50 protein-coding genes and 4 tRNA genes (1 of these 54 cut by a window edge) are annotated in these 50,774 nt (G+C 73.2%); 26 read left to right on the forward strand and 28 right to left on the reverse strand.

Annotation, left to right across the window (positions count from 1 at the left end; translation table 11 throughout):
• Positions 1 to 832: the 5' portion of an amidase gene (locus C8E97_RS33300; protein WP_121010336.1), read on the reverse strand. Its footprint begins 569 nt before the window's first position; 832 of the gene's 1,401 nt are visible here — the first part of the coding sequence; the start codon lies at positions 830 to 832; its stop codon lies beyond the left edge, outside the window.
• 45 nt (positions 833 to 877) lie between these two features.
• Here C8E97_RS33300 and C8E97_RS33305 point away from each other — a divergent pair, with 45 nt between their 5' ends.
• The gene (locus tag C8E97_RS33305) at positions 878 to 1,402 is read left to right on the forward strand and encodes a TetR/AcrR family transcriptional regulator (RefSeq protein ID WP_121010339.1); all 525 of its coding nucleotides are present in this window, start codon (positions 878 to 880) and stop codon (positions 1,400 to 1,402) included.
• 153 nt (positions 1,403 to 1,555) lie between these two features.
• On the opposite strand, the gene C8E97_RS33310 is transcribed toward C8E97_RS33305, so the two are convergent.
• A complete protein-coding gene (locus C8E97_RS33310; protein WP_121010342.1) occupies positions 1,556 to 2,104 on the reverse strand; it encodes a YbaK/EbsC family protein in 549 nt (182 codons plus the stop codon).
• A gap of 71 nt (positions 2,105 to 2,175) precedes the next feature.
• Between C8E97_RS33310 and C8E97_RS33315 the strand changes: the two genes are divergently transcribed.
• A complete protein-coding gene (locus C8E97_RS33315; protein ID WP_121010345.1) occupies positions 2,176 to 2,940 on the forward strand; it encodes a MerR family transcriptional regulator in 765 nt (254 codons plus the stop codon).
• A gap of 188 nt (positions 2,941 to 3,128) precedes the next feature.
• Here C8E97_RS33315 and C8E97_RS33320 read toward each other — a convergent pair whose 3' ends face one another.
• The 5 genes from C8E97_RS33320 to C8E97_RS33340 form a co-directional block, all read right to left on the reverse strand.
• The gene (locus C8E97_RS33320; protein ID WP_121010348.1) at positions 3,129 to 3,680 is read right to left on the reverse strand and encodes a type 1 glutamine amidotransferase domain-containing protein; all 552 of its coding nucleotides are present in this window, start codon (positions 3,678 to 3,680) and stop codon (positions 3,129 to 3,131) included.
• Between the two features lie 9 nt (positions 3,681 to 3,689).
• The gene (locus C8E97_RS33325; protein WP_246019309.1) at positions 3,690 to 4,352 is read right to left on the reverse strand and encodes an alpha/beta fold hydrolase; all 663 of its coding nucleotides are present in this window, start codon (positions 4,350 to 4,352) and stop codon (positions 3,690 to 3,692) included.
• Positions 4,346 to 4,639, reverse strand: coding sequence for a DUF2516 family protein (locus C8E97_RS33330; RefSeq protein ID WP_281275498.1), 294 nt, complete (start codon positions 4,637 to 4,639; stop codon positions 4,346 to 4,348). The genes C8E97_RS33325 and C8E97_RS33330 overlap by 7 nt, the downstream gene beginning before the upstream one ends.
• 107 nt (positions 4,640 to 4,746) lie before the next feature.
• On the reverse strand, positions 4,747 to 5,565 hold the full coding sequence (locus tag C8E97_RS33335; RefSeq protein WP_246019310.1) for a hypothetical protein: 819 nt from the start codon (positions 5,563 to 5,565) through the stop codon (positions 4,747 to 4,749).
• A gap of 5 nt (positions 5,566 to 5,570) precedes the next feature.
• Positions 5,571 to 5,954 carry a helix-turn-helix domain-containing protein gene (locus C8E97_RS33340; protein ID WP_170212066.1) on the reverse strand — a complete coding sequence of 128 codons (384 nt, stop codon included), beginning with the start codon at positions 5,952 to 5,954 and terminating at the stop codon, positions 5,571 to 5,573.
• A 119-nt stretch (positions 5,955 to 6,073) separates the two neighbouring features.
• Here C8E97_RS33340 and C8E97_RS33345 point away from each other — a divergent pair, with 119 nt between their 5' ends.
• Complete coding sequence (locus C8E97_RS33345; RefSeq protein WP_246019311.1) at positions 6,074 to 7,195, forward strand: methyltransferase domain-containing protein; 1,122 nt, start codon at positions 6,074 to 6,076, stop codon at positions 7,193 to 7,195.
• 439 nt (positions 7,196 to 7,634) lie between these two features.
• Here C8E97_RS33345 and C8E97_RS33350 read toward each other — a convergent pair whose 3' ends face one another.
• Entirely contained in the window at positions 7,635 to 8,000 is a 366-nt protein-coding gene (locus tag C8E97_RS33350; RefSeq protein ID WP_121010351.1) for a TFIIB-type zinc ribbon-containing protein, read from the reverse strand.
• 55 nt (positions 8,001 to 8,055) lie between these two features.
• Here C8E97_RS33350 and C8E97_RS33355 point away from each other — a divergent pair, with 55 nt between their 5' ends.
• Entirely contained in the window at positions 8,056 to 9,981 is a 1,926-nt protein-coding gene (locus tag C8E97_RS33355; protein WP_246019312.1) for an NACHT domain-containing protein, read from the forward strand.
• On the opposite strand, the gene C8E97_RS33360 is transcribed toward C8E97_RS33355, so the two are convergent.
• Positions 9,970 to 11,142 carry a pyridoxal phosphate-dependent aminotransferase gene (locus C8E97_RS33360; protein WP_121010357.1) on the reverse strand — a complete coding sequence of 391 codons (1,173 nt, stop codon included), beginning with the start codon at positions 11,140 to 11,142 and terminating at the stop codon, positions 9,970 to 9,972. The two genes, C8E97_RS33355 and C8E97_RS33360, sit on opposite strands and share 12 nt — an antisense overlap.
• An 80-nt stretch (positions 11,143 to 11,222) precedes the next feature.
• On the opposite strand from C8E97_RS33360, the gene C8E97_RS33365 reads away from it, so the two are divergent.
• Positions 11,223 to 12,428 carry a DUF445 domain-containing protein gene (locus C8E97_RS33365; protein ID WP_121012902.1) on the forward strand — a complete coding sequence of 402 codons (1,206 nt, stop codon included), beginning with the start codon at positions 11,223 to 11,225 and terminating at the stop codon, positions 12,426 to 12,428.
• Positions 12,429 to 12,458: 30 nt separating this feature from the next.
• Here the strand turns inward: C8E97_RS33365 and C8E97_RS33370 are convergent, their stop codons facing one another.
• Positions 12,459 to 12,995 (reverse strand): CGNR zinc finger domain-containing protein, encoded by a 537-nt coding sequence (locus C8E97_RS33370; RefSeq protein WP_246019313.1) that lies wholly within the window; start codon positions 12,993 to 12,995, stop codon positions 12,459 to 12,461.
• A gap of 141 nt (positions 12,996 to 13,136) precedes the next feature.
• On the opposite strand from C8E97_RS33370, the gene C8E97_RS33375 reads away from it, so the two are divergent.
• The 7 genes from C8E97_RS33375 to C8E97_RS33405 all read left to right on the forward strand — a co-directional run bounded on the left by C8E97_RS33375 (position 13,137) and on the right by C8E97_RS33405 (position 23,437).
• On the forward strand, positions 13,137 to 13,670 hold the full coding sequence (locus tag C8E97_RS33375) for a PadR family transcriptional regulator (protein WP_121012906.1): 534 nt from the start codon (positions 13,137 to 13,139) through the stop codon (positions 13,668 to 13,670).
• Positions 13,667 to 14,344: an ABC transporter ATP-binding protein gene (locus C8E97_RS33380; RefSeq protein WP_121010360.1), complete on the forward strand. Its 678-nt coding sequence runs from the start codon at positions 13,667 to 13,669 to the stop codon at positions 14,342 to 14,344. Before C8E97_RS33375 ends, C8E97_RS33380 begins: the two co-directional genes overlap by 4 nt.
• A 361-nt stretch (positions 14,345 to 14,705) precedes the next feature.
• Complete coding sequence (locus C8E97_RS33385) at positions 14,706 to 17,012, forward strand: FtsX-like permease family protein (RefSeq protein WP_121010363.1); 2,307 nt, start codon at positions 14,706 to 14,708, stop codon at positions 17,010 to 17,012.
• Positions 17,013 to 17,760: 748 nt separating this feature from the next.
• Positions 17,761 to 19,965: an FtsX-like permease family protein gene (locus C8E97_RS33390; RefSeq protein ID WP_121010366.1), complete on the forward strand. Its 2,205-nt coding sequence runs from the start codon at positions 17,761 to 17,763 to the stop codon at positions 19,963 to 19,965.
• Between the two features lie 114 nt (positions 19,966 to 20,079).
• Complete coding sequence (locus C8E97_RS33395) at positions 20,080 to 20,625, forward strand: RNA polymerase sigma factor (protein ID WP_121010369.1); 546 nt, start codon at positions 20,080 to 20,082, stop codon at positions 20,623 to 20,625.
• Entirely contained in the window at positions 20,622 to 21,044 is a 423-nt protein-coding gene (locus C8E97_RS33400) for a hypothetical protein (RefSeq protein ID WP_121010372.1), read from the forward strand. The genes C8E97_RS33395 and C8E97_RS33400 overlap by 4 nt, the downstream gene beginning before the upstream one ends.
• The gene (locus C8E97_RS33405; RefSeq protein ID WP_121010375.1) at positions 21,041 to 23,437 is read left to right on the forward strand and encodes a CHAT domain-containing protein; all 2,397 of its coding nucleotides are present in this window, start codon (positions 21,041 to 21,043) and stop codon (positions 23,435 to 23,437) included. The genes C8E97_RS33400 and C8E97_RS33405 overlap by 4 nt, the downstream gene beginning before the upstream one ends.
• Before the next feature lie 84 nt (positions 23,438 to 23,521).
• Here C8E97_RS33405 and C8E97_RS33410 read toward each other — a convergent pair whose 3' ends face one another.
• The gene (locus tag C8E97_RS33410; RefSeq protein WP_170212067.1) at positions 23,522 to 24,613 is read right to left on the reverse strand and encodes a S8 family peptidase; all 1,092 of its coding nucleotides are present in this window, start codon (positions 24,611 to 24,613) and stop codon (positions 23,522 to 23,524) included.
• Between the two features lie 225 nt (positions 24,614 to 24,838).
• On the opposite strand from C8E97_RS33410, the gene C8E97_RS33420 reads away from it, so the two are divergent.
• Positions 24,839 to 26,089: a hypothetical protein gene (locus tag C8E97_RS33420; protein WP_147455301.1), complete on the forward strand. Its 1,251-nt coding sequence runs from the start codon at positions 24,839 to 24,841 to the stop codon at positions 26,087 to 26,089.
• Positions 26,090 to 27,231: 1,142 nt separating this feature from the next.
• Here C8E97_RS33420 and yczR read toward each other — a convergent pair.
• Positions 27,232 to 28,698 carry a MocR-like transcription factor YczR gene (gene yczR, locus C8E97_RS33425; RefSeq protein WP_121010387.1) on the reverse strand — a complete coding sequence of 489 codons (1,467 nt, stop codon included), beginning with the start codon at positions 28,696 to 28,698 and terminating at the stop codon, positions 27,232 to 27,234.
• Between the two features lie 62 nt (positions 28,699 to 28,760).
• On the opposite strand from yczR, the gene yczE reads away from it, so the two are divergent.
• Positions 28,761 to 29,387, forward strand: a complete 627-nt coding sequence (gene yczE / locus C8E97_RS33430) for a membrane protein YczE (RefSeq protein ID WP_425470648.1) — start codon at positions 28,761 to 28,763, stop codon at positions 29,385 to 29,387.
• Here the strand turns inward: yczE and C8E97_RS33435 are convergent.
• Together C8E97_RS33435 and C8E97_RS33440 are read right to left on the reverse strand one after the other, a co-directional pair.
• Complete coding sequence (locus tag C8E97_RS33435; RefSeq protein WP_211347181.1) at positions 29,359 to 29,886, reverse strand: Clp protease N-terminal domain-containing protein; 528 nt, start codon at positions 29,884 to 29,886, stop codon at positions 29,359 to 29,361. The genes yczE and C8E97_RS33435 overlap by 29 nt on opposite strands.
• Complete coding sequence (locus tag C8E97_RS33440; protein WP_121010393.1) at positions 29,883 to 30,095, reverse strand: helix-turn-helix domain-containing protein; 213 nt, start codon at positions 30,093 to 30,095, stop codon at positions 29,883 to 29,885. The genes C8E97_RS33435 and C8E97_RS33440 overlap by 4 nt, the downstream gene beginning before the upstream one ends.
• 63 nt (positions 30,096 to 30,158) lie before the next feature.
• Here C8E97_RS33440 and C8E97_RS33445 point away from each other — a divergent pair, with 63 nt between their 5' ends.
• Complete coding sequence (locus C8E97_RS33445) at positions 30,159 to 30,965, forward strand: hypothetical protein (protein WP_121010396.1); 807 nt, start codon at positions 30,159 to 30,161, stop codon at positions 30,963 to 30,965.
• Between the two features lie 48 nt (positions 30,966 to 31,013).
• On the opposite strand, the gene C8E97_RS33450 is transcribed toward C8E97_RS33445, so the two are convergent.
• The 4 genes from C8E97_RS33450 to C8E97_RS33465 all read right to left on the reverse strand — a co-directional run bounded on the left by C8E97_RS33450 (position 31,014) and on the right by C8E97_RS33465 (position 31,747).
• A tRNA-Phe gene (locus tag C8E97_RS33450) sits at positions 31,014 to 31,090 on the reverse strand.
• Positions 31,091 to 31,125: 35 nt separating this feature from the next.
• Positions 31,126 to 31,199: transfer RNA gene (locus C8E97_RS33455), tRNA-Asp, on the reverse strand.
• A 13-nt stretch (positions 31,200 to 31,212) separates the two neighbouring features.
• Positions 31,213 to 31,285 (reverse strand) — tRNA-Glu (locus C8E97_RS33460).
• 219 nt (positions 31,286 to 31,504) lie between these two features.
• Positions 31,505 to 31,747, reverse strand: a complete 243-nt coding sequence (locus C8E97_RS33465; protein WP_121010399.1) for a hypothetical protein — start codon at positions 31,745 to 31,747, stop codon at positions 31,505 to 31,507.
• 165 nt (positions 31,748 to 31,912) lie between these two features.
• On the opposite strand from C8E97_RS33465, the gene C8E97_RS33470 reads away from it, so the two are divergent.
• The 4 genes from C8E97_RS33470 (at position 31,913) to C8E97_RS33485 (ending at position 35,286) form a co-directional block, all read left to right on the forward strand.
• The gene (locus tag C8E97_RS33470) at positions 31,913 to 32,335 is read left to right on the forward strand and encodes a hypothetical protein (RefSeq protein ID WP_121010402.1); all 423 of its coding nucleotides are present in this window, start codon (positions 31,913 to 31,915) and stop codon (positions 32,333 to 32,335) included.
• Positions 32,336 to 32,373: 38 nt separating this feature from the next.
• The gene (locus C8E97_RS33475) at positions 32,374 to 32,583 is read left to right on the forward strand and encodes a heavy-metal-associated domain-containing protein (protein WP_121012910.1); all 210 of its coding nucleotides are present in this window, start codon (positions 32,374 to 32,376) and stop codon (positions 32,581 to 32,583) included.
• Positions 32,583 to 34,778, forward strand: a complete 2,196-nt coding sequence (locus C8E97_RS33480; RefSeq protein WP_121010405.1) for a heavy metal translocating P-type ATPase — start codon at positions 32,583 to 32,585, stop codon at positions 34,776 to 34,778. The genes C8E97_RS33475 and C8E97_RS33480 overlap by 1 nt, the downstream gene beginning before the upstream one ends.
• A 199-nt stretch (positions 34,779 to 34,977) precedes the next feature.
• On the forward strand, positions 34,978 to 35,286 hold the full coding sequence (locus C8E97_RS33485; RefSeq protein WP_121010408.1) for a hypothetical protein: 309 nt from the start codon (positions 34,978 to 34,980) through the stop codon (positions 35,284 to 35,286).
• A 282-nt stretch (positions 35,287 to 35,568) separates the two neighbouring features.
• On the opposite strand, the gene C8E97_RS33490 is transcribed toward C8E97_RS33485, so the two are convergent.
• The 3 genes from C8E97_RS33490 to C8E97_RS33500 all read right to left on the reverse strand — a co-directional run bounded on the left by C8E97_RS33490 (position 35,569) and on the right by C8E97_RS33500 (position 37,826).
• Positions 35,569 to 35,772 (reverse strand): cold-shock protein, encoded by a 204-nt coding sequence (locus tag C8E97_RS33490; RefSeq protein ID WP_015105489.1) that lies wholly within the window; start codon positions 35,770 to 35,772, stop codon positions 35,569 to 35,571.
• A 204-nt stretch (positions 35,773 to 35,976) separates the two neighbouring features.
• Positions 35,977 to 36,804 (reverse strand): glutamate ABC transporter substrate-binding protein, encoded by an 828-nt coding sequence (locus tag C8E97_RS33495; RefSeq protein ID WP_121010411.1) that lies wholly within the window; start codon positions 36,802 to 36,804, stop codon positions 35,977 to 35,979.
• Positions 36,805 to 36,986: 182 nt separating this feature from the next.
• Complete coding sequence (locus C8E97_RS33500) at positions 36,987 to 37,826, reverse strand: oxygenase MpaB family protein (RefSeq protein WP_121010414.1); 840 nt, start codon at positions 37,824 to 37,826, stop codon at positions 36,987 to 36,989.
• Positions 37,827 to 37,878: 52 nt separating this feature from the next.
• On the opposite strand from C8E97_RS33500, the gene C8E97_RS33505 reads away from it, so the two are divergent.
• Positions 37,879 to 38,289: a PPOX class F420-dependent oxidoreductase gene (locus C8E97_RS33505; protein ID WP_121010418.1), complete on the forward strand. Its 411-nt coding sequence runs from the start codon at positions 37,879 to 37,881 to the stop codon at positions 38,287 to 38,289.
• Positions 38,290 to 38,414: 125 nt separating this feature from the next.
• Positions 38,415 to 39,080 (forward strand): hypothetical protein, encoded by a 666-nt coding sequence (locus C8E97_RS33510; RefSeq protein WP_147455302.1) that lies wholly within the window; start codon positions 38,415 to 38,417, stop codon positions 39,078 to 39,080.
• A 288-nt stretch (positions 39,081 to 39,368) separates the two neighbouring features.
• On the opposite strand, the gene C8E97_RS33515 is transcribed toward C8E97_RS33510, so the two are convergent.
• Entirely contained in the window at positions 39,369 to 39,923 is a 555-nt protein-coding gene (locus tag C8E97_RS33515) for a TetR/AcrR family transcriptional regulator (RefSeq protein WP_121012912.1), read from the reverse strand.
• Positions 39,924 to 39,979: 56 nt separating this feature from the next.
• On the opposite strand from C8E97_RS33515, the gene C8E97_RS33520 reads away from it, so the two are divergent.
• Complete coding sequence (locus tag C8E97_RS33520; protein WP_121010424.1) at positions 39,980 to 40,996, forward strand: FAD-dependent monooxygenase; 1,017 nt, start codon at positions 39,980 to 39,982, stop codon at positions 40,994 to 40,996.
• A 5-nt stretch (positions 40,997 to 41,001) separates the two neighbouring features.
• Here the strand turns inward: C8E97_RS33520 and C8E97_RS33525 are convergent, their stop codons facing one another.
• From C8E97_RS33525 to C8E97_RS33545, 5 genes are all read right to left on the reverse strand, one after another.
• Positions 41,002 to 41,841 carry an exodeoxyribonuclease III gene (locus C8E97_RS33525; protein ID WP_211347182.1) on the reverse strand — a complete coding sequence of 280 codons (840 nt, stop codon included), beginning with the start codon at positions 41,839 to 41,841 and terminating at the stop codon, positions 41,002 to 41,004.
• A 686-nt stretch (positions 41,842 to 42,527) separates the two neighbouring features.
• Positions 42,528 to 42,869, reverse strand: a complete 342-nt coding sequence (locus C8E97_RS33530) for a hypothetical protein (protein WP_147455303.1) — start codon at positions 42,867 to 42,869, stop codon at positions 42,528 to 42,530.
• Positions 42,870 to 44,454: 1,585 nt separating this feature from the next.
• Positions 44,455 to 44,682: a transcriptional regulator gene (locus C8E97_RS33535; RefSeq protein WP_121010431.1), complete on the reverse strand. Its 228-nt coding sequence runs from the start codon at positions 44,680 to 44,682 to the stop codon at positions 44,455 to 44,457.
• Positions 44,683 to 44,740: 58 nt separating this feature from the next.
• Positions 44,741 to 45,010 carry a hypothetical protein gene (locus C8E97_RS33540; RefSeq protein WP_147455304.1) on the reverse strand — a complete coding sequence of 90 codons (270 nt, stop codon included), beginning with the start codon at positions 45,008 to 45,010 and terminating at the stop codon, positions 44,741 to 44,743.
• A gap of 212 nt (positions 45,011 to 45,222) precedes the next feature.
• Positions 45,223 to 46,674: a helix-turn-helix domain-containing protein gene (locus C8E97_RS33545; RefSeq protein WP_342776283.1), complete on the reverse strand. Its 1,452-nt coding sequence runs from the start codon at positions 46,672 to 46,674 to the stop codon at positions 45,223 to 45,225.
• On the opposite strand from C8E97_RS33545, the gene C8E97_RS33555 reads away from it, so the two are divergent.
• Positions 46,659 to 46,985, forward strand: coding sequence for a tyrosine-type recombinase/integrase (locus C8E97_RS33555; protein ID WP_281275499.1), 327 nt, complete (start codon positions 46,659 to 46,661; stop codon positions 46,983 to 46,985). The genes C8E97_RS33545 and C8E97_RS33555 overlap by 16 nt on opposite strands.
• 40 nt (positions 46,986 to 47,025) lie before the next feature.
• Here the strand turns inward: C8E97_RS33555 and C8E97_RS33560 are convergent.
• A tRNA-Lys gene (locus C8E97_RS33560) sits at positions 47,026 to 47,101 on the reverse strand.
• A gap of 194 nt (positions 47,102 to 47,295) precedes the next feature.
• Between C8E97_RS33560 and dusB the strand changes: the two genes are divergently transcribed.
• The 3 genes from dusB (at position 47,296) to C8E97_RS33575 (ending at position 49,922) form a co-directional block, all read left to right on the forward strand.
• Positions 47,296 to 48,444 carry a tRNA dihydrouridine synthase DusB gene (gene dusB, locus C8E97_RS33565; RefSeq protein ID WP_121010444.1) on the forward strand — a complete coding sequence of 383 codons (1,149 nt, stop codon included), beginning with the start codon at positions 47,296 to 47,298 and terminating at the stop codon, positions 48,442 to 48,444.
• Positions 48,437 to 48,895 carry a hypothetical protein gene (locus tag C8E97_RS33570; RefSeq protein WP_246019314.1) on the forward strand — a complete coding sequence of 153 codons (459 nt, stop codon included), beginning with the start codon at positions 48,437 to 48,439 and terminating at the stop codon, positions 48,893 to 48,895. Before dusB ends, C8E97_RS33570 begins: the two co-directional genes overlap by 8 nt.
• A gap of 175 nt (positions 48,896 to 49,070) precedes the next feature.
• Positions 49,071 to 49,922 (forward strand): GGDEF domain-containing protein, encoded by an 852-nt coding sequence (locus C8E97_RS33575; RefSeq protein ID WP_121012918.1) that lies wholly within the window; start codon positions 49,071 to 49,073, stop codon positions 49,920 to 49,922.
• The last annotated feature ends 852 nt before the right edge of the window (positions 49,923 to 50,774 follow it).

The following is a 50,774-nucleotide window of genomic DNA, read 5'->3' on the forward strand; positions in this document are numbered from 1 at the left end:
CCGCCCGCACGGTCGGGTGCACGCCGCTCCCGCCGGGGTCGGCGACGACGGCGACGCGGCGCGGAACCGGTTCGCCGCGCGGCGGCACGGGCACGGCGCGGGGGTCGCGCGGTGACGCGCCGGCCAGCGCCTCGAACGCCGGCCACAGGTCGCCGACGGTCCGCGCGAGCGGCCCGTCCACCACGAACAGCTGCGCGCCCAGCGGCGGTTCGTCCTCGGGGCGCAGCCGGTGGTCGGCGGCGAACCGGCCGTAGGTCGGCTTGAGCCCGGCGAGGCCGCAGAACGACGCCGGGATGCGCACCGAACCGCCGGAGTCGTTGCCCAGGCCCAGCGCCGCCATGCCGGTGGCGACCGCGACCGCGTCGCCGCCGCTCGTGCCGCCCGGCGTGACGCGCGCGTCCCACGGGTTCACCGTGTCGCCGAACAGCTCACTGCGGGTGTGCATCCCCGCCAACGTCAGCGTCGGCATGTTGCCGTGCCCGATCGGGATCGCGCCCGCCGCGCGCAGCGCGGCCACCGGTGGCGCGTCCTCGACCGCCGTGAAGTCCTTCAGCCGCACCGCGCCGTGGGTGGTCGGCACGCCGCGGATCGCGATGCTCTCCTTGACGGTGAAGGGCACGCCGGCCAGCGGACCGACGTCCTCACCGGCGGCGCGCCTGCGGTCCAGCGCCCGCGCCTCGTCCAGCGCCTGGTCGGCCGGCAGTTGCGTGACCGCGTTGTAGCGCGGGTTCACCTCGGCGATCCGCGCCAGGTGCGCCCGCACCAGCTCGACGGCCGACACCTCGCCCGACCGCACCGCCGCCGCCTGTTCGACGGCCGTTCGCTCCCACATCGCGCACCCCCGGTTCGATACAAATGTATCGGATAGTATCCGGTCGTGCCGAAGCCGGTCGACCAGGACAGCAGGCGCAGGCGGATCGCGGATGCCGTCTGCCTGCTCGCCGACGAGCGCGGGCTGGAGGGCGTGAACCTGCGGGACGTCGCGGCGCGCGCGGCCGTCTCCCTCGGCGCGGTGCAGCGGTGCTTCCGCACCAAGGAGGAGATGCTGAAGTTCGCGCTGGGGGAGGTCGGCAGGCGCGTCCTGGCGCGCGTCGGCGACACCCCGGCCGACGCCGTGCTGGCCGTCGCGCTGCCGGAGCGGGCGGAGGCGAAGGTGTGGCTGGCGTTCCTCGCGCAGGCCGCGGTGAGCCCGACCCTCGCGCCGGTGCTGCGCGCCAACTACGCCGACCTGCACGCGATGTTCGTGCGCCTGCTCGGCGACCCCGTGCGGGCACGGGCGGTGCTGGCGCTGGCCGACGGCCTGACCGCGCACGTGCTCATCGGGCACCTCACGCCCGAGCAGGCGCGCGAGGTGCTGGCGGCGCAGCTGGCGGGGCACCCGTCGACCGCCCCGGCCGGCTGATCACCGACCCGGCGGTCCCCGGCCCGCTGACCGCTCGGCCCGGTGATCCCCAGGCCCGGTGATCCCCAGGCCCGGTGCGCCCGACCCGGTGGTCCCCCACCCCGTGCGCTCGGCCGGCGGCCGCTCGGCCCGGTGCGCTCGGCCCGGTGATCCCTAGCGGGCCAACCCCTCGACCACCTCGGCGCCGGGCAGCTTCGCCAGCACCGCGCCGGGCACCAGGAGCTTGCTGCCCCGGACGCCGCTGCCGATCACCAGTTCCGGCGCGGCGGCCACCTCGGGCGACAGCAGCACCGGCCAGTCGGCGGGCAGCCCGACCGGCGTGATGCCGCCGTACGCCATGCCCGTCAGCGCCACGGCGTCGTCCATCGGCGCGAACGAGGCGCGCCGCGCGTCCAGCCGCCGCCGGACCACGCCGTTCACGTCGGCACGGGTCGTGGCGAGCACGACGCACGCGGCGTACCGCACGGTGTCGCCGCGCTTGCCCGCGACGATCACGCAGTTCGCGGACGCGTCGAGCGGCGAGCCGTAGTGCGCGCAGAACTCGGCCGTGTCGGCCAGCTCGGGGTCGATCGCGCCGACCGCCACCCGACTCGCGTCCGCCGTCGACCGCAGCGCGGCGGCCACCGGCTCCGCCACCAGGTCCAACCGGTCGAGGACGGGCACGGGGACGAGGGTTCCTGCGATGGTCCACACGCCGACCATCCTGCCGGCTCGCGCTTGACGTTGACGCAACGTCAACACCTACCGTGGTGGCCACGGGGAGGTGACGGGTCATGGCCTGGTCGATCGCGCAGGTCGCGCGCATGTCGAAGGTGACTTCGCGGACGTTGCGGCACTACGACGCGATCGGGCTGCTGGAGCCGGCGTGGGTCGGGGGCAACGGCCACCGGTACTACGAGCGCGAGCAGTTGCTGCGGCTCCAGCAGATCCTCCTGCTGCGCGACCTCGGCCTCGGGTTGGACACCGTGGCGGAGGTGCTCGACGGCAGGCACCGCGCGGTCGACGTGCTGCGCAACCACCGGCGGTGGCTGCGGGCCGAGCAGGAGCGGCTGGCCAGGCTGGCCGACACCGTCACCAGGACGATCCGGGAGATGGAGGGGGGTGAGCACAACATGAAGATGGAAGAGCTGTTCGACGGGTTCGACGCCGACCAGCAGGCCCGCTACGAGGCGGAACTGGTGGAGCGGCTGGGCGAGGGCGTCCAGGAGCACATCGACGAGGGCAAGCGCCGGATGCGGGGCTGGACGCGCGCGGACGCCGACACGTTCATGGCGGAGTGGCACGCCGTCGCCGAGGCGTACGGCGCGTTGTTCGACGCGGGCGTGGCGCCCGACGCGCCGGAGGCGCAGGAGGTGACCGACCGGCACTACCGGTGGATCTGCCTCGGCTGGACGCCGAACCGGGAGTCCTACACCGGGCTGGGCCGGCTGTACGTCGACGCGCCGGACTTCAAGGTCCAGTTCGACGCCCGGGCCGAGGGCTTGGCGGAGTGGGTGCGCGACGCGATCGCCGCCTACGCCGAGGCCCGCCTGAGCTGACCCGCGCGGGTCAGCGGGCGGACACGGCTTCGACGGCTGATCACGGGCTGCGGGGAGGTGCACATCCCCGCAGGTCGGGACGCCGGGGCCGGTCCGCGGTCCACGCCCGCCGAGCCGGGGACTTCACCCGGTGCGGGCTTGCCGGCCGGGTTCCCCGGCTCCGGGCGGCGGCTCGGCGCGGCGGGCGGCTACTCGGCGAGCCCGAACGCCTTCAGCGCCTCGCGGTTGAACGCGGGCAGGTCGTCGGGCTTCCGGCTGGTGACCAGCGTCCACCCGTTCATGTCGCAGACCTGGACCTCAAGGTCGTCCCACTGCGCGCCGGCGTTGCGGATGTCGGTGGCCAGGCTCGGGAACGAGGTGAGCATCTTGCCGCGCACCACGTTCGCCTCGACCAGCAGCCAAGGCCCGTGGCAGATGGAGGCGACCGGCTTGCCCGCGCCGACGTGCGCCTGCACGAACGCGACCGCGTCGCGGTCCATCCGCAGGAAGTCGGCGTTCGCGACGCCGCCGGGGATGACCACGCCGTCGTAGTCCGCCGGGTCGGCCTGCGCGAACGGCACGTCGACCTCGAAGGTGTCCGCCGGGGTGAGGTGGTTGAACCCCCGCACCTCGCCGAGCTGCGGCGCGAGCAGCCGCGGCACCGCGCCCGCCTTCTCCACGTGCTGCCAGGGGTCGGTCAGCTCGACCTGCTCGATCCCCTCCGTGTCGACCAGGAATGCGATCTTCTTCGGTTCGGCCATGCCTGTCGGCTACCCGCGCAGGAAATCGCCCAACCACCCGCGGACCTCACTCCGCCGGGTCAACCAGGACGGCACCAGCTCCAACCGCGAGTTCGGCAGCGCGGCGGCGGTCTCCTTGGCGACGTGCTCGGGGTGCAGCGGGTCCTCGGTCGCGCCGACCACGAGCACCGGGACCGTGACGGCCCCGAGCACGGACCGGTCGGGTACCGGGGTCCGGCCGGGCAGCTCGGCGAGCGCGCCGTCGAGCCGGCGGAACGCGGCCCGCCGTTCCGCGAGGTACTCCGGCGGGCCGCCGATGACGGTGATCGCGTACTCGCGGGCGAGCAGGGCGCGCGGCTCGTCCAGCACGGCGGGCAGCAGCAGCGCGACGCGGTCGAACGCGTCCGGCTCGTCGGCCAGCAGGGACAGCAGCGCGCCGGAGGTCAGGGAGACGCCGACGGCGCGCGTCGCGCCCACTTCGCGGGCGACCGCGCGCAGGTCGGCGGCGATGCGCCGGTAGTCCCAGTACCCGGCGGGCGCGTCCGGGGCGTCGCCGTGCGACGGCAGGGTGACCACGACCCTCGTGCCGGGCAGGCCGGACGCGGGCAGGCGCGCTTCACCGGGTGTCGCGCCCAGGCCGTGGCCGATCAGGGTCACCGGCGTGCCGGAGCCGTAGCTCCGGTACCTCACCACCGCGGGCCGCGCTGGACCTCGATCAGGCGTGGCCGCACGTCGACCAGGTACACCATCACGGCGACCAGGCCGGCCAGCCAGAACATCGCGCCGGGGCCGGACAGGCTGAACAGCAGCAGCGCGAACGTGCCGCCGCCGGTGATGCCCAACCAGGCGGGCTTGGTGAGCCGCTCCGCCGCGGTGTAGGCGTCCGCCCGCTGCGACAGGGCGTGCACGAAGGCGAAGACACCCGCGATCAGCCCGGCGTAGTACGCCAGGAACATGACCCACACGTCGAGGTAGAGCAGGTCCGGTTGCGGAAGCTGGAAGAACACACACCCAGACTACGTGCGGATCACGCCCCGGGGATAGCCGGAACGGGGCGCCCCGGCCGGGACACCCCGTAGCGGTTCGCTCACTTGGCGGTGTCACCCGGCTTGTCGGCCGGCTTCTTCGCGGCGGTGTCGCCCGCCTTCTTGGCGGTGTCCTGCTTCGCGGCGGTGTCCTGCTTCGCGGCGGAGTCCTGCTTCGCAGTGGTGCCGTGCTTGCCACTGGTGTGGTCCTTCGCGGCGGTGTCGTCCGCGCCCTGGTCGGCAGCCGCCTTCCCGGCCTTCTCGTCGTCGGCGCGCGAGGCGGCGGGCTTGCGGGCCGCCGCGGTGCGGTTGGCTGCCTTGCGCGTGGTGCCGCGCACCTCGTGCGCCACGTCGTCACCGGCATCCGAGACGACGTCGGCGAGCTTGTCACTCGCCTCGTCGACTTCCCTGGCGAGCTGCTCGCCCGCCGAGCGGGTGCGGCGGCTGACCTTGCCGAGCACGTCGTCGGCGAGTTCGCGGGCGTCGTGCGCGGCGGCCTCGGTGCGCTTCTGCGCGGTCTCGACGACGTCCTCGACCTGGGCCAGGGCCTTCTGGACCTGCGGCTGCGACTTGAGCTTGTCCAGCGCCTCCTGGCCGTGCTCGGCCAGGAACTGGTACAGGTTCAGCGCGGACTGCGTGTACGCGTCGACGACCTTGCGCAGCTCGGCCGGGTCGAACTTCTCGCGGAGGTCCTTCAGGTCGGCCGACTCGGCGGCGGACTTCGCGGCCTCGGCGCGCTCCTTGGCCTTGTTCAGCGCGTCGACCACGGCCTTCGCGGCCAGGTCGCCCGCGCCCAGGGCGGCCAGCAGCGGCGTGCGCGCGGCGGCGGCGACCTGCTCGCCCGCCTTGCGCAGCTCCTCGGTGGTGGGCAGGTTCGGCATGGAGATCACTCCTCGGGCTTGGGTTGGTTGGCGGCGTTCTCCCGCCGGAACGACTCGTAGACGTCGAGCAGCACCTGCTTCTGCCGCTCGGTCAGGTCCGGGGCGGTGGTGATGGCGTCGGCCAGCGCGCCGCCCGCGCGCTGTTCGAGGATCCCGGCCTCGACGTACAGCGCCTCCGCCGAGATCCGCAGCCCCTTGGCGATCTGCTGCAGGATCTCCGCGCTGGGTTTGCGCAGGCCCCGTTCGATCTGGCTGAGGTAGGGGTTGGACACCCCGGCGAGCTTGGCCAGCTGGCGCAGGGAGATCTTCGCGGTGTTGCGCTGCTGGCGGATGTACTCGCCGATGTCGCGGCCGAGGTCGGCGACCGCCTTGTCGATCGACTTGTCCACGTGCCGCGGCACCTCCCCGGTCCAGGTCCGCTTCCGACCGTACGCGCGGGTGCTAACTCCTGCAAGCGCTCTGCTAGCGACCGGGGCCGTGGGCTCGCCCACAGCGCTACGGTGGACGCGTGGACCCCGCCGCCGCGCTGCGCGCCCAGCTGGTCGACTCGATGCGCGCCGCCGGCGTGCTCGCCGACCCGCGCTGGGTGGCGGCGTTTCGCGAGGTGCCCAGGCACGTCTTCCTGCCGTGGTTCTTCGCCCAGGACCCGGACGGCCGGTGGGCGCCGGTCACCGCGGACCACCCGGACCACCTCGCCGCGGTGTACCGGAACGAGGTGCGCGTCACCCAGCTGGACGGCTCCGACGAGGCGTGGGAGCAAGCACTCGCGTCGGGTCCCGTGCACGGGGTGCCCACGAGTTCGTCGAGCATGCCGTCGATCATGGCGATCATGCTGGAGGCGCTCGACGTCGCGCCCGGGCAGACGGTGCTGGAGGTCGGCACCGGGACCGGGTACAACGCGGCCCTGCTCAGCCACGTGCTCGGCTCGTCGGCGGTGACCTCGGTCGACGTCGACGCCGCGGTGCTGGGGCGCGCGGAGGGACGATTGCGCGCGGCCGGCTACGCCCCGGTGTGCGTGGTGGGCGACGGCGAGCAGGGCTACGCGCCGCGTGCGCCGTACGCACGCCTGCTCGGGACGTGCGCGGTGTCGCGGATACCCGCGGCGTGGCTCCGGCAGGTCGCGCCGGGCGGGCTGATCGTCACCACGCTGAACCGGGTGATCGGCGCGGGCCTGGTCCGGCTGGTCGTGCGGGACGGCGTCGGGGTCGGCCGGGTGCTGGCCGAGGACGGCCGCTTCATGCCCCTGCGCGCGCACCGGCAGACGTGGGCGGAGGAGGCCCTGGTCGCGTCCTTGGACGCGCGGGCGGACACGTCCCGGCCCACCCTCCTGCCCGCTCGGGCCGTGGTGCACGCGACGTCGGGGTTCGAGTTCTTCGCCGGCCTGGAGCTGGCAGGGGTGGCGGTCGGCCTCGACCCGGCCAGGTTGGTCCACCCGGACGGGTCCTGGGTCCGGCACCGGGGCGCGGTGGTGGACCAGGGCGGGCCGCGCGAGCTGTGGACGCTGGCGGAGGAGGCGCACCGGCGGTGGCGGGCGTTGGGCCGGCCAGGGCGCCGGCACTTCACGTTCACCGCTTCGGAGGAATCGCAGTACTTCGCGTTGGACGGCAGCTCGTTGACCTGGCCGTTGTGAGGGGCTCGTCGTTGTGAAGGGCGGGCCGTTGTGAAGGCGGCCGCTGATGAGGGCCGCTGATGAGGGCCGCTGTGAAGGGTGACGGCCGGGTGGAGGTGCTGCGCCCGTCAAATGTCGTACCCCCGCGGTTGGGTGTGTGTCGGGGGCGTTCTGTTCGGGGGGACACCCGCGTCAGCCTGCTCGCGTTGTGGCTCCGGTCGGCGCTGCACGGGGTCGACGCTCTCCGAGCCGGCGCTGCTCGCGAGGTGGGCGGCGCGGGGTGCGGGTCGAAGATCACAAGCTTGAAGAGCGTCCTCGCCGGACCGGCCGGCCGCCGAGGATGAGGCAAAGCTCCTTCGAAGCTTTGCGTCGCGTGTCATCCCCGTATGGCCTGGTCAAAGGCCACCACGGGCAGGCCATACGGGATGACACGCTCGGGTGAAGTGTGCGCGTGGCGCGCTCAGTCGAAGAGTTCTTCCAGGAAGCTGCGGCGGCGGCGGTGGCCGTAGTGCGGTTGGTCGTAGTAGCCGCCCGGGTAGCCCGGCGGGGGCGGGGTCACGCCGGGAGGCGCCATGCCGGGAGGCGGGGTTCCGGGCGGTGGCTGGTAGGGCGGGGGCGCGCCGGCTCCGGGTTGCGGTGCGCCCGGGTAGGGCGGGGGCGCTGCGGCGTAGTGCTCGCGTTCGGCTGCGACGATCTGTTCCAGTTCGCCGCCGTCCAGGAACACGCCCTTGCAGTTGTCGCACTGGTCGATGTGGACGGCTCCGCGCGTGATCGTGCGCATGAGGTCCTGGCACTTGGGGCAGATCACGTACCCGAGAGTACGCACGACACAAGGGTGACCGTGTCACCACTTGGCGTGACGGGTGGGACATTATGCGTTCGTGTCCCGATATCGTCAGCGCGCCGTGCTCGTGGGGTGTGTCCTGGCCGCCCTCCTCGCGGCGGCCGGGTTGTTCGTCACCGACTACGGGATCGAGCCCGATCTCTGGCTGTCCGGGCTCGCGCTCGGGTTCCTCGCGTTCCTCGCCGCGTTCGACCCCTGGCTGCACCGCCGCCGCGCCGCGGGCCTCGCCACGGACGACAACCTCGACGCCGCCACGCGGGCGCTCGCCGTCGCCCTGCACACCCAGTGGACGGAGGAGTGCCGGGCGCGCGGCCTCGGCGAGGACGTCCTCGACCTGCACTGGAGTTCGCTCAACGGTCGTCCGGGGCACAGCGACGCCGTGGTGGGCGCGTTCCGCAGGCAGCACCGCATGGTGTTCCTGGGCGAGGCGGGCGCGGGGAAGAGCACGATCGCCATGCTGCTCACCATCGGCCTGCTGGACCACCACGAGGGCGGCCCGGTGCCGTTCCCGCTGTCGCTGTCCACCTGGGACCCCGAGGCCGAGGACGTCCGCACCTGGATGACCCGCCGGCTGTACGAAGAGCACCCGGCGTTGCGCAACACCGAGTTGTACGGCAGCTACGCCGGTGACCTGCTGGTCGAGCAGCGCCGCGTGTTCCCCGTGCTGGACGGGCTGGACCGGATTCCGGCGGGCAAGCGCGCCGAAGCCCTCGCGCGGATCAACCGGGCCTTCCCGGCGGCCACCCCGCTGGTCGTCACGAGCCGGGGCGACGAGTTCGACGAGGCGGGCGTCCCGGTCGCGGGCGCCGACGTGGTGCGGTTGCACCCGTTGGACCACGAGGAGATCGCCGGTTACCTGCGGTCGCACTCCGACCCCGTCACGGCCGCCCGGTGGGAGCCGATCTTCCTCCACCTGCGGGCCGAGCCGGACGGGCGGCTCGCGGACGCCCTGTCGACGCCGCTCGCCGTGTGGCTCGCCGGTGTCGTCTACGCCGACGGCGAGCCCAGCGAGCTGCTGGACCGGAGCCGGTTCCCGGACCGCCGGGCGATCGAGGACCACCTGGTCGACGCGATGGTCGCCGGGGCGTTCGGCGACCGCGGTGTGGCGCACCAGGCGCGGGCCAGCCAGGTGTGGCCCCGGGACAAGGCCGTCCGGTGGCTGACGTTCCTCGCCGAGGAGATGCGGGCGCGCGGGATCACCGACCTCGCCTGGTGGGAGCTGCGGCGCTCGGTCGGTCGGCGGTGGCTGGCCCTGCTGGGCGCGGTCGTGCTGGGCTCCATCGGCGGGTTCGGGGTCGGGTGGCTGATGGCCTACGCGGGCACGCCCCGCCTCGCGCCGGTGACGGGGCTGGTCGCCGGGCTCGCGGTGGCGGTGGCCGCGCTGAACGCCTCGCGCAGCCGCGAGCCCAAGCCCCAGCTGGGCGTCTGGCGGAGCCTCGTGGTGGTCAGCGGTGTGCTGGGCACGGCGGTCGGGCTGGTCTTCGGCGCGCTCTACGGGCTGTCCGCCGGGCTGGTGGTCGGGCTCGGGCTGGCGGTGGCCGTGGCGCTGCGGTTCGCCCTGGGCAGCAGCGCCGAGCTGACCCACCCGACCGGTCCGAAGTGGACGATGGCGCGGGACCGGATCGCGGTGTGGACCGGGTCGCTGGTGCTGGCCGTGGTGTTCGGCGCGGCGGCCGGGCTGGTGTTCGGGCCGAAGCAGTCCGGCATGGTGGGGCTGGGGCTGGCCTGCGGGTTGATGCTCGGGTTCACGCTGTCCGTGCTGCACCTGCGGTGGTGGTGGTTCACGGTCGCGCGGGTGTGGTTGGCGGTGCGCGGCAAGCTGCCGTGGGAGCTGATGGTGTTCCTCGACGACGCGCGCAGGCTCGGCGTGCTGCGGCAGGCGGGCGCCTGCTACCAGTTCCGGCACGCGCTCGTGCAGGAGCGGCTGGCCGGCGCGCGGACGCCGGTCCGGTCAGGCGCTTAGCCGGTGGAGCCGCGCGACCGCCTCGTCCAGCACCTCGTCCCGCTTGCAGAACGCGAACCGCACGAGGTGCCGCCAGCGGTCCGGGTGGTCGGTGAACACCTGGACCGGCACGCCCGCCACGCCGATCCGGCCGGGCAGCTCGCGGCACAGCTCGGCGCCGTCGGCGAAGCCGAGCGGGCGGACGTCGGCGGTGATGAAGTACGTGCCCTCGCTCGGCCGCACGGCGAACCCGGCCGCGGTGAGCCCCTCGGCCAGGCGTGACCGCTTGTCCTGCAACGACGCCCGCAGCTCGGCCACCCAGGGCAGCTCCTCGCGCAGCGCGTGCGCCACGGCAGGCTGGAACGGCGCGCCGCCCACGAAGGTCAGGAACTGCTTGGCCGCCCGCACCGCGTCGACGAGCGCGGCGGGCGCGCACACCCAGCCGATCTTCCAGCCGGTGCAGCTGAACGTCTTGCCCGCGCCCGAGATGGTGACCGTGCGCTCGGCCATGCCGGGCAGCGTCGCCAGCGGGACGTGCTCGCGGTCGTCGAACACCAGGTGCTCGTAGACCTCGTCGGTGATCGCGACCAGGTCGTGCTCCACGCACAGCCGCGCGACCTCGGCGAGCTCGGCGCGGTTGAACACCGTGCCGGTCGGGTTGTGCGGCGTGTTGAGCAGGACGGCCCTGGTCCTTGGCCCGATGGCCGCGCGCAGCGCCTCGGTGTCCAGCCCGAGCCTGCCCGTGCCGGGCTCCTCCACCAGGCCGACGGTGCGCCGGGTCGCGCCGGAGAGCGCCACGGACGCCGCGTACGAGTCGTAGTACGGCTCGACCAGCACGACCTCGTCACCGGGTTCGACCAGGGCGAGCAGGCTCGCCGCGATGGCCTCCGTCGCGCCGACCGTGACGAGGATCTCGGTGTCCGGGTCGTACGCGGTGCCGAACCGCGCCCGGTGCTCGGCGATCGCCTGCCGCAGCACCGGCATGCCGGGGCCGGGCGGGTACTGGTTGAGCCCCGCGTCGATGGACTCCTTGGCCACCGCGAGCATCCCGGCCGGTCCGTCGGTGTCCGGGAAGCCCTGGCCGAGGTTCACCGCCCCGGTGCGGTTCGCCAACGCGGTCATCTCCGCGAAGATCGTCGAGGTGAACGGTCGCATCCTGGTGACCAGCGCTGGTTCCCGCACGACTCAGAATCTTCACGGACAATGGGGTCGTGGAGCAACTGACGGCGGCCGACCAGGTCAAGCGCCGGGGCCTGCGGCGGATGAAGCTCGTCGCCACGGGCTTCTTCCTGGCCGCGACGGCGGTCTTCCTGGTCGCGCTGGTGTTCGAGGACGGCGGTCCGGCGTGGATCGGGTACGTGCGGGCGGCGGCCGAGGCGGGCATGGTGGGCGCGCTCGCCGACTGGTTCGCCGTGACGGCGCTGTTCCGCAGGCCGCTGGGGCTGCCCATCCCGCACACGGCGATCATCCCGACCCGCAAGGACACCTTCGGCGACGCGCTGGGGTCGTTCGTCGGGACGAACTTCCTGTCCGAGGACGTGGTGCGCGACAAGCTGCGGCGGGTCGGCGTCGCGCGGCGGATCGGCGCGTGGCTGGTCCAGCCGGAGCACGCCGAGCGGGTGACGGCCGAGCTGTCGAACGTGGTCAAGGGCGCCATCGCGGTGCTCCGGGACGACGACGTGCAGGCCATCGTGGAGCAGGCGGTGGTGCGGCGGCTGACCGACCGGCCGTGGGGTCCGCCGCTGGGCAGGCTGCTGGGCCAGGTGCTCAACGACGGCGCGCACCACAAGCTGGTCGACCTGATGTGCGACCGCGCCTACGACTGGGTGCGGGACAACCACGACCGGATCGTCGGCCTGGTGAGCGAGCGGTCGCCCGTGTGGTCGCCGAAGTTCATGGACTCCCTGCTGGGCGACAAGGTCTACACCGAGCTGCTGAACTTCGCGTGGGCCGTGAAGACCGACGAGGACCACCCGATGCGGAAGGCCCTCGACCAGTTCCTGATCTCGTTCTCCGCCGACCTCCAGCACGACCCGGCCACGATGCGGCGGGCCGAGGCGGTGAAGCAGCAGGTCGTGGACCACCCGGACGTGCAGCGGCTGATCGGGTCGGCGTGGGGCACCGCCAAGGGGATGCTGCTGGCCGCCGCCGAGGACCCGACCTCCGAGCTGCGCAAGCGCATCCGCGCGGGCCTGCTCTCGTTCGGTGAGCGGCTGGTGTCGGACGACTCGATGCGCGCCAAGGTCGACGGGTGGCTCGAAGGCGCCGCCGGGCACGTCGTGGGCAACTACCGCGACGAGATCACCACGCTGATCACCGACACCGTGGAGCGCTGGGACGCCGAGGAGACCTCGCGCAAGATCGAGTTGCAGGTCGGTCGCGACCTGCAGTTCATCCGGATCAACGGCACGGTGGTGGGCGCCCTGGCGGGCCTGGCGATCTACGCGATCGGCCAGTTGGTGATCTGAACCCGCCAGGTGCGCCCCGCCCGGCGCCCCTCAGGAGACGCTGAGCGCGCGCCGTTCCCGGAAGTTGCGCGCCTTCTCGCGGTTCCCGCACACCTGCATCGAGCACCACATGCGCGAGCGGTTCCGGGATCGGTCGAAGAACGCCCACAGGCAGCCGTCCGCCTGGCAGATCTTGAACCGCTCCCACGAACCGAGCACCGCCAGCCGGGCCGCCGCGCCCAGCACCGCGCCCAGGGCGTCGTCGCTGGACATGGTGGGCACGCCGTGGCTGAGGTCGACGCGGATCAGGCCCGCGGCCGGGGTCGGGTCGGGCCCGTCGTGCCGTTCACCCAGCGACGCCCGCAGCGCGGCGCGGACGGCACGTGCCCTCGCGAGGTCGCCGACATCGCCTAGGCCGCGTTCGGTGACCCACGCCCGCCAGGCGGCGGCGCTGTCCAGGACGTCCGTGCCGAGTTCGAGGTCTCGGGTGTTGAGGAAAGCGAGCAGCAGCTCCACATCGTGTTCCGCATCGCCGGCTCGACCCTGCGCGAGAGCCGCGTGGTCCCAGCCGGCCGCCAGACCAGTCACTCCTCCACTGTAGGCGTCAGCGCGTCCGGATGTGGCGAAGTAACCGTCGAACGGTTGTCAGTGGTTAGCGCCATTGCCCGTTCGGGTGACCGCCGATTGGGCTATGAACCGTGTGTATACCTCGTGTGTATAGTGGCCGGCATGTCGATCGGACACACCCTGCTCGGGCTGCTGGAAACCGGCCCTCGGCACGGATACGACCTGAAGCGGGCCTACGACGAGCGTTTCGGCCAGGACCGGCCGCTGCACTACGGGCAGGTCTACAACACGCTGTCCAGGCTGCTGCGCAACGGCCTCGTCGAGGAGGCGGGCGTCGAGTCCGGCGACGGCCCGGAGCGGAAGCGGTACGCCATCACGGACGCGGGCGTGACGGACGTGGAGGCGTGGCTGAGCACGCCGGAGAAGCCGGAGCCCTACCTCCAGAACACGCTGTACGCGAAGGTCGTGCTGGCCCTGATGTCCGGCCGCAGCGCCGACGAGGTGCTGGACGTGCAGCGGTCCGCGCACCTGCGCACCATGCGCCGGCTGACCCAGCGGAAGGCGGCCGGCGACCTGGCCGACCAGCTGATCTGCGACCACGCGCTGTTCCACCTGGAGGCGGACCTGCGCTGGCTGGAGCTGACGGCGGCCCGCCTCGGCCAGCTGTCCGCGCAGCTCACGGCGGTGTCCCGATGAGCGCCCTGCTGGAGGCCGTCGACCTGCGCAAGTCGTTCGGCCCGACACCCGCGCTGGACGGCGCGGGCCTGAGCGTGCGGGCGGGCGAGGTCGTGGCGGTCATGGGTCCGTCCGGCTCGGGCAAGTCGACCCTGCTGCACTGCATGGCGGGCATCCTCACGCCGGACTCGGGCGTGGTGCGGTACCGGGACGTCGAGCTGAGCGCCATGCCCGACGGCGAGCGCAGCGAGCTCCGCCGCACCGACTTCGGGTTCGTGTTCCAGTTCGGCCAGCTCGTGCCGGAGCTGAGCTGCCTGGAGAACGTGGCGCTGCCGCTGCGCCTGGGCGGCGTGAAGCGCCGGGAGGCCGAGTCGCGCGCCCGTGACTGGCTGGAGCGGCTGGAGGTGGCCGACATCGCCGCCAAGCGCCCCGGTGAGACGTCCGGCGGCCAGGGGCAGCGGGTGGCGGTCGCGCGCGCCCTGGTGACGGGCCCGCGCGTGGTGTTCGCCGACGAGCCGACCGGCGCGCTCGACTCCCTGAACGGCGAGCGCGTGATGCAGCTGCTCACCACCGCCGCCAAGGAGACCAACGCCGCCGTGGTGCTGGTCACGCACGAGGCGCGCGTGGCCGCGTACTCCGACCGCGAGGTCGTGGTGCGCGACGGCCGGTCACGGGAAGTGGAGCCGGTCCGATGAGGAGCCCCTCCGCCGCCGCGCCCGTCGGCACGGCTCCCGGTGCCGCTGGCGGCCGAGCCGGGGGCGCCCGGACCACCGGCGCCCGGACCGCGGGTGCCCCGACCGCGGACACCCTGATCCCCGACGCCCCGGCTGCCGGTGCCCTGGTCGCACACGCCCCGACTCCGGGAGCCCCGCTGCCGGGCGTGCGGGCCTGCGGTGTCCGGGCCCCGGCCGCGCGGGCCGTAGGTGCGCGGGTCGGCGATGTCCGCGCCGGCGATGTCCGAGCCGGCGATGTCCGAGCCGGCGGTGTCCGGGCCGCGAGTGCCCGCCCGCGCGGCGGCACGTCCGAGCGCCGGTCCCGCCCGCACGGGGTGGTCCGGTGAAGCGCACGCTGTCCGACCTCTTCCTGGGCGTCCGGCTCGCGCTCGGCGGCGGTCGCACGTCGTGGACCCGACTCGCGCTCACCGCCGCGGGCATCGGCCTCGGTGTCGCCGTGCTGCTCGCGGCGTCGTCGGTGCCGACCATGCTCACCGACCGGGAGGCGCGCACCGCCGCCGCCCAGCGCGTGCCGGCCGCCGCCGGGGCGACCGGTGACGTGCTGCACCTGCGCCAGTGGGCGACGGAGTTCCGGGGCCAGGTCATCAGCGGGTCGTACGTCCTGCCCAGCGGGCCGGGCGCGCCGGTGCCGCCGGGCGTGTCGAAGCTGCCCGGCGACGGCGAGATCGTCGTCTCGCCCGCGCTCGCCGACCTGATCGACTCACCGGGCGGTGAGCTGCTGCGCGAGCGCTTCCCGCAGCGGCGGACGGGCCTGATCGCCCAGGCGGGGCTCAACGCGCCGAGCGACCTGGTCTTCGTCGCCGGCGACGCGACGATCCCCCCGGACCCCAAGCGGGCGGTGGGTTCCTACGGCGGTGAGTCGCGCGACCGCAAGATCGACCCGGTGCTGTCCCTGCTGATCATCGTCGGCGTGGTCGCGCTGCTGTTCCCCGTGCTGGTGTTCGTGGGCATCACGACGCGGCTGGGCGGCTCCGAGCGCGACCGCAGGCTGGCCGCGCTGCGGCTGGTCGGCGCGGCCGCCCACCGGGTGCGCCTGATCGCGGCGGGTGAAGCGCTGCTCGGCGCGCTGGCCGGCCTGGCCGTCGGCGCGGTGCTCTTCCTGACCGGTCGGCAGTTCGTCGAGGGCGTCGAGCTGATGGGCATCAGCGTGTTCGTCAGCGACCTGACGCCGTCGCTGCCGCTGGCCGTGCTGATCGCCGTGCTGGTGCCGGTGATGGCGGTGGTGACGTCGCTGGTCGCCATGCGCCGCACGGTGATCGAGCCGCTGGGCGTGGTGCGCCGGTCCAAGCCGGTGCGCCGGGTGATGTGGTGGCGGACCGTGCCGATCTTCATCGGCACCGCGGCCCTGGTGTCCCAGGCGGGCGCGCTGGGCGGCACCGAGGCGAACGCGTCCGTGCCGGTCGTGGTCGGCGGCATCCTGATGTTGCTGCTGAGCATCCCGGTGTTGCTGCCCTGGCTGGTCGAGCGGGTGGTCGGCAGGCTGCACGGCGGCGCGCCGTCGTGGTTGCTGGCGATCCGCCGGCTCCAGTTGGAGAGCGGCACGGCGGCGCGCGTGGTCGGCGGTGTGGCGGTCGTGCTGGCGGGCGGCATCGCGCTCCAGTCGGTGCTGGCCAGCGCCGAGTCGAAGATCGTGGACCGACCGATCGACCAGGGCGACCGGAGCCTGCTCTCGGTGAGCCTGACCGAGACGACGCCCGAGCTGTCCGAGCAGGTCGTCGGGCTGCTCGACCGCACGTCGGGCGGCGACCGGGTGCACCCGGTGCGGTACCTCTCGTTCAAGATCGGCGAGGACTACCACTCGGCGACGGTGGCGAGCTGCGAGACGCTGCGCCTGCGGGCGGCCAACCTGCCGTCCTGCCACGACGGCGACTCGTTCTACATCATCAACGGCGCGACCTCCGACGCCTACGACGCGAAGGTCCAGCCCGGCAGACAGACCACGCTGCTCTACCGCAGCGGCGAGGACGAGCAGCTCGGACCGGAGTGGACGATCCCGGACTTCACCAGGGTCGACATCAGGGGCACGGCCGACTCGTACGCGCCGGGTGGCTTGCTGCTCACTCCGAGCGCGCTCCGGGGCGTGGACAGGCCGCTGGTCCCGACGCAGGTCCTGGTGCAGGTCGACCCGAACGATCCGGACGTCGTGGAGAACGCGCGCAACGCCGTCGCACCCCTGAGCTGGCACGCGACTTCGTACTACGAAGGCGCGGTCGATCAGACGGAGCGCATCAAGCAGTTCACCAGCATCCGCCGGGGTCTGCTGGCGGGTTCGCTGGTCACCCTGCTGCTGGCGGGCGCCAGCCTGCTGGTCATGGCGCTGGAGCAGGTCCGGGAGCGCAGGCGGCCGCTGGCGGTGCTGGCGGCGAGCGGTGTGCCGAGGGGAGCGCTGGGCCGGTCGCTGCTCTGGCAGCACGCCGTGCCGCTGCTGCTGGCCCTGGTGGTGGCTACGGCGATCGGTTCCGGTCTGGCGGTGTTGCTGCTGCGCATCATCGAACAGCCCATCGTCCTCGACTGGCCGGGGATCGCCGTGCTCAGCGGCGCGTCGGCGGCCCTGGTGGTGGCGGTGACGCTGTTGACCCTGCCGTCGCTGTGGAAGGCGACCGGAGCGCTGGGTCTGCGGTCGGAATGACCGCGACGGTCCGGTGCGCCGCCCGTCCCCCGTGCGGGGGCGGCGGCGCACCGCGCCCGTCGCCGGCCCACCACCCCACCGGCCCGCGCGACGGCACACCACGCGCACCCGCCGACCACCCCGGCCGGCCGGCCCGCCGGAACAGCGACGCGCCACACCGGCCACTCCACGACCACGCCGTCGAGCCCGACGGCACACCACGCCCGCCCTCCACCGACCGCCCCGATCGCAGGGTCGACAGCCCGCCGCCGCTCCCGGCACCCGCCGCACGACCCGTCACCGGTGCCGCCGAGTCCCCCGGCGGTGCCGCAAGGTCTGCCACCGTCACCGCCAGGCCGGCCAACAGCGCCGCCGGGCCAGCCGGCGGTGCCACCGGGACCACGCGCGCTGCCATCTGGTCCACCACCGGTGCGGCCTGGTCCACCACCGCTGCCGCCGGGTGCCGAGCCGGAGGCAGCGGGCGGTGCGAGCGCCGGGGTGCGCCGGCCCGCCGCCCGGACGGGCGGGTACGCCCCTCTCCTCGGCCCGGCGCACACCGCACTGCACGAAGGGCCCGTTCGGGCAACCGCAGCCGCGAAAACGTGATCATCGGCCCAATGGCGCCAGAAGCCCACGAAACTCCCGCCCGCGGCGTCTCTAGTGGTGTGGCTCCAGATCGCTTCTCGTCCCGCAGCGTCCCCCGCCTCGCCTCGTTCCGAGCGGCGCGGAGGGTGGCGACCGGTGTCCGCCCCGACCGGGGTGGGCTCCGGTGAAGTCGAGGTGGTTCGCCGACCTGGTCCTCGGGGTCCGGCTGGCCGTCGGGGGCGGCCGGACCTCGTGGGCCAGGTTGGCGCTGACCGCCGCCGGCGTCGGCCTGGGCGTGGTCGTGCTGCTGCTCGCCGCGTCCATCGGCCCGGCGCGGGAGGCCAAGTCCGAGCGCGTCCAGGCCGCCTCGCTCGTCCTCATCGAGGAGGCCGGGCCGCTCCGCGCCCGCGAGGTGGTCGTGTCGTGGCAGGGCCGCCGCATCGTCGGCGTCGAACTCGCCGCCACCGGGTCCGAGCGGCCGGCGCCGCCCGGCGCCGGCCGCCTGCCCGGTCCGGGCGAGGTCGTGGTGTCGCCCGAGTTGCTGCACCTCATCGAGACCGACGCCTCGGCGCGTGCCCGGTTCCCGGAACGCGTCATCGGCGTCATCGCCGACGCCGGGCTGCCCAGACCGAAGTCCCTGCTCTTCTACGCGGGCCTGTCGGACGTCCACGCCGAAGGCGCGCGACCGGCCTCCGGGTTCGGCGCCGACCGGCCGAGGTCGACGCTGCCGCCGGTCTACCGCCTGCTGATGGTGGCGGGCATCACCGCGCTGCTGGTGCCGCTCGGGATCTTCGTCCTGGTCGCCACCCGGCTCGGCGCGACCGGGCGGGACCGGCGGCTGGCCGCGATCCGGCTGGTCGGCGCGAGTCGCGCGCAGGTCCGGTGGATCGCCGGCGGCGAGACGCTGACCGGCGCGGTGCTCGGGCTGTTCGTCGGGGTCGCGCTGTTCTTCGCCGCGCGCCCGCTGGCGCGGTTCATCGAGGTGGAGGGTGTCGGGTTCTTCCCAACCGACCTGCTGCCCGACCCGCTGCTGGGCGTCCTGATCGCCGTCGGCGTGCCGGTCGTCGCGGTGGTGTCGGCGCTGGTCGCCCTGCGCGCGGTCGACGTCGGGCCGCTGGGGCTGGCGCGGGCCTTCGTCCCGCCGGTGCGGCGGACGTGGTGGCGGTTCGCGCTGATCGGCGCGGGCGTGGCGGTGCTCGTGGTGATCTCCGTGGTCGGCAGCTCGCGGGAGGTGGTGGTCGACGCTCCGCTGGCCCTCGCGCTCGGCGCGGGGATCGGGTTGGTGCTCGCCGGCACGGGCGCGGTGCTGCCCTGGCTGGTCGCGCGGGTCGCCGACCGGGTGCACCCGGAGCGGGTCGCGCCGATGCTCGCGGTGCGCGGGTTGCGGTCCGACTCGGGGATGCCGCGCGTGCTGTCCGGCGTGGTCGTGGTGCTGACCGGTTCGCTGGCGTTGCAGGTGCTGCTGGGCGTGGGCGCGCAGGTCGCCGCCGAGTCCGCGCTCAACGCCCGGTCCGAGCCGGACCGCTGGGTGCTGGAGGTGACGCCGCACACGCCCGTCCGGTCGCTGGAGGAGGCGATCGGGCTGGTCGGCGGCGTGCGCCGGGTCAGCGAGGTGCGCACGCACGCGGAACAGGGCGCGGTGCCGCTGGTCGTGGTGAGCACGGACTGCCCGGAGCTCGTGGCCCGCCTCGGCGTCGACGACTGCGTGCCCGGCGCCGCGTACCGGTCCGCCGACGGGCCCGGCGTGCCGCCGGCCGGCACGCAGGTCGCCATCGGCGGGCGTCCGTGGACCGTGCCGCGGCACCGCACCGTGCCGGGCCGGGAGTCGGGGCTGTTCGTCGCCGGCGGGATCGACCCGGTGCTCGACGCCATCCCGCCGTCCGAGCTGGTCGTGGTGGGCGCGCCCGACCAGGCGTTCGGCGACGGCCTGCTCGCCGCTGCCGGCCGCGTCGACCGGGGGGTGGTGCTGCGGTCGACGTTCCGGGCGGGTCAGGTGGAGCTGTTCACGTCCCTGCGCGGCGGCGTGATCGGCGGTTCCGCGCTGCTGGTCCTGCTGGCCGTGGTGGGCCTCGCGGCGGCGGCCGTCGACCAGGTGTGGGAACGCCGCCGCCACACCGCCGTGCTCGTCGCGAACGGCGTCCCGCGCGAGGTGCTCACGGCGGCGACGCTGTGGCAGTCGGCGATACCCGCGGCGCTCGGCATCGCCCTGGCCGTCCCGATCGGGCTCGGCACGGCGTGGCTGGTGGTCCCGGCGGAGCGGTTCCGCGTCGACTGGACCGAACTCGTCACCACCGTCGCCTCGGCCGCCGTGGTGGTGCTGGTCGTGTCGCTGTGCACGTTGCCGGCGCTGCGCCAGGCGATCCGCCCGGAGAGCCTCCGCACCGAGTGACGCCGACGAGGCGCCGGGAAGGCCCATAGACGCGCGGGCAGGCGGGGGCGTTCCCGGCGCCACACCTTCGGGCGGTGCCGGGAGCCGGACGGGCCGAGCACCCCTCACATCGGCATGCGAGACCAGGACAACGCAGAACTGCTGGCGAGGGCGCACCGCGGCGACCAGGGCGCGTGGCGGGAGATAGTGCGGCGGCACATCCGCCTGGTGTGGGCGGTGGCCCGGTCGCACCGGCTCGGTCCCGAGGACGCGGCCGACGTGAACCAGACGGTGTGGCTGATCCTCGCCCAGAACCTCACCCGGATCCGCCGACCGGACCGGCTGAGCGCGTGGCTCACCACGACGGCCCGGCGGGAGGCGCTGGCCGTGCTGCGGGTCCGCGGCCGGGAAGAGCCGATCGACCTGTGGGAACCGGCGACGGACGAGCCGACCCCCGAGGAGCACGTCCTGACCGGCGACACCCAGGCCCGCCTGTGGCGGGCGTACACGACCCTCACCGAGCGCTGCCGTCGCATCCTGCACCTGGTGGCGTTCGCGCCGGAACTGTCCTTCACCCAGATCGCGCAGACCGTGGGCATCCCGCCGAACAGCCTGGGCCCCACCCGCACCCGCTGCCTCGACGTGCTGCGCCGCCGCCTCGCCAGGGAGACCGTCGGATGAACCACCCGGACCTGCTCGACTCGCTCGCCGACCTGCTCGACCGCCTCGACCCGCCACCGCCCCACCTCGTGGCGCGGGCACAGGCGGCGCTGGCGGAACGTCGCGCGGCCCAGCTGTCCCGCCTGCTCACCGACTCCGCCCACACGACGCCCACCGGGATGCGCGGGACGGACCACGTCCGGACGCTGCGCTTCACCGACCTCGACCTCCACCTCGAACCGACGGCGACGGGCCTGCACGTCACCGGCCGCGCCCGCACCGGCACGCACGCCGTCGCCCACTGGCCTGGTGGGACGCGGACCGGCCACATCGACCCGGCGGGCTGGTTCCACCTGGAGGACGTGCCGCCGGGCCCGGTGCGGTTCGTGCTGCACCGGGACGGCCACCCCGACCTCGCGACCCGCTGGTTCGTCGCATGACCGCCCGCACCGCGCCGACCGGGAGCCCGAGCGCAACCTCGCACACCCCCGGCCCCACCTCGCACGGCACCACCGACCCGACCACGCCGCACGACACCGCCTGCCCGACCACGCCGCACAACACCGCCTGCCCGACCACGCCGCACGACACCGCCGGCCTCGCCGCACCGCACGACGCCCCCAATCGCACCGCCGCGCGCGACACCGCCGGCTCCACCGCGCCGCACGAGGTCCCGAGCCCGACCGCCGCGCCGCACGACACCCTGCGCCACAGCCGAGACCCCCACGAACGCAGCCTGGCGCTGGTCGAACTGGGCCGCCTCACCGAAGCCCGCCACCTCGCCGAACACGCCCTGGCCACCACCGACAGCCCGCGACCACACCTCACCCTGGCGTGGATAGCGCTCGACCGCGGCGACGCCGAGGAGTGCGCCCGGCACCTGAACGCGGCCACGTTCACCGGTCCGGACCGGGTCAGGGCCCAGTGCCTGCGCGGTCTCGCGCTGTGCCAGCAGGCCGACCCGAGGCTGGCGATCACCAGCCTGTCCAAGACCATCCGCGTTCTGCGCCGCCAGGGTGACCGGCGCTGGCTCGCCAACGCGCTGACCGGTCGGGGCATCGCCCGCGCCTACGCCCTGCGCCTCGCCGAGGCGGACGCCGACTTCACCGCGGCGCACGGCGTCCTCACCTCCCTCGGCGAGCCAGACCGGGCGGCGATGTGCCTGCACAACCGGGGTTTCGTCGCGATGCTCGCCGGTAACCTGCCGACGGCGCTGCGGCACTACGAGCACGCGGCACGCGCGGGCCTGCGCACCACGCGCCGGCCCGAGGCGTTGCTCGACCGGGCGGAGGCCCTGCTCAGCGCGGGTCTCATCCGCGAAGCCCGGAACGTCCTGAACCCGGCCGTGGACCTCCTGGACCGGTGCGACCGGGGTTCGCGATTGCCGGAAGCACTCCTCCTGGCGGCCCGCTGCGCGCTGCGGGACGACGACCCGACCGCCGCCCGCGCCCTGGCCGAACGAGCCGAAGCCCTCTTCCGGAGCCAGCACCGCGACCGCTGGGTGCCCGCCGCGCGGGCGGTGGCGCTGCGCGCGGGCGCACCGGGTTCGGCCACCGCCGTCGCCGCGGCCTGCGAGCGGCAGGGCCACCACGACGACGCGGCCGAACTGCGGCTGACCACCGAGCCCCACGCCATCCGCCGCGACCACGGCACCACGAGGTCGCGCGCCATCGGCTGGCTCGCCCGCGCCCGCCTGGCCCGCACGCGGCGCGCCGCGGCGGCCGCCTGTGCGGCGGGTCTGCGCCTGCACGACCCGGCCACGTGGCCCGGCGCCGAACTGGTCGACATCGCCCTCGGCCACGCACTGGCCGCCGGCGACGCGGGTGCCGCCCTGCGGTGGACCGAGCGCCGCCGCGCCGACCCGCCCGCACCGACCCGTGAGACCGCCGACGCGCTGGCGGAACTGCGCCTGGCCCGCGCCCGCGACGACCACCGCCGGGTTGTGGCGCTGGAACGGGAGGTCCGACGGCTGTCGCTGGCGGCGGGCACCGTCCGGCGCGCGGCGTTCCCGCTGTCGGACCTCGTGGACTCGTTGGGTGACAGGGCGTTGCTCAGCTTCACCGGTCACGGTGGGCGGTTGGCCGCCGTGTGCGTGACCGCGCGGGGCGCGCGGTTGCACGACCTCGGCGACGCGCGGGCGGCGGCACGGCGCACCATCAGGCTGGAGCTGTCGGACGACCCCGACGTGCTCGCCGCCGTGGACCGCGTGACCGCGCCGGCCGGCGACCGCCCGATCGTGGTCGTGCCGAGCGCCGAGCTCGACCGGGTGCCGTGGGCGGCGCTGCCGTCGTGCCGGGGGCGGGAGGTGTCCGTCGTGCCGTCGGCGAGCTGCTGGCTGGCGGCGGTCCGGAGGCCGCTGCGGGTGGACCGGCGGGTGTGGGTGGTCGGGCCCTCGCTGCGCTGCGCCGAGCGGGAGGTCCGCGCGCTGCGCCGGGCGCACGGCGGCGAGCGGGTGTCGACGGTCGGCGAGGCGCTGCACGCCCTGGAGCGGGCGGACGCGGTGCACTTCGCCGCGCACGGCGTGCGGCGGACCGACGTGCCGCTGTTCTCCCGCCTGGAACTCGCCGACGGACCGGTGCACGGCTACGACTTCGACCGCCTGACCCGCGCGCCGTCGGTGGTGGTGCTGTCGGCGTGCGACTCGGGGTTGGCGCCCGCGCTGCTGCGCCGAGGGGTGCGGGTGGTCGTCGCGAGCGTGCGGGCGGTGCCGGACGACCGGGTCGTCGGGCTGATGGTGGACCTGCACGCCGGCCTGGGCACCCCGGCACGCACCCTGGCCCGCGCCCAGCTGGACCACGGTGACCTCGGGTTCGTCTGCTTCGGCGCGGGATGAGCGAGCCGGCCCGGCACGGGGGTGAGCCGCGGGTTCGGCACGGGGTGAGCCGCCGGTCCGCCCACGTGGTGGACCGGCCACCCGTCACGTCGGCTGGAGGGCGGTGACCTGCCGGACGGCTTCCGCCGGCGGCACGCCGAGGTGCAGCAACCGCGCGATGTCGGCCGCGACGCGGGGCGCGGCGAAGGACGTGCCGCTCCACCGGGCGTAGCCGTATTCGCGCGTCTCGGTGCCCGGCACGGCGTCCGCCGAGGGCGCCAGTCGAACGAAACTGCTGGTCACATCCACGGCGGGCGCGATGGCGTCCACCCACGGCCCGTGGTTGGAGAACGGCGCGTCCGCACCCACCGCCACCACCGTGGGCAGGGCGGCCGGCCACACCGGACGCGTGGTCGCGCCGTTGCCCGCGGCGGCCACGACGGTCGCGCCCGACCGTTCGACCTCGTGCCGCAGCACGGGCGGGCACGTGTCGTCGGCCGTGTGGCAGCCCGCCGTCAGCACGATGACGTCGACCGTCCCGCGCACCGCCCGCAGGCCGGCCGCGACGGTCGCGTCGTCGGTCAGGCCCAGTGACGACAGCACCCGCCGGTGCCGCACCCGCACGCCCGGCGCGTGGGTCAGCAGCACGCCGGTCACGAACGTGCCGTGCCCCGCCTGCCGGTCCTGGCCCGGTCGCCCGTCGGCGTCCAGCACCTCGGGCGAGTGCTCCGACGCCGCGAACCACTCCCGGCCGGCGAACCACGGGTGCGGGTCGAGACCGGTGTCGAGCACGGCGGCCGTCACGTCCCACGTCTCCTCGGCGGGCGCGGGCGGCGGCGGTGCCGAGCGAGGCAGCGGCCGGGCCGTGCCGATCATGATCGGGCTGCCGACGTGGACGTGGTTGGGCGCGACGGCCAAGCCGCTGTCGGCGGCGATCCGCACCGGCTCCTCGCCGGGCCGCAGGCGGATACGGGCGAACACGAGGTCCGCCGCGTCCTCCACCCGGTCCACCCAGCGGCGCAGCCGGTCCACCGCCATCGGCACGCCGTCCGAACGGACCAGCAGCTCACCTGAACGGAGCAGGCACTCCTGCGGGCCACCGGGGTCGTGCACGGTGAGGTCGGGCTGTTCCGCCCGACAGCGCTCGGCGATTTCCGCCAGCGAGACGACGTCGACGAGATCCACATCGGACACCATGCCCGGTGTCCACACGGGACGCTTGTTGTGGTCACCCGATGCGATGAACACGACGGACGGTGTTCACGGACGGGCGCGACGCCCCGGACAGCCGCACGACACCGCCCTTCCGAGTGGGTTCCGCGCCAGAACGTTCGAAAATGCGGTGACCAGTGCTAGACATACAGCACGTCGACCTCGAACGGTCGGTCCCGTTCGCCCTGACCGGAACGGTGGTGATCCCCGGTGGCAGCCTCCGACGCGGTGCGCCGCAGCGGATCCCTGCTGCTCCGGGCGCTGGTCGTGGGTGGTTTGGCGACGGCCGCGTGGCTGTGTTGCGGCGCCTCGGCGTCCGCCGAGACCCAAGATCACCCGGACGTGGCGGCGATGCCGCTCGACACGGTGAACACCACTGTGGAGCCACCGCACACCGCGACCACCGCCCCACCGACCACCGCCCCGCCGACCACCGCGGCGGACCAGCCCGGCGACGAGCAGGCGACGAGCACACCGCCGCCGCCGTCCACGCCGGACCCCGGCTCACCGGGCTTGGACCCGTCCTCGGCACCGACGACGACGCCCACCCTCGTGCCGCCGCCGAACACCGAACCGCTGCCGAACACCGAACCACCGCCGGGCGACGAGCAACTGCCGAACGCGATCCCGACACCGGCGGCGGCCCTGTCGCAACTCCCGGTGCCGGCGGTGCTGCCCCCTGCCTCGGTCTTCTCCCTGACCCCGGCCCCGGCCTTGTCGCCGGCCCCCGCCCTGGCCCCGGCATCAGCCCTGACCCCGGCCGCGGTGCAGGCGCTGACGTCCGCGGTCCTGTCACCACCCACCGCGCCGAAGCCCACCGTCGCTCTCGGGTCCCCGCTCCCCCTGGCCTCGCCCGCGCACCTGGTGCCCGCCGGTGAAGTCGAGGTCGAGGCGGTGGCCGACCCGACGGCGCAGCAGTCCGGCTTCTACTACTCGGGCGGCTCGGAGAGCAGCGCGTACCGCCGGACGGGCGCGGTGTCGAACACCATGCCCGTCGAGCTGTACGAGGCGAAGGTCGCGGCCAAGGCCGCCGCGCTGCACGCCGACCGCGTCCCGCCACCGCCCGACCCGGCTCCCGCGCAGCCGCCGGCCAAGGCGCTGCCGAGCGCTGCCGGGTCGCCGGCGCCGCAGGACGACGCGGTGCCCGCCCCGGACCTGACGCCGGTCCCGGCAGGCGCGGAGGGGACCGCCGACACGACCGCCTCCCACGGCGACCTGGCCTGGCAGAAGCCCGAGCCCGCGACGCCCGCGCCGGCACCGAACCAACTGCCCGCGCCCACCGCGCCGACCACGGCGTCGTCGAGCGCGCAGGACAGCTCGAACGGCCACCGTGGTGGCGTGCTGATGTTCGTGACGAGCCAGGAACGGCTGGCGCCTCCGGCTGCGTGGTCAGCGGAACGGCGCGACGACCGGCGCTCCCCCGGCAGCATTCCAGGGCTGCCCAGCACGTCCCCGGACTGAGTCCGACGGCACCGGTCTGTCCAATACCGACCACGCCGCCCACCAGTCACCTTTGAGTGTCCTCATTTCACCCGCCCGTGGGTTCAGTCAGTCATTTCCACTTCCCGTCCTGCCGACCGCGCCCCGGCAGGAACGGGCATGATCCCGTCGCCGCACTGCCCCTGCGTCAACGGGATCACACGGGAACCTGCGGTCGGGGACGCCATTCCCTGGAGCGTCCCCGCCGCAGGTCCACGTAGGACCACCGTCGGGCTCCGGCTCAACGAGGGGCTGCGCCGGAGCCCGACGGTGACGACACCCCCCGATCCAGCGAACCCCCACCCGAGTGACCAACCCACCGCCGTTCGCTTAGTAGGGTGAACTCACAAGAAATCCCCCGCCGTCGGGCACTTTCGACTTACCGATTTCGTTGCCGGATTCAAGGAGGCAGCGGCACACGGCGAGCAACGCTCCACGCGGCACGACGAAGAACGTCGACACCGCGACGACCACAGCACGACGAAGACAGCGGCACGGCGAACACAGCGACACGGCCAACACCGCGACACGGCCACAACGGAGAACGCAGCGCCGCCCAACCCGACCAAGCCCCCAAGCCCCAGCCCGCGACAAGGCACAACCACGGTCGGCCAACGCGACGACCGGCCGGCAGGCACAGCCGCCAACAGCACCGGCAGGCGCGGCGCCGACGACGACGGCACACGTTCGCAGGCGGCCGCGTGCCCAGCGGACGTGGGCGCAGTCGCAGGCGTGGCCACCGACCCCGCCCCGCCCCGCCGCGCTTTCCCGCCTCCACGCTGACATCGGCATCGGCACGCTGACGTCGGCATCGGCCCTGCACTCGCCTCTGGCCCTGCACCTCGGCCCCGGCCCTGTCGGTGGTCGTGGCCTCAGGCTCGGTTGCGGCCTCGGGCGTGGCCTCGCCTCCGGCGTGGGCGTGGCCTCCGGGCGTGCGCGTGGGCGTGGCCTCGGCCTCGCGCGGGTGCGTGTGCGGGTGCGGGCTAGCGCGAGCGCGGGTGCGGGCTCGGGTGCGAGCTGGGTCGTGGGCCTGAGCGAGTGGACGGGGAGGGTGCACAGGGCTGAGTGCGGTCGGGCGTGCGGGACGCAGAGGGGGCGGGGGTGGCGAGGGGCGTTGGGGCTGGTCAGGCCACGGGCATGGTGGCGTCCGCCTCGCCGGGCACGTTCGCGCTCGTGCCCGTCACCGACGCCGCCACCAGCCCCAGCCGCCGGACCGCGTCGCGGAGCACGTCGGACGGCAGGACGTAGGGCAGGCGCAGCCAGCGCTCGAACCCGCCGTGCGCCCCGAACCGCGACCCCGGAGCGAGGCGGATGCCGTGGTTCTGCGCCACGACGGCCACGCGGGTGCTGATGGGCGCGTCCAGTTCGCACCACACGCTCAGCCCGCCCGCCGGCCGGCGGAACCGCCACTGCGGGCAGTGTTCGCGCAGGCCGGCGATCAGCACGTCGCGCTGCTCCGCCAGCAGGGTCCGCCGGGCCGCCAGCGCCTGGTCCGGCTCGGTCATCAGCTCGGCCAGCACCAGCTGCTCGAACACCGCCGAACCGAGGTCCAGCGCCGTCCGCGTCGAGATCAGGCGGTGGACCACCTCGGCCGACGCCCGTATCCACCCGATCCGCAACCCGCCCCAGTACGCCTTGCTCGCCGACCCCAGCGTCACCACCAGGTCCTCGGCGTACGACGCCATCGGCGGCGGACCGTCCAGCGGATCGCCGTCGAGGTCCAGCTCGACCACCGTCTCGTCGATCACCAGCGGCGTGCGGGCGCGGCGCGCGATGTCGGCCAGTTCCGCCCGCCCCTCCGCGTCCAGCCGGTGGCTGGTCGGGTTGTGGAAGTCCAGCACCAGGTACGCCATGCGCGGCGCGGCCTGGCGCAGGGCCGCCGCGATGCCCGGCAGGTCCCACCCGGTCGGCGTCATGGCCACCGGCACCGGGATGGCCGACACCGCCTTGATCGCGTCGAGCGCGTTGGGGTAGCTCGGCTGCTCGACCAGCACCCGGTCGCCCGGCCCGGTGAGCAGCCGCAGCGCCAGCGCCAGCGCGTGCTGCGCGCCGCTGGTGATGACGATCTGGTCCGGCGACGTCGGCAGCCCGCGCGCCTCGTACCGCTGCGCGATGCGCTTGCGCAGGTCGAACAGGCCGTGCTCGTAGTAACCGTGGTCGACCACGTGCTCGGGCAGCCGCAGCCGCACCCGGTCGAACGCCGCCAGCATGCCGGGTATCGCGGGCGGCGCGGCGCGGCCGAAGTCGACCATGCTGTGCCCGACCAGCGGGGTGTCGGGGACCATCCCGAGCGACCCCGTCGGCAGGCTGATCCACGACCCCGCGCCACGCCTGCTGGCCACCAGCCCCTCGGACCGCAACTGGTCGAGTGCCGCGGTGATCATGGTGCGGCTGACGGGCAGCGCCTCGGCCATCTCGCGCTCGGCGGGCAGGCGGGTCCCGGCGGGCAGCCGGCCGTCGAGGACGAGCATCCGGATCGCCGCCGCGAGGTCGGCGGAGCCCTGCCGCGCGCCGCGCCGCCGCCACTCGCCGAGCAGGCGGGCGAGTCGAGAGCCGGATATACGTCCACCTGGTGGGACGTCGTGGTTCATGTGGCCAATTATTCAACTTTGGCTCTGGAAAACAAAGCCAATCGCCGCTGAGGATGGCCACCATGCTCGCCGCACTCCACCAGGTCCCCGTCTCCGTCGCACCCGCCCGCCGCCTGACCCAACTGGTCGCGGGCCTCTGGCTCTACGGCGCGAGCATGGCGCTCCAGATCCGCGCGACGCTGGGCCTCGACCCGTGGGACGTGCTGCACGAGGGCCTGACCAAGCGCACCGGCCTGAGCTTCGGCGTCGTCACCATCCTCGTCGGCGCGCTCGTCCTGCTGTGCTGGGCGCCCCTGCGGCAGCGCCCCGGCGTCGGCACGGTCTGCAACGTCCTCCTGATCGGCGTCGCGGTCGACGTCACGCTCGCCGTCCTCCCCGCGCCGGCGGAACTGCTGCCGCGCACCCTGTTCCTGGTCGCGGGCATCGTCCTGAACGGACTGGCCGCCGCCGTCTACATCGGAGCGCGGCTCGGCCCCGGCCCGCGCGACGGCCTGACGACCGGGTTCTGCGCGCGGACCGGGGCCTCGCTGCGCCTGGTCCGGACCGCGGTGGAGCTGGCGGTGCTGGCCGTCGGCTGGTCGCTGGGCGGCACGATCGGCGTCGGCACCGTCCTGTACGCCCTGGCCATCGGCCCCCTGACGCAGGCGTTCCTGCCCCTGGTCACCTGGAGTTCGCGACCCGCCGCCTGACCTCGGTGTAGTGCACGCCGCGCGCCGCCAGCACCTCGGCCACGGACCCCCGCCCGGCCAGCAGCGCCAGGACCAGGTGCTCCCGCCTGAGCTTCCGGTGGCCGAGGTCGCGCGCCTCGACCAGGCCGCGGGTCAGCACCTTCTTCGCCGCCGGGTGGAACGGCGTCCCGAACAGCCTGCGCCGGAGCGTGGGCGGCCGGGTGGCCAGCGCACCCTCGCCCCACGAGCGCTCGACCGAGGCCACCACCTGGCCGACGTCGATGCCCAGCCCCTTCAGCGCCTCCTCGTCGGCCCGGCTGAGCCCGCCCTTGCGCCGGATCTCCCGGAAGTCGGCCTCCACCGCCGCTCGCGTCACCCCGAACTCCGCCAGGACCGGCGTGTCCAGCAGGGCCAGCATGAGGTGCTCGGGCGCGATCTCGCCGGCCGCCGCGCGCTCGGCTTCCGCGACGGCGGCGTGCACCGCTCGCCGCGCCTCCCTGGTGAACCTCTCGCCGATCACCGGACACCCCCGTGCTTCTTGTGGACGGCCTGCCTGGTGACACCCAGTTCGGCCGCGATCTCCTGCCAGGACCAGCCCCGGACGCGAGCGTTGCGGACCTGGACCGCTTCCAGCTGTTCGAGCAGCCTGCGCAGCGCGCCGACCGCCCTCAGCCCGACCTTGGGGTCCTGGTCGCCCGCCGCCGAGGCGAGTTGCGTTGCCTCCGTCATGACGTCAACTTTGGTTGACACGCGGCCACTTGTCAACCCAGGTTGACACTAAGCTCGGAGTCGATGCCCGAGACCACCGCGCCCGAGACCACCGCGCCGGAGATCACCACCGCCGAACGCGCCGGGGTCGGCCTGGACGGCGAGCCCCGCCCCACCGAGGACCGGGTCGTCGTCCTCCCGGACGCCGTGGTCCTGCTGGACGGCGCCACCTCGCCGACGCCGCGCGAACGGGACGGCGGCTGGCACTCGCGGGCCCTCGCGGACGAGTTCCGCGCGCTCGGCGGGCTGCGCGGCGACCTGGCCGACGAACTCGCGGGCGTCATCGGCCGGTTGGCGGACCGCCACGGCCTCGTCCCCGGCGACTCGCCGTCCAGCACGGTCGCGATCGTCCGCTGGACCGACGACGCGGTCGACGCCCTGGTGCTCGCGGACACCCCGGTGGTGGTGTTCGGCACGGCGGACGGCGCGGCCCCGGAGGTCGTGGCCGACGACCGCCTGCGCGACCTGCGCGGCCGGGTCGACCGGGTCACGGACTGGCGCAACCGCGACGGCGGCTTCTGGGTGGCCGAGGCGGACCCGGCCGCCGCCCACCGCGCGGTGCGCCGGTCGTGGCGGCGTGACGCGGTGCACACCGTCCTGATGGCGACCGACGGCGTCTCGTGCGGGGTGGACGACTACGGCCTGTTCGCGGATTGGTCGGCCGTGTTGGACGTCACATCGGCGAAAGGCCCGGAAGCGGTGCTGGACGAGATCCGGCGCGCCGAGGCGAACGACCCGGAACGGGTCCGGTGGCGGCGGTCGAAAGTGCACGACGACCAGGCGTTCGCCGTGCTGCGATTCGCGGCCGGCCGACTCCGGGGAAAGCCCTGAAAAGCGGAAACCCCACGCAATCGCATTGCGCGGGGGTTTCTGCTGGTCTGGTGGCCAGGGGCGGGGTCGAACCGCCGACCTACCGCTTTTCAGGCGGTCGCTCGTACCAACTGAGCTACCTGGCCAGGTAGCGGCTCGGCCGTGCAGCCGAACAGCCTTGCGACCCAGACGGGACTCGAACCCGCGACCTTCGCCGTGACAGGGCGACGCGCTAACCAACTGCGCCACTGGGCCTTGCTCTACTACGTGCCCCCAACGGGATTCGAACCCGCGCTACCGCCTTGAAAGGGCGGGGTCCTAGGCCGCTAGACGATGGGGACCGGTTCCTCCAGCAACCTCTTGGGCCACCTTCTTCTCCAGGCCCTCCACGCTGTCCGGTGGAAGCATCGTAAGCATAGGGCACGAGTGCCAACTACTCCAAAACGGGGGTGGCACAAGTTGTTGACCTGCGATTTCTCCACCGTTCGCGGCGACGGGAGCCACCCGGCGGCCGCCGGTCCGCACCCCGAGGGGGCGCGAACCGGCGGACCGCGCGCGTCCTACCGCTGGACGGGTGGCGCGCCCCCGTCCTCGCCCGGTGACAGACCGAGCATGTCGAGCAGCAGTCGGCAGTCCTCGGCGCTGGTCGCGCCACGGGCCACGGACAGCCGCGCGCGGTGGACCTGTTCGTCCGAGATCCGCGATGGTTCGCCGGTCCGCTGTGCGGGCACCCCACCGCCCGGCCTGGACATGATGTCGTCCTGGTTCCACAGGAACTGACGCACTTCTAGCGAGCCGCTCATGACGCCTCCCCGACTTGAGGTTGGCGCGAGGCTAAGCGAGCCCGTCGAACCGCCGCAGCCCCCCGCAGAGTGATTCCAAGGCAACGGAGCGTCACTTTCCGTGTCAGCGACCCGGTGTCAAGCAGGGCGTGATCTGCTTGTCGCGAACTACGAGAGGGTGGACCCATGACGAACCCGGACCCCCGGCCACAGCCCCTGGACGCCCCGGCGGAGCCCACCGAGCCCACGCCCCCGGCCGCCGACGCCACTCAGGCCGACCCCGCACGAACCGGTGCCGCACAGCCCGGAACCGCGCAACCCGAAGCCGCGGAGGGCGACACCGCACCCCCGGTGGACCCGGCCGCGACGCCCGACCAGGCCGATCCCGCCGGGACGTCGACCACCGGGCCGTCGACCGCGCCCACCGACCCCCAGCTGCTGTTCGGCGGCCTGTCCCTGGCCGCGATCGAGGCCGACATCGACGCCGTGATGAACGACAAGATGTCCGAGCTGGACGGGATGCTCGCGGGCTTGGAGGAGCTGGTCGTGCGCCTGGAGGGCGAGATCACGAACCTGGAGGGCCCGCAGGGGGATAGCCCTACCCCCTAGGGGTATCCTCGGACGGACAGCCGAGGAGAGAGGTGCTCATGTCCGTCACCACCACGTACACCGTCAGCGGCATGACCTGCGGCCACTGCGCCGGTTCCGTCACCGAGGAGCTGACCGCCGTGGACGGCGTCACCGGCGTCGACGTCAAGCTCGACAGCGGCGCCGTCACGGTCACCAGCACCCGCGAGCTGACCAGGGACGAGGTGCGCGCGGCGATCACCGAAGCCGGTTACGAGCTGGTCGGCTGATGACCACCACGGAGACCACCCACCGCGTCGAGCTGGCCATCTCCGGCATGACGTGCGCGTCGTGCGCGAACCGCATCGAGCGCAAGCTCAACAAGCTCGCCGGCGTCACGGCGTCGGTGAACTACGCGACCGAGAAGGCCAGCGTCGAGTTCCCGGCAGGCACGGCGGTGGCGGACCTGGTCTCCGCGGTGGAGGCCGCCGGCTACGCCGCGAGCCCGGAGCGCCCCGAGGAGGACCACGCGGGCGAGCTGGGTGAGCGGGTCGCGGTCGCGGCCTTCCTCGGCGCGCCGGTCGTGGTCCTCAGCATGGTCCCGGCCTGGCAGTTCCCCGGCTGGCAGTGGCCGGCGCTGGCCCTGGCGACGGCCGTGGTGTGGGTGTGCGGGTGGCCGTTCCACCGGGCCGCCGCCGTCAACGCCCGGCACGGCGCGAGCACGATGGACACCCTGGTGTCGATGGGCGTGGTCGTCGCCTACCTCTGGTCGCTCTACGCGTTGGTGTTCGGCGAGGCCGGGGCGCTGGGCATGCGGCACGAGTTCAGCTTCCTGCCGCGCCCCTCGACGACCGGTGACATCTACCTGGAGGTCGCGGTCGGCGTCACGGTGTTCCTGCTGCTCGGACGGTGGCTGGAGGCGCGGTCCAAGCGCCGGGCGGGCTCCGCGCTGCGCGCCCTGCTGGAGCTCGGCGCGAAGGACGTCGGCGTGCTGGCGGACGGCGTGGAGACCCGCGTCCCGATCGGGCAGCTGCGGGTGGGCCAGCACTTCGTGGTCCGACCGGGTGAACGGATCGCCACGGACGGCGTAGTGGTGTCCGGCGCGTCGGCCGTGGACCGCTCGATGGTGACCGGCGAGTCGGTGCCGGAGGAGGTCCGGGCGGGTGACGAGGTGGTCGGCGGCACGGTCAACGCCGGCGGCCGGCTCGTCGTCGCGGCGTCGCGGGTCGGCCGGGACACCCAGCTGGCCCACATGGCGCGGCTGGTCGAGCGCGCGCAGTCCGGCAAGGCCGAGGCCCAGCGGCTGGCCGACCGGGTCTCGGCGGTGTTCGTGCCCGTCGTGCTGGCCGTCGCGGTGCTCACCCTCGTCGGGTGGCTGCTCGCGGGGCGCCCGCTGGAGTTCGCCGTCACGGCGGCGGTCGCGGTGCTGGTGATCGCGTGCCCCTGCGCGCTGGGGCTGGCGACGCCCACGGCGCTGCTGGTCGGCACCGGCCGGGGCGCGCAGCTGGGCATCCTGGTGAAGGGCCCGGAGGTGCTGGAGTCGACGCGCCGGGTGGACACCGTGGTGCTGGACAAGACCGGCACGGTGACCACGGGCAGGCTGGACCTGGTCGACGTGATCCCGGCGGACGGCGTGACCCGCGCGGAGCTGCTGACCGTCGCGGGCGCGGTCGAGCAGGGCTCGGAGCACCCGGTCGCGGCGGCGGTCGTGCGCGGTGCGCGGGCCGAGGTGCCGGTGCTGCCGGAGGTCGCGGAGTTCGCCAACCGCGAGGGCCTGGGCGTCACGGCCGTGCTGGACGGCAGGCGGGTGACCGTCGGGCGGCTGAGCCTGGTGGACCTGCCGGACGCGCTGCTCGACCGGGCGGAGCGGGAGCAGCGGCGGGGCCGCACGGTGGTCGCGGTGGCCGCCGACGACCGGCCGCTCGGCCTGCTGTCGGTGACCGACGCCGTGAAGCCCACCAGTGCCCGCGCCGTCCGCGAGCTGCGGGCGCTGGGCCTGCGGCCGGTGCTGCTGACCGGTGACCACCGGGTGGTCGCGGAGGCGGTGGCCGCCGAGGTCGGCATCGACGAGGTGGTCGCCGGCGTGCTGCCCGCCGAGAAGGTCGAGGTGGTGCGCCGGCTCCAGGCGGAGGGCCGCGTGGTGGCGATGGTCGGCGACGGCGTCAACGACGCGCCCGCGCTCGCGACGGCCGACCTCGGGCTGGCCCTGGGCACCGGCACGGACGTGGCGATCGAGGCGGGCGACCTGACCCTCGTGCGCGGCGACCTGCGGGCGGCGGCGGACGCTATCCGGTTGTCCCGCCGGACGCTCCGCACCATCAAGGGAAATCTTTTCTGGGCGTTCGCCTACAACGTTGCGGGTTTGCCGCTCGCGGCGCTCGGACTGTTGAATCCCATGCTAGCGGGGGCCGCGATGGCGTTCTCCAGTGTCTTCGTCGTGACCAACAGCCTGCGGCTGCGCGGGTTCCGGCCATCGACAAGCTGAAGATTTGGGGCCAACCCACTCCCCAGAGCCCCGTGCGCGTGCAACAATCCGAATTGCTGACACACCCCCGGTCAGCGCCTGTGGAGATCCCCTCCGGCCCCCGCGTTCCTCCCCCTGGCGCGGGGGCCTCTCCATGCACACGGCTGTGACGCAAGCCACAGTTTGGGGTGTTCCGCAATGCAACCGTTATCGTTGCGCGGTGCCTCTTGGATCGCTAGGTCGCAACAAGTCCGGCCGCCACCGCCCGCCCGCCAAGGAGCAGGACGAAATCCTGCCCGACGAGGAGCTGTCCTCGTACCTGGCGGCGCTGGCGCCGGAGACGACGGACGCCGAGACGACCACCGGCAACAGCTTCGGCAACGCGCAGGTCTACCAGCTCCGCCTCCAGCTGATGGCGAACGAGCAGCTGAAGGAACTCGCCGCCGAGCGCCGGACGTCGCCGCAGGCGTTGGCCACGGAGTGGGTCATGCAGCGCCTGGAGTGGGAAGCCCGCCAGCGCGGCATGTAGCGCACCCGGCGAGCCGCCACCGGCCGGGCCGCGCCCCTCGCGGGTGCGGGCCCGCGCCCGGTCGCACCCTCCGCCGACCGCACGCCGGGGGCAGCCGGCGCACGGCCACGCCTTCGGGGCCGGACCACCGCGACTTCGGGACCGACCCGGCCGCGCCTCCGGCATCACGCGTGAGACCCATCCGACCGCGACCGACCGGACCGCGACCGATCGAGAACCCCGGAACGCGACAGGCCCCCGACCGGAACCCGGTCGGGGGCCTGCGCCGTCACGAAGGTGCGATCAGACCTTCCGCACGTTCTGGGCCTGCGGACCCTTGGTGCCCTGGCCGATCTCGAACTCGACCCGCTGGTTCTCCTCCAGGGTCCGGAAACCCTGGCCCTGGATCTCCGAGTAGTGGACGAAGACGTCCGGCCCGCCGTTCTCCTGGGCGATGAAGCCGAAGCCCTTCTCGGAGTTGAACCACTTGACAGTGCCCAGTGCCATGTACCTGCCTCCATCGCAGGAAAGCTTGGGGCTGCACCATGCAGCCCCGGCCGTCCCGGGGCGTTCCCCCCGCCGCCTCCAGCGAGGGGCGCACGCCCGCGTGTCGTTCCGCGAGCGTGAGACACGAACACAGAAACCACGGCCTGCGCAGGCGAGCGTATCGGTTGACCACGCCCAGCACTACCCGCTTCCCGGCTCGTGGCGCTACTTCTCGGTGACCTGCGGCGGGTCCGGCAGCTGCACGCCGGCCTGCCCGATGTTGCGCTCCAACGCCTTGCGCCACTCGCCGGTGTCGATCATCTTCTGGATCGCCGCGCTCACGTCCGCCCGGCCCCGGTCGTCGCCCTTCGCGAGGCCGACGCCGTACCGCTCGGTGGTGAAGGTGTCGCCGACCAGCTTGAGCAGCTCCGGGTTCTCCGCCACGTACCCGGCGAGGATCGCCTCGTCCGTCGTGACGGCGTCGACGTTGCCCGCCAGCAGGGCGGTCACGCAGTCCGAGTACTGGCCGTACTCCACCAGCCGCACGCCCTGCGCGAACTCGGCCTTCACCTTCTGCGCGGAGGTCGACCCGCTGACCGAGCAGAGCTTCTTGTCGTTCAACGCCTGCGGACCGGTGACGGCCTCCTCGGTGAAGCGGACCAGCAGGCCCTGGCCGGTCTGGAAGTACGGGCCCGCGAAGGCCACCCGCTCCTTGCGCTGGTCGGTGATCGAGTAGGTGGCGACGACGAAGTCCACCTCGCCGTCGGCGATCAACCGCTCGCGGTCGGCGGACCTGGCTTCCTTCCAGGTGATCCCGGACTCGGGCACGCCGAGCTGCTGCGCCACGTACTTGGCGACGTCCACGTCGAACCCGACGTACTTGCCGTCGATCCGGCGCTGCGCCATCCCCGGCTGGTCGAACCGGATGCCGACGGTCAGCGCGCCGTCGTCGGCCTTGCCCTTGAGCGTGTCGTCGGCCGCGCCACCGCATGCGGCGACGAGCGTGAGGGCTGCCACCACCGCGGTCGCGGGCAGCAGTCGTCGGAACAGCATGGCTGCGAACCTCTCGGTGCTCGGGTACCGCGGCGCGGATCGCGCGCCGGGCGGTTCCTCATGCTAGGCACCGGTTTCCGCCCCACCGGTGCGACGAACGTCTCATCAGATCAACACACTAGGCCATTCGGCCCAGGAATCGGTGTGACGTCGCGCATCCCGGTGCGTGTCTCGGGAAAGCCTTACGGCAGCAGTGAACGCCGTGGTGTCGCGCTGCTCCCGAGCCGCCGGATGGCACGCATCACGTGGCCTTCCGTCACGTTCCAGCGAATCCGCGTCGGCACCAGCCGGGCCGCCGCGCGCAACCCGCGCAGCAGCGCCGTGGCGGTCGACGCGGGGTACGGGCGGTGCCCGTGCAGAGCGATCGCCCACGGCGGCAGCAACGAGTACGCGAGGTGGCCGAGCAACGGCTCGTAGACGTCGAGCCCGAGCTTCAGCAGGCCGGTCACCGGCGGCCGGTGCAGGAACCGGTACACCACCTCGGAATCGTCGGTGCGGCGCAGCGCGGGGATCGTCGCGGCGAAGTACTCGGCCACTGCGGCGGCGCTGCCCGGCACCTCGTCCGCGTGCAGGCCGACGAGCGCCGCGGTGCGCCGCTGCTCGTCGTAGTAGCGGTCGACCTGGGCGTCGGTGAGCCGGTAGCCGGCGCGGCGCAGCACCGTGACGAACGCGTGCACCTCGGCGCAGTGCACCCACAGCAGCAGTTCCGGGTCGTCGACGCGGTACCGGCGGCCGGACCCGTCCTGCGCGCGCAGCGAGCGGTGCACCGAGCGCACCCTGGCCGCGGCGGCCCGCACCTCCTCGGTGGTGCCGTAGCTGACCGTGCCGACGAAGCTCGCGGTGCGCCGCAAGCGGCCCAACGGGTCCCGCCGGAAGGACGAGTTCTGCACGATCGCCGCGACCGCGAGCGGGTGCAGCGACTGGAGGTAGAGGCTCGTGATCCCCGCGACCCACATCGCCGGGTCGGCGTGCAACTGCCAGGTCACCGTGCCAGGGCCCAGGATGCCCACGTCGGACGACATGATCCGATGGTGCCACAGGCGTGATCACCGGCCGGGGGCCAAGATGTGGTCCATGGAACTCGACCGGGCCCGTGACTTCATCCGCCGCAACCCGCGTGCCGTGCTGGCGACGTACCGCCCCGACGGCTCACCGCAGATGTCCCCCGTGCTCGCGTCCGTCGACGACGCGGGTTTCGTGGTGGTCAGCACGCGTGAGACCGCCTACAAGGTGCGGCAGGTCCGCGCCGACCCGCGCGTGGCGCTGTGCTTCATGACGGAGGGGTTCTTCGGCGAGTGGATCCAGGTGGAGGGCACGGCGAGCGTCGTGCCGCTGCCCGCGGCGATGGAGCCGCTGGTCGACCTGTACCGGCGGATCTCCGGCGAGCACCCGGACTGGGACGACTACCGCGCGGCGATGGTCCGTGAACGGCGCGTCGTGCTGCGGGTGGACCTGCACCGCGCCGGCCCGGACCGCAGCGGCTGAGGCCGGCCCCCGGCGCGGCTCCCGCGCGGTGTGCGCGGGAGCCGGAAATCCGCGTGGCGTAACGCCTTTGACCGACTCGGCGATTCCACGTGACCACCGTGGTGTCGCGTCTGGAGCGGGTACCGATGAGCAGGATCAGCCGTACCGGCATCGCCGGGTCGGCGGGCGCGTTGGCGTGCGGCGCCCTGCTGTTCCTGGTGATCACGGCCTACGAGCCGCGTCCGGTGGACGTCCGGCGGGTCGACCTGAGCCCCGTGCAGCCGGGCGTGCTCAGCGCCACCCACACCACCGTGCTCAAGCCGGTGCAGTCCACCACGACCACGGTGGTGGCCGCGCCGCCGCCGCGCCTCGAAGTCCCGGTGGCCACCACGGCGGAACCGACCGCGACGACCACCACCACCGTCGAGACACCGCCCGCCACCACTACCGCACCGCCGTCCACACCGCCGTCGCGCCAGCGCCCCCACCGACCCCACCGCTGCGACAACGCCTACGTGACGGACGGCGTGTGCGTGCCGTGGCTGTTCCCGCCGGGCCTGTTCCCGCCGGGGCTGGGGCGCGCCTGTGAGTGGTTGCGGGACCAGGGTGTGACGCGCATCGAGGTCCGGGGCCACGACCGCCACCGGCTGGACCGGGACCGGGACGGCCTCGCCTGCGAGGTGCCCGACGACCAGCCGCGTCACCACCGGCCGACCAGGCAGCGGCCGAAGGCCGACCCGCGCACCGCGCCGCCGGCGACCGCCGACACCGCGCCGCCGACCGCGGGTCCGCGATCCCCTCGCCCTTCGTGACGGTGGTCGCCGTCGGCTCGACGGCGTCGCCCCGCGCGGCGTCCGGCGTCGACCGGGGGAACCGCGCGGGATCGGCCGTCGGTCCGCCGAACCCGGCAGCGCGCGCAGGTCGTCCTCTTCGGCCCGCACCTGGTCGCCCGGTCACGGCGCGCCCTCCGCGGCCGGGGGTTCCCGTGACGACCGTCCACAGTGGCCTCGGGCAACACGGTGGTCCGACCACTCGATCAGCCGACGGGCGCGGCGTTCCCGTCGCGCTGGGAGGAGGATGGCGGGCGTGCGGCTACGCCATCAGGCGGGGCGCAAGCCGAGCATCCCCCGCAGCACCGTCCGCACGGCGTCACCCGGCGCGAAGTCGGGTTGCGGGTTGGCCAACTGGTTCGTGAGCAGCCCGTCGACCACCGCCAGCAGCAGGCGGAAGTCGCGCGGCGGGTCGGTCGAGCCCAGCGCGCGCACCAGCGGCGCGGCCCACCCGGCGATGCGGCGGTGCGCGTCGGCGATCCGCCTGCCCAGGTCCGGCCGGACGGCCGCCTCCACGAACACCGCGTGCCGGGCCAGCGTGAGCACCCGCTCGCGGGCCAGCTCCTCCACCAGGCGACCGACGGCGGTGGCGAACCCGTCCGGCGTCGAGACGTCGTCGGCGAGCCGGCCCCACAGCTCGGTCTCCCGCTCCAGCAGCCGGTCGACCACGCCGGCGACCAGCGCGTCCCTGGTGCGGAAGTGGTTGGACGAGGAGCCCTCGGGGAGGCCGGCGGCGGCGTCGACGGCCCGGTGCGTCAGGCCGCGCGGCCCGGTCGTGCCGAGCACCCGGATCGCCGCGTCGAGCACCTGCTGCCGCCTGGTCACGACCCGGCACACTACACCCGTAGTAGTCGGTACTACATCTGTAGTACGGTCGCGGCATGAGAGCAGCGGTGATCGGCGGAGGGGTGGGCGGCCTGGCGGCGGCCATCGGCCTGCACCAGTCGGGGTGGGCCGTCACGGTCCACGAGCGCGCGGCGAGCCTGCCCGCGACCGGCACGGGGTTGGGCATCTGGCGCGACGCCATCGAGGCGCTGGACCGGCTCGGCCTGGGCGCGACCGCCCGGCAGGTCGGCCGCAGGCAGCCCGAGGGCGCGCTGCGCAGGCCGGACGGTTCGCGCATCGGGCCGTTGCGGGCGGACGTGCACCTGCTGACCAGGCCGGCGCTGCTGGCGCTGCTGGCCGAGGCCCTCCCCGAGGGCGCCATCCGGTTCGGTTCGACCGCGAGGTGGCAGGACTGCGACCACGACCTGGTCGTGGCGGCGGACGGCATCGACAGCGCCACCCGCCGGTCCCTGTTCGGCGTCGAGGTGCGTCGCTCGGGCTCGATCGGGTGGCGGGGGACCGCGGACGTCGAGGTGGCGGCCGGCGGCGAGACGTGGGGCCGGGGCGTGAAGTTCGGGCTGACCCCGCAGGCCGACGGCCGCACCAACTGGTACGCCCTGACCGGCCCCGACGCCGACGTGCACGAGGTGTTCCGCGACTGGCACGACCCCATCCCGCGGGTGCTGGCGGGGTCGGCGGAGGTCCTGCGCCACTCCCTGGACTACCTGCCGCCGCTGCCGACCTACCACCAGGGGCGGGTGGTGCTGCTGGGCGACGCCGCGCACGCGATGACGCCGGACCTGGGTCAGGGGGCCTGCCAGGCGATCATCGACGGCGTGTCGCTGGTCGAGTGCTTGAACACGCACGACCTCCCGGCCGGGCTGGTCGCCTACGACGCGCTCCGCCGGCGGAAGACCCAGCGCATGGTGAGGCAGTCGCTGGCGCTCAACCGCTTGGCGCGGGCGCGGCGCTTCACCGGCGTGCGGAACGCGGTGCTGAAGGCGGCGCTCGCCCTGCAACCGCGGCGGGAGTCGTGGAGCGCCGACCTGGAACCGGACGAGTCGGCCGGCTGACCCGGTCAGCCGCGGGGGAGCTTCCGGGCGGACGGCGGCGGCACGACGGGCCCGATGTCCCCGTCGGGCGCGGTGTCCAGGTCGACGATCACCGGTGCGTGATCGCTGGGACCGGCGCCCTTGCGGGCGTGCCGGTCCACCCAGGCGGCCCGCACCCGTCCGGCCACCGCGCCCGACGCCAGGACGAGGTCGATCCGCATACCCAGGTCCTGGTGGAACCGGCCGGCGCGGTAGTCCCAGTAGGTGAAGACCCGCTCGTCCGGCCACCGGTCGCGGACCACGTCGCGGAGGCCGAGGTCCTGCAGGGCGGTCAACGCGCGGCGTTCGGGTTCCGTGACGTGCGTGTGGCCGACGTAGGCGGCCGGGTCGAACACGTCGGCGTCCGTTGGGGCGATGTTGACGTCGCCGCAGACGAGGAGGTCTTCACGCTCACCGGCCAGGACGTCCCGCAGGGCGGCCAGCCAGGCCAACTTGTAGGCGTAGTGGTCGGAGTCGGGCACCCGGCCGTTCGGGACGTAGACGGAGTAGACGCGCACCCCACCACAGGTGGCGGCCACCGCCCGCGCTTCGGGGTGGGGGAAGCCGGGGGCGCCGGCGACGCCGGTGACGACGTCGGCCAGTCCCACCTTGGACAGGATCGCGACCCCGTTCCAGCGCCCTTCGCCGTGGGCGGCGGCCTGGTAGCCGCGTTCGGCCAGGGCGTCGCGGAGGAGGGCGTCGAACGCGTCGTCGGCCAGCTTGGTCTCCTGCAGGCAGACGACGTCGGGGGCTCGCTGGTCCAGCCAGGGCAGCAACCGGGGCATCCGCTGCTTGACCGAGTTGACGTTCCACGTAGCCACCCGCACACGAGCACGGTAACCGCAGCCACCGACCCCGGCCACCGCCTCCGAGCCGGCTATCGTCAGCCTCGTGGAACGAGTCGTCGGCCTCGACTCGGCGGCCCGCGAGATCGAGGCACGACGGCCGACCTGGGAGCGCGCGGGGTTCGCCGTCGGAGCGTTTTGACGTGGCGCGACGGGGGCGATCGTCCTGCCTCGGGCCCAGCCACTCCGCCAGGGTGAGGCTCTGCGCCTGGCGGTAGGCGCGGAAAGTCCGGCCGAGATGAGGCGCGACTGGAACGATGATCTTCCTCCGGGGCGGCGATCACCCGGCCGCGCTGCTGCCGACGCGCTCGGCCCGGTGCTCAGCGACGAGCGCGAACAAATCGGGGCAAAAGTGTGGCGGTGATCTCGGCACACCGAAGCCCCAGGCGGCTGACCTGGGGCTTTGGTGGGCCGCCAGGGGCTCGAACCCTGAACCCGCAGGTTGTGGATCTTGGTCCTTATTGTCCACTATTAGTTGCTTTACCCTGTCGCCACCTGAGAGGTTTCCGAACGTAAATTCCCATGGGGGACGGTTCACTGCCGCCGCTTGCCGTTGTTTTCGAGGGGTAATCAAGGGAGTTGGACTTGAACTTCACTTGACTTGTACATCCTCATACGACAACCGGGCAAGAAGTCAGCTACGCGAAGCCCCACAGTGCCAAAACAGTTCACCGCACGAGCCACTCCCAGTAACCCTGGGCGTTGGACACCTTGTTCGCGTCGTCGGGAAGGTAGACCTCGACAGCTCCGGCGTACTTCTTTCCTGGCAGCCAATCCTCGTCGCCGAACCCAATGCGACTTCCCTCCGGCGCACACCTCCAAGTGAGGGACGGGTTGATTCTCCCACTGGCGACACCGCTCGCACTGATCGCCGCGAACTGCGTGAATAGGCCCGAGGGCAAATCCGAGACGTCGTATGCACTACCCGTCTGGACTTCGATCCACAGCAGCTTGCGAGTCGTCCCGACGGGCGGCGGGTCACCCACATAGCCACCTGTGCAGTCCGTCATCTTACTGAGTGTGAATTTGAGGGTACATTCAGCACCTGAACAGCCGCCACTTGCCTGCTCTCCTAATTGGAACAGGCTCGTCTTGGGAACGGCCGATGTAGGCGATGGAGTTGTGGTTCGAGTTGTCGTAGCAGTCGCGGTGGTCTGCGTTACAGCCGAAGAGATACTTGAGGGCCGTTCACCTTCCGAACATCCGGCGAGCGATACCGACAGTAGAACCGCGAGAACAAGGCAAGCACGCATACCTCCGATCGGCTCGGTAATCGCAGCCAACCAACGATCCGTTAGCAGATAGCTGTACGCGCCTAACCGGCAACTGTCAGTTACACGTGTTCGCGTCGAGCATCACACTGTCAGCAAACTGAACGCCAAAAGCGTCCACACGGACAGAAGTCACACCCGTCGACTGAGGGCTTGGCAGTGTCGCCGGTGGCGGCCGTTGCGGTCGACAGTACCTATACCTGCACCCCATGTTGGGGCAAGCCTGTCGACTGGCCGATGCCACCAAGGCGTCGAACTGTCCACAGGTGCGTCAGCCGAACGCCCCGACCACCCCTTGGCGGATCACCTGGCACTGTGCCGACTTATGACCTGACGGATTGTTGGCGGTCACCCTTATGACCTGCCGTTCCATGCCAGGACCTACTATCAGCAGCGCTCTTAGCATTCGCGAATGACCACAGTGGTTCGTCCTTCGTGGTCGCTTGTCGTAGTTTTGTGGGGCAAAAGTGAGGCGTTGATCTTTCTCCCGCTCACGCGGGGAAGACGCTCCGATCCGCGTCGCGGCGGCACCGCGCGGCGGACCACCCCCGCTCGCGCGGGGAAGACTGCGTTTCGTTCTTGATCACGAACGTAGGGCGCGGACCACCCCCGCTCGCGCGGGGAAGACGCAGACAGCACACGTCGCAGTGGGCCATGCGCCGGACCACCCCCGCTCGCGCGGGGAAGACACTTCGTGACCTGCGACTATACCCACGCCTACCCCGGTTTTCATTCGGTTCAGCCCAGTCTCGAAACTGGCCGATGCCCGCTTCAGACAAGCACCCGACGATGCCGGCCGACCACCGCCGATCTTCTCCATACGAGGGGCTTCGTGTCATCCCGTCGACCTGGCGCAGCCCTGTCACGCGAGCCGGGGGCCTGCGACATGCCCGACCGACCGGCGGGTGCGGCGCCAGGCTCGCAGGCCCCCGGCTCGCGTGATAGCCCTTCGGGAGGTCGTCGGGATGACACGTCGCCCCGGTCCCCGCCGGGTCCGGAAGCAGCCACGGACACCGGTCATCCTGTTGGCCTGCCGCGCGGCGAGCGCATCTTGGGTCTTTTGCGGTCGCCTTCGGGGGCCGCTGGCCGTTCCTCACCGACGGCGGGACCGGTGCCCATGCCTCGTGCGGCACGCCCGGACGCCGCCAGGCGGCCTTGGGCGGGCCGCACAACACCGGGGTGCCGGTCTCCGCCGTCGGCCTGGCACCAACGGCCAGCGGCCCCCGAAGGGGGCCGCCTTGATGAAGAAAAGAAACTCTGAACACGACCGCATCAAGCCCAGCTACTTGGAGTGCAGCGTTCGTGACTCTGATAGCGCGTCACGTTAGGAGCATGTCACGACCTCGAAGAGGTCTTCGAACGTATACGGCTTGAGCACTCTGAGAGTCCCGGCGATGAACGGTATGCCTGGGCGGGAGGTGCCTTCCAGGACCCGCATCACGTTGGAGCGGTTTACGTTCATCGCCTGTGCGAGTCCGTACACGCTGGTGTAGCCCGCGAGGAGTGCAGCCTTACGGAACGCCTCGCGCTTGAGTCTGATGGTTGACTTCATCCCAGCCTCGTGACATGTCGCGATAGCACGCTGTGCACGGATGTCGTGTGCATGACGACTACAGCGGCTCGGAGTTCTCCTCGGAGCTGCTTGAGCCTGAGCCCGTAACAGCGGTGACGCAGTGGCCGTCGATGCCTTCGGCGAGGTTGACGAAGTCCAGAGCGCGCCGGGTGCTGTCGGCGGCGTGGGTCGTGGTTCCGTCGGGGAAGATGGTAACGACCTGGTCGGGGCGGAGCTTGATGATCCAGGCTGCGACGGCCTCGTCCTCGTCCACTACCGCGTAGAGGTTCGGTACTTGCTGCGCGACCGTGCAGGGTGATGACGTCATGGCGATCTACTTTCACATTTCCTGTGGTGATGTGATCACGATCGTGGGCAATGGGCGGAAGATTCCATACCCTTCACCGATACCACCATCGGGCCGACCACTATCCCCAGTTCAGGCTGATGGCAGGCCGATCATCGTCACACCTTCAGGTGACTGCGGATCTGGGCCCAACGGTGGAGGCTGCTCACCGCGTGTGCTTCTGACGGGCTGGTTCACGCTTGGGTGCGTGCGCCCATAGCGGGAAGTAGTGCGCCGGAGAGGTCGAGGAAGTCGCAGACGGCGGGTGAGTCGCGGTGTTCGCGAAGGCGGGTGCGGAGGTCGGTGACCGCCTCGACCGAGCGGGAGGACTTCACGGTTGCAGCGAGTTTGGCGGCGGCCATGCCCGCGGATGCGGCGGTCTCCAGGTCGTGCTGGTCGATCGCGGCGCGGGACAGGGCTGCCTGGGCCATCGAGCCTCGGCGGGCGCGGTTCTGGCGTTCCGATTCGGCGATCGACAGTGCGGCGAAGTGGGCGGCTTCCTCGGGGCGTTGGAGGTCGCGGAAGGTGTGGGCGTACTCGCCGTTGAGGTAGGCCGGGTCGATGAAGCGTGCCCACTCGGGTTCGTCGGAGTGGTCGACGGCGGCGAACGCGGCTTCGGAGCGGTGCACGCTGCGGGCCGCTGCCTTCGCGTCACCCATCGCGGCCTCGGCGCGGGCCTGCAACGCCCACAGGTCGGCCAGGCAGGCGGCGGAGTGACCCTGCGCGAGTCCGGCCCGCCCGGCCTTGGCGAGTTGGACGGCGTGGTCCGGGTTGCCGGTGAGGGTGGCCTGGTCGGACAGGCCCGCCAGGACGTGCGCGCCCAGCTCGGGGCTGCCGGCGGCCTGGGCCAAGCGGAGAGACTGGATCAGGTAGCGCTGGGCCAGGGAGTGTTCGCCGTTGTCGAAGGCCATCCACCCCAACAGGTAGAGCTGTTCGGCGGCGGCCTCGAACAACGCACGGCCGTTCTCGGTCGACGGGTCGTTGCTGCGCAGCAGCGGCACGACGTGGGAGGTGAGGTAGGCCGAGAGCTGTGCGCGGGCGTGGCCGCCGCCGCGCATGACGTCCAGCTCCTGGAACACGCCGAACGTTCGACGGATCGCCGCGACCTGCTCACCACTGACCTTGCCGCGAGCCGCACCCGCCTCGTCCAGCGTGGCCAGCAGCCAGTCCCGGCTGGGGGCAACGGAAGCGGCGACGCTGAACAGCGCGCCGGTGAGGAAAGTCCTGCGCTCCATGTCGTGTCTCCCGAGTTCGGCGACCACCTCCACCGTAGCCAGGAGCGACGCCGCGTAGGAGAGTCCAAGGTCCGAGAGTGATTGTTCTTGCGCCCGTTGGGTTTCGTGTACCTCGGGCGGTCCGGCGTTGAACCATCGCAGGTGCCGCGGCACGCGGAGGGCGTTGCACCAACGTTCCAGGCGTTCCAGGTCGGTCACGGGGCGGCGGGATCGCTCGACTTCGCTCACCCTGCCCTGCGTCAGGTCGAGCCACTCCGCCAGGGTGACCTGCGGCAGCGTGGGGCTCTGCGCTTGGCGGTAAGCGCGGAAGACCTGGCCGATGTTGCGGACTCGAACGCTTCGCGGATCGTGGGCTGAGCCCAGAACTCCGCGGGCAGGGCCGGCGCCTGCACGGCCTGAGCGGCCGCGCAGCGTCCGTCCCCAGCTCCACCGGCACCGTCCGGAAAGCCACTAACGTACGCAACCGGGCCTGGAAGCCCTTCCTGAAGCGCACGGGCTACGAGTGGGTGACCTTCCGGACGTTCCGGCGGACCGTCGCGACGCTGCTGGACCAGGCGGGCCTGACCGCCCGGCAGATCGCGGACATCCTCGGCCACTCCCGGCCGTCGATGACGCAGGACGTCTACATGGGGCGGCGTTCCCCAGGCCGTGCCGCTGCCGACGCGCTGGGCTCGGTGATCAGCGACGAGCGCGAACAAATCGGGGCAAAAGTGTGGCGGTGATCTTGATAAGCCGAAGCCCCAGGCCGCTGACCTGGGGCTTTGGTGGGCCGCCAGGGGCTCGAACCCTGAACCCGCGGATTAAAAGTCCGCTGCTCTGCCAGTTGAGCTAGCGGCCCGTCGTCAAGGCTAGTGGAAGACGGCCGCCCGGTTCGATCGTGGTGACGTCACGTGGTGCGCGCCACAGGCGTGTCCGGATCGGTGGGCGCACCCCGACCGGGGCACCGCGGGCCGCACGTCCGGCCAAGCGCGGCCCGCACCCGATTCCGGCTGTGTCGTCCGCCACTGCCCACGCTGGGCGACAATGGCACGGATGTCCATCGCACCAGAGACCACCAAGTCCCTCCGGATCGGCCCGTACGCGGTCGACCCGGCGGTCGTGCTCGCGCCGATGGCGGGCATCACCAACGTCGCCTTCCGGCAGCTGTGCCGGGAGTTCGGCAGCCCCACGTCGCTCTACGTCTGCGAGATGATCACCGCGCGGGCCGTGGTCGAGCGGGACGCCAAGACGATGGAGATGATCACGTTCGGCGAGCACGAGCACCCCCGGTCGCTCCAGCTCTACGGCGTCGACCCCGCCTCCATGAGCGAGGCCACCAAAATCATCGTCGGCGAGGACCGCGCCGACCACATCGACATGAACTTCGGCTGCCCCGTCCCGAAGGTGACCCGCAAGGGCGGCGGCGCGGCGCTGCCGTACAAGCGGCGGCTGTTCCGGGAGATCGTGCGGGCCGCCGTGCGCGCCGCCGAGCCGGCCGGGGTGCCGGTGACGGTCAAGTTCCGGATCGGCATCGACGACGAGCACCTCACCTACCTCGACGCCGGGCGGATCGCCGAGGACGAGGGGGCGCAAGCGGTTGCGCTGCACGCGCGGACCGCCGCCCAGCGGTACTCCGGCCAGGCCGACTGGTCGGCCATCGCGCGGCTCAAGGAGGCGGTCGGCTCGATCCCCGTGCTCGGCAACGGTGACATCTTCAGCGCGCGGGACGCGCTGGACATGGTGGCCCGCACCGGGTGCGACGGCGTCGTGGTCGGGCGCGGCTGCCTGGGGCGGCCGTGGCTGTTCGGCGAGCTCCAGGCCGCCTTCCGCGGCGAGCCGATCCCGCCGGGACCGACGCTGGGCCGGGTCGCCGCGATCCTGGGGCGGCACGGGCGCCTGCTCGCCGACCACCTCGGCGAGGACAAGGGGATGCGCGACCTGCGCAAGCACGTGGCCTGGTACCTGAAGGGCTTCCCGGTGGGCGCGGAGCTGCGGCGCGGCCTGGCGATGGTCTCCACGCTCGGCGAGCTCGACGACCTGCTCGGCGCGCTGGACCCGCACGCCGAGTTCCCGCCGGACGCCGAGGGCCCGCGCGGGCGGCAGGGCTCGCCGGCGAAGGTCGTGCTGCCCGAGGGCTGGCTGGACGACCCGGAGGACGCGACCGTGCCGGTGGGCGCCGACGTGATGCACTCCGGTGGCTGACCCGGTGCTGCGGGTCGCGGCGGTCGCGCTCTGCCTGCTCGCGCTGACCGCCTGCGGCCCGCGGGTGAGCGGCACGGCACGCCCGCTCAAGGTCACCGACGTCGAGCGCGAGCTGGTGACCAGCTACTTCACCGCGTTGAACGAGGCGGGCGCGCAGGGCGTCGCCGAGCAGCGCGAACTGCTCGCCGAGACGCAGCACCCCGACTTCCGCGACGCCGGCTGCGAGCCGCCCGGCGGCACGATCAGGGTCGAGCCGACCCTGTCCACGCTGCGGCTCGACCCGTCCTGGACGCCGCCCGGCGAGGACGAGCACCCGCGCGGCGTGGTGCTGGTGATCGCCGTCACGCTGACCGTCGTGCGGGACGGCGCGGAGGTCGGCAGCCAGATCGGCTCCCAGCACATCGTCCTGCTCAACGGGAAGGCGTACGGGTTCGCGCCCTGCGCGGGCTGACCCCCGGCGGGGCGACCACGCACGGCGCACGATCCGGCACGCTGACCGCTGAACGTCACCGTTTCGGAGCAGTGCACGGTCAACCAGTCGAGGGAAATCCTCCTTTGACGCGTCCCGCCGGCTCAAGCGCCGCCTCCTAGGGGACGACACCTTGGCAAGTAGGGAGGTGAGCGCGATGACCGCACTGCGACCCGAGGTCGCCGACAGCGACCGCGGCCCGGACGACCCGGACCGGACCGCGTCGGAGGGCACCGGTCTGGTGCAGCTGCACGAGTCGATCGCCACCCTGCTCGCCTCCCGAGGCCAGTGGCGGCAGGCGTACCAGCACCTGAGGTCGGCGTTCGACCTGGTCTCCGCGGACCAGGACGTGCAGCCGCAGGTGCCCGAGCAGCTCCGCCGCGAGGTCGACCGGCTGCGGCGCGAGCACGCCGAGGCCCGCGAGCAGAGCCTGCGGGACAGCCTGACCGACAGCTACAACCGCAGATACCTGGACCAGCGGCTGCTGGACATGGTGCCCGAGCACGGCGTCGGCGACGGCCTGGCCATCGCCCTGATCGACCTGGACTGGTTCAAGCAGGTCAACGACACCTTCGGGCACCTGCTGGGCGACCGGGTCCTCCAGCGGGTCGTCGAGCTGCTCCAGGAGGAGCTGCCGGAGGGCGGGTTCTGCGCCCGGTACGGCGGCGAGGAGTTCGTCCTGGTGCTGCCGGGGGTGGACGTCACCGCGGGGGTGGCGATCGCCGAGTCGGCGCGGCTGCGTGTCGAGCGTCACGCCTGGGCGTCCCTGGCACCCGGTTTGCGGGTGACGGTGAGCATCGGGTTGGCTTATGAGCCTCCCGTGGGGGACTCGCCGACGCGTCCCCCGGTGGCTCCGGACCAACAGCTGCTGCGCGCGGACAGCCTGCTCTACACCGCCAAGCAGTCGGGACGGAACGCCGTCGCCTATCGCGAGAACGGTCGGGTGCGCCTGGCCGGGGCCGCGGCGGGACGGCGCGGGATCGCCGAGCCGCGGGTTGCCGGTTACTGACTTCACCCGGCAATTCACCCGTTCGGCCGTAGTCTGCTGCGCACAATTGAGTACCTAGCGCCCCTGCATCACCGGCAGTGGTCGTCAGGACTGGCGGTCATCCGTAGTATCGCCGTGGCAAGTGACACGCCGTTGGTGCAACCAATGTGTCCTTGATGTCGTCAACTCGTGATGACGACCCGCTACTGACCGAATGCTGAAGGGAGACCGGGTGCCCGACGAGCCCCGCCGTGGCGGCCCCGGACCCCGAGGTGACCAGGCACCGCAGGACGACCAGCCCACCGGTCGCCGACGCCGCTCCATGGAGGGCGGCGGTGGTCTGAGCGTGTCCGAGCTGCTGGAGCAGCACAGCCGGACGAACATCCCGCGGCCCGTGCCGCCGGACCCGCACAGACCCGAGCCCTCGGGCCCGCCACCCGCCGCGCCGCAGCCGCCGCAGGGCAGGCGCTCCGCACCGCCGCCCGACGACGCCCGGCCGCCCCGCGCCGACCGCGCGGGCTACCCGCCCGCCGAGGACACCCGCCGGCCGAACGGCGCGCCACCGGACTACTTCGCACCGTCCACCGGCCGTCCGTCCACCGAGGACACCGGACGCCGCGCCCGACCCACTCCGCCGAACGGGTTGGCGCCGTCCCCTGAGGACACCGGACGCCGCCCTCGCCCCTCCGCACCCGAGGACACCGGCCGCCGGGCACGACCCACCCCACCCGAGGACACCGGACGCCGGGCCCGTCCCACCCCACCCGAGGACACCGGACGCCGGGTCCGTCCCACCGCGACGCCACCCGAGACCTTCGGCCCGTCGCCGGAAAGCACCGGGCGGCGCGCTCGCCCCTCCGCACCCGAGGACAC

The organism is Saccharothrix australiensis, assembly GCF_003634935.1.
GTDB classification, from domain to species: Bacteria; Actinomycetota; Actinomycetes; order Mycobacteriales; family Pseudonocardiaceae; genus Actinosynnema; species Actinosynnema australiense.

Coding starts and splice junctions, on each gene's coding strand:
- C8E97_RS33310 (WP_121010342.1), bottom strand. CDS start 2,104: ATGGTCGGCGTGTGGACCATCGCAGGAACCCTCGTCCCCGTGCCCGTC.
- C8E97_RS33315 (WP_121010345.1), top strand. CDS start 2,176: ATGGCCTGGTCGATCGCGCAGGTCGCGCGCATGTCGAAGGTGACTTCG.
- C8E97_RS33320 (WP_121010348.1), bottom strand. CDS start 3,680: ATGGCCGAACCGAAGAAGATCGCATTCCTGGTCGACACGGAGGGGATC.
- C8E97_RS33335 (WP_246019310.1), bottom strand. CDS start 5,565: ATGCCGAACCTGCCCACCACCGAGGAGCTGCGCAAGGCGGGCGAGCAG.
- C8E97_RS33365 (WP_121012902.1), top strand. CDS start 11,223: ATGAAGCTCGTCGCCACGGGCTTCTTCCTGGCCGCGACGGCGGTCTTC.
- C8E97_RS33375 (WP_121012906.1), top strand. CDS start 13,137: ATGTCGATCGGACACACCCTGCTCGGGCTGCTGGAAACCGGCCCTCGG.
- C8E97_RS33380 (WP_121010360.1), top strand. CDS start 13,667: ATGAGCGCCCTGCTGGAGGCCGTCGACCTGCGCAAGTCGTTCGGCCCG.
- C8E97_RS33395 (WP_121010369.1), top strand. CDS start 20,080: ATGCGAGACCAGGACAACGCAGAACTGCTGGCGAGGGCGCACCGCGGC.
- C8E97_RS33400 (WP_121010372.1), top strand. CDS start 20,622: ATGAACCACCCGGACCTGCTCGACTCGCTCGCCGACCTGCTCGACCGC.
- C8E97_RS33405 (WP_121010375.1), top strand. CDS start 21,041: ATGACCGCCCGCACCGCGCCGACCGGGAGCCCGAGCGCAACCTCGCAC.
- C8E97_RS33410 (WP_170212067.1), bottom strand. CDS start 24,613: ATGGTGTCCGATGTGGATCTCGTCGACGTCGTCTCGCTGGCGGAAATC.
- yczR (WP_121010387.1), bottom strand. CDS start 28,698: ATGAACCACGACGTCCCACCAGGTGGACGTATATCCGGCTCTCGACTC.
- yczE (WP_425470648.1), top strand. CDS start 28,761: ATGCTCGCCGCACTCCACCAGGTCCCCGTCTCCGTCGCACCCGCCCGC.
- C8E97_RS33440 (WP_121010393.1), bottom strand. CDS start 30,095: ATGACGGAGGCAACGCAACTCGCCTCGGCGGCGGGCGACCAGGACCCC.
- C8E97_RS33445 (WP_121010396.1), top strand. CDS start 30,159: ATGCCCGAGACCACCGCGCCCGAGACCACCGCGCCGGAGATCACCACC.
- C8E97_RS33465 (WP_121010399.1), bottom strand. CDS start 31,747: ATGAGCGGCTCGCTAGAAGTGCGTCAGTTCCTGTGGAACCAGGACGAC.
- C8E97_RS33470 (WP_121010402.1), top strand. CDS start 31,913: ATGACGAACCCGGACCCCCGGCCACAGCCCCTGGACGCCCCGGCGGAG.
- C8E97_RS33475 (WP_121012910.1), top strand. CDS start 32,374: ATGTCCGTCACCACCACGTACACCGTCAGCGGCATGACCTGCGGCCAC.
- C8E97_RS33480 (WP_121010405.1), top strand. CDS start 32,583: ATGACCACCACGGAGACCACCCACCGCGTCGAGCTGGCCATCTCCGGC.
- C8E97_RS33490 (WP_015105489.1), bottom strand. CDS start 35,772: ATGGCACTGGGCACTGTCAAGTGGTTCAACTCCGAGAAGGGCTTCGGC.
- C8E97_RS33495 (WP_121010411.1), bottom strand. CDS start 36,804: ATGCTGTTCCGACGACTGCTGCCCGCGACCGCGGTGGTGGCAGCCCTC.
- C8E97_RS33500 (WP_121010414.1), bottom strand. CDS start 37,826: ATGTCGTCCGACGTGGGCATCCTGGGCCCTGGCACGGTGACCTGGCAG.
- C8E97_RS33505 (WP_121010418.1), top strand. CDS start 37,879: ATGGAACTCGACCGGGCCCGTGACTTCATCCGCCGCAACCCGCGTGCC.
- C8E97_RS33510 (WP_147455302.1), top strand. CDS start 38,415: ATGAGCAGGATCAGCCGTACCGGCATCGCCGGGTCGGCGGGCGCGTTG.
- C8E97_RS33520 (WP_121010424.1), top strand. CDS start 39,980: ATGAGAGCAGCGGTGATCGGCGGAGGGGTGGGCGGCCTGGCGGCGGCC.
- C8E97_RS33530 (WP_147455303.1), bottom strand. CDS start 42,869: ATGACGGACTGCACAGGTGGCTATGTGGGTGACCCGCCGCCCGTCGGG.
- C8E97_RS33535 (WP_121010431.1), bottom strand. CDS start 44,682: ATGAAGTCAACCATCAGACTCAAGCGCGAGGCGTTCCGTAAGGCTGCA.
- C8E97_RS33540 (WP_147455304.1), bottom strand. CDS start 45,010: ATGACGTCATCACCCTGCACGGTCGCGCAGCAAGTACCGAACCTCTAC.
- dusB (WP_121010444.1), top strand. CDS start 47,296: ATGTCCATCGCACCAGAGACCACCAAGTCCCTCCGGATCGGCCCGTAC.
- C8E97_RS33575 (WP_121012918.1), top strand. CDS start 49,071: ATGACCGCACTGCGACCCGAGGTCGCCGACAGCGACCGCGGCCCGGAC.